The sequence below is a fragment of the Azospirillum agricola genome (assembly GCF_017876095.1).
In the GTDB taxonomy this organism is placed as follows: Bacteria; Pseudomonadota; Alphaproteobacteria; order Azospirillales; family Azospirillaceae; genus Azospirillum; species Azospirillum agricola.
Genome location: NZ_JAGINM010000035.1, coordinates 1 through 55,053, shown reverse-complemented (window position 1 = coordinate 55,053; position 55,053 = coordinate 1). Strand labels below are relative to the sequence as shown.

38 protein-coding genes are annotated in these 55,053 nt (G+C 68.2%); 26 read left to right on the top strand and 12 right to left on the bottom strand.

What is annotated here, in order from left to right; all coding sequences use genetic code 11:
* The 6 genes from J2847_RS31385 to J2847_RS31360 form a co-directional block, all read left to right on the top strand.
* The coding region (locus J2847_RS31385) for a beta strand repeat-containing protein (protein ID WP_209782657.1) at positions 1 to 5,825 on the top strand (5,825 nt) is incomplete at its 5' end.
* A gap of 205 nt (positions 5,826 to 6,030) precedes the next feature.
* The gene (locus J2847_RS31380; protein ID WP_209782656.1) at positions 6,031 to 8,535 is read left to right on the top strand and encodes a glycosyltransferase; all 2,505 of its coding nucleotides are present in this window, start codon (positions 6,031 to 6,033) and stop codon (positions 8,533 to 8,535) included.
* Positions 8,532 to 9,491 carry a lysylphosphatidylglycerol synthase transmembrane domain-containing protein gene (locus J2847_RS31375; protein WP_233474911.1) on the top strand — a complete coding sequence of 320 codons (960 nt, stop codon included), beginning with the start codon at positions 8,532 to 8,534 and terminating at the stop codon, positions 9,489 to 9,491. The genes J2847_RS31380 and J2847_RS31375 overlap by 4 nt, the downstream gene beginning before the upstream one ends.
* 1 nt (position 9,492) lies before the next feature.
* Positions 9,493 to 10,602, top strand: coding sequence for an acyltransferase family protein (locus J2847_RS31370; RefSeq protein WP_209782655.1), 1,110 nt, complete (start codon positions 9,493 to 9,495; stop codon positions 10,600 to 10,602).
* 67 nt (positions 10,603 to 10,669) lie between these two features.
* Positions 10,670 to 11,581 carry a methyltransferase domain-containing protein gene (locus tag J2847_RS31365; RefSeq protein ID WP_209782654.1) on the top strand — a complete coding sequence of 304 codons (912 nt, stop codon included), beginning with the start codon at positions 10,670 to 10,672 and terminating at the stop codon, positions 11,579 to 11,581.
* Positions 11,582 to 11,590: 9 nt separating this feature from the next.
* Positions 11,591 to 12,361 (top strand): class I SAM-dependent methyltransferase, encoded by a 771-nt coding sequence (locus J2847_RS31360; RefSeq protein WP_209782653.1) that lies wholly within the window; start codon positions 11,591 to 11,593, stop codon positions 12,359 to 12,361.
* A 21-nt stretch (positions 12,362 to 12,382) separates the two neighbouring features.
* On the opposite strand, the gene J2847_RS31355 is transcribed toward J2847_RS31360, so the two are convergent.
* The 3 genes from J2847_RS31355 to J2847_RS31345 all read right to left on the bottom strand — a co-directional run bounded on the left by J2847_RS31355 (position 12,383) and on the right by J2847_RS31345 (position 15,849).
* Positions 12,383 to 13,582: a glycosyltransferase family 4 protein gene (locus tag J2847_RS31355; RefSeq protein WP_209782652.1), complete on the bottom strand. Its 1,200-nt coding sequence runs from the start codon at positions 13,580 to 13,582 to the stop codon at positions 12,383 to 12,385.
* A gap of 36 nt (positions 13,583 to 13,618) precedes the next feature.
* Positions 13,619 to 14,644 carry a glycosyltransferase family 2 protein gene (locus tag J2847_RS31350; RefSeq protein WP_209782651.1) on the bottom strand — a complete coding sequence of 342 codons (1,026 nt, stop codon included), beginning with the start codon at positions 14,642 to 14,644 and terminating at the stop codon, positions 13,619 to 13,621.
* Between the two features lie 164 nt (positions 14,645 to 14,808).
* Positions 14,809 to 15,849, bottom strand: a complete 1,041-nt coding sequence (locus J2847_RS31345) for a glycosyltransferase 61 family protein (RefSeq protein ID WP_209782650.1) — start codon at positions 15,847 to 15,849, stop codon at positions 14,809 to 14,811.
* 363 nt (positions 15,850 to 16,212) lie between these two features.
* Here J2847_RS31345 and J2847_RS31340 point away from each other — a divergent pair, with 363 nt between their 5' ends.
* The 4 genes from J2847_RS31340 to J2847_RS34870 all read left to right on the top strand — a co-directional run bounded on the left by J2847_RS31340 (position 16,213) and on the right by J2847_RS34870 (position 21,675).
* Positions 16,213 to 17,718 carry a tetratricopeptide repeat-containing glycosyltransferase family protein gene (locus J2847_RS31340; RefSeq protein ID WP_209782649.1) on the top strand — a complete coding sequence of 502 codons (1,506 nt, stop codon included), beginning with the start codon at positions 16,213 to 16,215 and terminating at the stop codon, positions 17,716 to 17,718.
* A 174-nt stretch (positions 17,719 to 17,892) separates the two neighbouring features.
* On the top strand, positions 17,893 to 18,804 hold the full coding sequence (locus tag J2847_RS31335) for a lysylphosphatidylglycerol synthase transmembrane domain-containing protein (RefSeq protein ID WP_209782648.1): 912 nt from the start codon (positions 17,893 to 17,895) through the stop codon (positions 18,802 to 18,804).
* Between the two features lie 88 nt (positions 18,805 to 18,892).
* Entirely contained in the window at positions 18,893 to 20,077 is a 1,185-nt protein-coding gene (locus tag J2847_RS31330; RefSeq protein WP_209782647.1) for a glycosyltransferase family 9 protein, read from the top strand.
* Positions 20,074 to 21,675, top strand: coding sequence for a GMC oxidoreductase (locus J2847_RS34870; protein ID WP_209782646.1), 1,602 nt, complete (start codon positions 20,074 to 20,076; stop codon positions 21,673 to 21,675). The genes J2847_RS31330 and J2847_RS34870 overlap by 4 nt, the downstream gene beginning before the upstream one ends.
* Positions 21,676 to 21,685: 10 nt before the next feature.
* On the opposite strand, the gene J2847_RS31320 is transcribed toward J2847_RS34870, so the two are convergent.
* Both J2847_RS31320 and J2847_RS31315 read right to left on the bottom strand, forming a co-directional pair.
* Complete coding sequence (locus tag J2847_RS31320; RefSeq protein ID WP_209782645.1) at positions 21,686 to 22,666, bottom strand: NAD-dependent epimerase/dehydratase family protein; 981 nt, start codon at positions 22,664 to 22,666, stop codon at positions 21,686 to 21,688.
* 43 nt (positions 22,667 to 22,709) lie between these two features.
* A complete protein-coding gene (locus tag J2847_RS31315; protein ID WP_209782644.1) occupies positions 22,710 to 24,395 on the bottom strand; it encodes a hypothetical protein in 1,686 nt (561 codons plus the stop codon).
* 311 nt (positions 24,396 to 24,706) lie between these two features.
* On the opposite strand from J2847_RS31315, the gene J2847_RS31310 reads away from it, so the two are divergent.
* On the top strand, positions 24,707 to 25,396 hold the full coding sequence (locus J2847_RS31310; protein ID WP_209782643.1) for a class I SAM-dependent methyltransferase: 690 nt from the start codon (positions 24,707 to 24,709) through the stop codon (positions 25,394 to 25,396).
* A 62-nt stretch (positions 25,397 to 25,458) separates the two neighbouring features.
* Here J2847_RS31310 and J2847_RS31305 read toward each other — a convergent pair whose 3' ends face one another.
* Positions 25,459 to 25,869 carry a methyltransferase domain-containing protein gene (locus J2847_RS31305; protein ID WP_209782642.1) on the bottom strand — a complete coding sequence of 137 codons (411 nt, stop codon included), beginning with the start codon at positions 25,867 to 25,869 and terminating at the stop codon, positions 25,459 to 25,461.
* 243 nt (positions 25,870 to 26,112) lie between these two features.
* Here J2847_RS31305 and J2847_RS31300 point away from each other — a divergent pair, with 243 nt between their 5' ends.
* The 3 genes from J2847_RS31300 to J2847_RS31290 all read left to right on the top strand — a co-directional run bounded on the left by J2847_RS31300 (position 26,113) and on the right by J2847_RS31290 (position 29,141).
* A complete protein-coding gene (locus J2847_RS31300) occupies positions 26,113 to 26,838 on the top strand; it encodes a class I SAM-dependent methyltransferase (RefSeq protein ID WP_209782641.1) in 726 nt (241 codons plus the stop codon).
* Positions 26,839 to 27,072: 234 nt separating this feature from the next.
* On the top strand, positions 27,073 to 28,137 hold the full coding sequence (gmd, locus tag J2847_RS31295; RefSeq protein ID WP_233474909.1) for a GDP-mannose 4,6-dehydratase: 1,065 nt from the start codon (positions 27,073 to 27,075) through the stop codon (positions 28,135 to 28,137).
* 2 nt (positions 28,138 to 28,139) lie between these two features.
* Entirely contained in the window at positions 28,140 to 29,141 is a 1,002-nt protein-coding gene (locus J2847_RS31290; protein ID WP_209782639.1) for a GDP-mannose 4,6-dehydratase, read from the top strand.
* Positions 29,142 to 29,181: 40 nt separating this feature from the next.
* Here the strand turns inward: J2847_RS31290 and J2847_RS31285 are convergent, their stop codons facing one another.
* From J2847_RS31285 to J2847_RS31275, 3 genes are all read right to left on the bottom strand, one after another.
* Entirely contained in the window at positions 29,182 to 30,969 is a 1,788-nt protein-coding gene (locus J2847_RS31285) for a tetratricopeptide repeat protein (protein WP_233474908.1), read from the bottom strand.
* Positions 30,970 to 30,997: 28 nt separating this feature from the next.
* Positions 30,998 to 32,926, bottom strand: a complete 1,929-nt coding sequence (locus tag J2847_RS31280; RefSeq protein WP_209782637.1) for a tetratricopeptide repeat protein — start codon at positions 32,924 to 32,926, stop codon at positions 30,998 to 31,000.
* Between the two features lie 88 nt (positions 32,927 to 33,014).
* On the bottom strand, positions 33,015 to 34,589 hold the full coding sequence (locus J2847_RS31275) for a hypothetical protein (protein ID WP_209782636.1): 1,575 nt from the start codon (positions 34,587 to 34,589) through the stop codon (positions 33,015 to 33,017).
* Between the two features lie 374 nt (positions 34,590 to 34,963).
* On the opposite strand from J2847_RS31275, the gene J2847_RS31270 reads away from it, so the two are divergent.
* The 8 genes from J2847_RS31270 to J2847_RS31235 all read left to right on the top strand — a co-directional run bounded on the left by J2847_RS31270 (position 34,964) and on the right by J2847_RS31235 (position 48,727).
* The gene (locus tag J2847_RS31270) at positions 34,964 to 36,691 is read left to right on the top strand and encodes a hypothetical protein (protein ID WP_209782635.1); all 1,728 of its coding nucleotides are present in this window, start codon (positions 34,964 to 34,966) and stop codon (positions 36,689 to 36,691) included.
* Positions 36,688 to 37,662 carry a glycosyltransferase family 2 protein gene (locus J2847_RS31265; protein WP_209782634.1) on the top strand — a complete coding sequence of 325 codons (975 nt, stop codon included), beginning with the start codon at positions 36,688 to 36,690 and terminating at the stop codon, positions 37,660 to 37,662. Before J2847_RS31270 ends, J2847_RS31265 begins: the two co-directional genes overlap by 4 nt.
* The gene (locus tag J2847_RS31260) at positions 37,659 to 38,729 is read left to right on the top strand and encodes a glycosyltransferase family 4 protein (protein WP_209782633.1); all 1,071 of its coding nucleotides are present in this window, start codon (positions 37,659 to 37,661) and stop codon (positions 38,727 to 38,729) included. The genes J2847_RS31265 and J2847_RS31260 overlap by 4 nt, the downstream gene beginning before the upstream one ends.
* A 160-nt stretch (positions 38,730 to 38,889) precedes the next feature.
* Positions 38,890 to 41,655 carry a M10 family metallopeptidase C-terminal domain-containing protein gene (locus J2847_RS31255; protein WP_233474907.1) on the top strand — a complete coding sequence of 922 codons (2,766 nt, stop codon included), beginning with the start codon at positions 38,890 to 38,892 and terminating at the stop codon, positions 41,653 to 41,655.
* A 94-nt stretch (positions 41,656 to 41,749) separates the two neighbouring features.
* On the top strand, positions 41,750 to 42,598 hold the full coding sequence (locus J2847_RS31250) for an ABC transporter permease (protein ID WP_325169526.1): 849 nt from the start codon (positions 41,750 to 41,752) through the stop codon (positions 42,596 to 42,598).
* Positions 42,588 to 43,970: an ABC transporter ATP-binding protein gene (locus J2847_RS31245; protein ID WP_209782631.1), complete on the top strand. Its 1,383-nt coding sequence runs from the start codon at positions 42,588 to 42,590 to the stop codon at positions 43,968 to 43,970. Before J2847_RS31250 ends, J2847_RS31245 begins: the two co-directional genes overlap by 11 nt.
* A 492-nt stretch (positions 43,971 to 44,462) precedes the next feature.
* A complete protein-coding gene (locus J2847_RS31240) occupies positions 44,463 to 47,759 on the top strand; it encodes a rhamnan synthesis F family protein (protein WP_209782630.1) in 3,297 nt (1,098 codons plus the stop codon).
* 8 nt (positions 47,760 to 47,767) lie between these two features.
* Entirely contained in the window at positions 47,768 to 48,727 is a 960-nt protein-coding gene (locus tag J2847_RS31235; protein WP_209782629.1) for a glycosyltransferase family 2 protein, read from the top strand.
* Positions 48,728 to 48,775: 48 nt separating this feature from the next.
* Here J2847_RS31235 and galE read toward each other — a convergent pair whose 3' ends face one another.
* Positions 48,776 to 49,798 carry a UDP-glucose 4-epimerase GalE gene (gene galE, locus J2847_RS31230; protein ID WP_209782628.1) on the bottom strand — a complete coding sequence of 341 codons (1,023 nt, stop codon included), beginning with the start codon at positions 49,796 to 49,798 and terminating at the stop codon, positions 48,776 to 48,778.
* A gap of 229 nt (positions 49,799 to 50,027) precedes the next feature.
* On the opposite strand from galE, the gene rfbC reads away from it, so the two are divergent.
* The 4 genes from rfbC (at position 50,028) to rfbA (ending at position 53,613) form a co-directional block, all read left to right on the top strand.
* Complete coding sequence (rfbC, locus tag J2847_RS31225) at positions 50,028 to 50,579, top strand: dTDP-4-dehydrorhamnose 3,5-epimerase (protein ID WP_209782627.1); 552 nt, start codon at positions 50,028 to 50,030, stop codon at positions 50,577 to 50,579.
* A 96-nt stretch (positions 50,580 to 50,675) separates the two neighbouring features.
* Entirely contained in the window at positions 50,676 to 51,752 is a 1,077-nt protein-coding gene (gene rfbB / locus J2847_RS31220) for a dTDP-glucose 4,6-dehydratase (protein ID WP_209782626.1), read from the top strand.
* Positions 51,749 to 52,657: a dTDP-4-dehydrorhamnose reductase gene (gene rfbD / locus J2847_RS31215; protein WP_209782625.1), complete on the top strand. Its 909-nt coding sequence runs from the start codon at positions 51,749 to 51,751 to the stop codon at positions 52,655 to 52,657. The genes rfbB and rfbD overlap by 4 nt, the downstream gene beginning before the upstream one ends.
* Before the next feature lie 92 nt (positions 52,658 to 52,749).
* A complete protein-coding gene (gene rfbA / locus J2847_RS31210; RefSeq protein WP_209782624.1) occupies positions 52,750 to 53,613 on the top strand; it encodes a glucose-1-phosphate thymidylyltransferase RfbA in 864 nt (287 codons plus the stop codon).
* A gap of 48 nt (positions 53,614 to 53,661) precedes the next feature.
* Here rfbA and J2847_RS31205 read toward each other — a convergent pair whose 3' ends face one another.
* On the bottom strand, positions 53,662 to 54,615 hold the full coding sequence (locus J2847_RS31205; RefSeq protein ID WP_209782623.1) for a UDP-glucuronic acid decarboxylase family protein: 954 nt from the start codon (positions 54,613 to 54,615) through the stop codon (positions 53,662 to 53,664).
* Between the two features lie 27 nt (positions 54,616 to 54,642).
* The coding region (locus tag J2847_RS31200) for a UDP binding domain-containing protein (protein ID WP_209782622.1) at positions 54,643 to 55,053 on the bottom strand (411 nt) is incomplete at its 5' end.

Genomic DNA, 55,053 nt, shown 5'->3' with positions numbered 1-55,053 from the left:
GTGGCGCGGGCACCGACGTCGTCACGCTGACCGGCGGCAACACCACCGTGGTGTTCGGCGTTGAGACCCTGATTGGCGTGGGCACGGGCACCGACACCATCACGCTGGGCGGCAGCGCCGGCAACACCCTGCTCGTCAGCGCCCTGGAAACCCTGACCGGTGGCGCGGGCACCGACGTCGTCACGCTGACCGGCGGCAACACCACCGTGGTGTTCGGCGTTGAGACCCTGATTGGCGTGGGCACGGGCACCGACGCCATCACGCTGGGCGGCAGCGTCGGCAGCACGATCCTCGTCTCCAACCTGGAGAGCCTGGTCGGCGGCACCGGCAAGGATGTCGTCACGTTCGCGGCCGGCGGCAACAGCACGGTCGTCGTCGGGATCGAAACCCTGGTCGGCGGCACCGGCAACGACGCCGTCACCCTGACCAGCGGCGGCACGGTCCTCGTCTCCGCCCTGGAGACCCTGACCGGCGGTATCGCCGCCGTCGACATTGTCACGCTGACCGGCACCGGCAACACGCTCCTCGTCTCCGCCCTGGAGACCCTGGTTGGCGGCACCGGCACCGACGTCGTCTCGCTGACCGGCGGCAGCACCCTGAACGTGTCCGCGGTCGAGACCCTGATCGGTGTTGGCACCGGCGTTGACATCGTCACGCTGACCGGCACCGGCAGCACCACCTTCGTCTCGGCTCTCGAGACCCTGACCGGCACGGCCGGCAGCGACGTCGTCACGCTGGGCACGATCGGCAACACGCTGGCGCTGAACGCCATCGAGACCCTGACCGGCGGCCTCGGCCTCGACGCCGTCTGGTTCGGCTCCGCCGGCAACACCGTGCTGGTTTCCGGTGTCGAGACCCTGGGCGGCAACTCCGGCACGGACATCGTGTATGTCGGCGCCAGCGGCAGCACCATGGTCGTCGGCCTCGTCGACGTCCTGGTCGGCAGCGATACGGCCATCGACTCCATCAGCCTGACCAACGTTGCGGGCCCCAACACGCTCGTCATCCGCGGCGTGGAGACCCTGATCGGCGGCAGCACCGCCGTTGACACCATCACGCTGGCCAACACCGGCAACACCCTGCTGGTCGCCTCCATCGAGACGCTGATCGGCGGCACCGCCACCGACATCGTCACGCTCGGCGGCACGTCCGGCAACACCCTGCTGATCTCGTCGATCGAGACGCTGACCGGCAGCAGCGCCACCGATGTCGCGGTTCTCGGCTCCGCTGGCAACACCCTGCTGGCTTCGGGGATCGAAACGATCACGGGCGGTGTGGGCAACGACCTGGTGTTCCTCGGCACCGCCGGCGGCGCCCTGCTGGTCACCGGCACGGAAATCCTCATCGGCGGCACGGGCACCGACACCGTCTCGCTGGGCACCGCCGGCAACTCGATCATCGTCCGTGACCTCGAGACGCTGACCGGCGGCGCTGGCACCGATCTGGTCACGCTGGGCAACACCGGCAACACGCTCCTCGTCTCCGTCCTGGAGACCCTGGTCGGCGGCACCGGAACCGACGCCATCACGCTCGGCACGCTCGGCAACACTTTGGCCGTCTCGGCGCTTGAGACCCTGACCGGCGGCACCGGCACCGACGTCGTCAGCCTCGGCTCGGCCGGCAGCACGCTCGTCGTGTCGGCCCTGGACACCCTGACCGGCGGCGCCGGCACCGACGTCATCCGCATCGGCGTCACCACCGGCAGCAACATGCTGGTCTCGTCGGTCGAGACCCTGATCGGCAACACCGGCACCGACGTCGTCACCCTCGGCTCCGCCGGCAACACCCTGCTGGCCCTGGTGGTCGAGACCATCACCGGCGGTGCGGGCACCGACCTGGTGTTCCTCGGCTCCGCCGGCAGCAGCCTGTTGGTCAGCGCCGTCGAACTGCTGATCGGCGGTACGGGCACCGACACCATCACCCTGGGCGGCGCCAACAACACGATCATCGTCCGTGATCTCGAGACCGTCACCGGTTCGGGTGGCATCGACACCGTCACCCTGGGCAACACCGGCAACACGCTCGTCGTGTCGGCCCTGGAGACCCTGGTCGGCGGCACCGGCACCGACGTCGTCACCATCGGCGTCACCTCCGGCAGCGCGATGCTGGTCTCGTCGGTCGAGACCCTGATCGGCAACACCGGCACCGACACCGTCACCCTCGGCTCCGCCGGCAACACCCTGCTGGCCTCGGCGCTCGAGACCATCACGGGCGGTGCGGGCAACGATCTGGTCTTCCTCGGCACCGCTGGCGGCGCCCTGCAGGTCAGCGCCGTCGAACTGCTCATCGGCAACACCGGTGTCGACAACGTCACGCTGGCCGGCAACGGCAACTCGATCATCGTCCGTGACCTCGAGACCCTGACCGGCTCCGCCGGCAACGATCTGGTCACCCTGGGCAACACCGGCAACACGCTCGCCGTGTCGGCTCTGGAGACCCTGGTCGGCGGTACGGGCACCGATGTCATCAGCATCAACGTCACCACCGGCAGCAACATGCTGGTGTCGGCGATCGAAACGCTGACCGGCAACACCGGTGCCGACATCGTCACCCTCGGCTCGGCCGGCAACACGCTCGTCGTGTCGGCCCTGGACACCCTGACCGGCGGCGCCGGCACCGACGTCATCCGCATCGGCGTCACCACCGGCAGCAACATGCTGGTCTCGTCGGTCGAGACCCTGGTCGGCAACACCGGCACCGACGTCGTCACCCTCGGCTCCGCCGGCAACACCCTGCTGGCCCTGGTGGTCGAGACCATCACCGGCGGTGCGGGCACCGACCTGGTGTTCCTCGGCTCCGCCGGCAGCAGCCTGCTGGTCAGCGCCGTCGAACTGCTGATCGGCGGTACGGGCACCGACAGCGTCACCCTGGGCGGCGCCAACAACACGATCATCGTCCGTGATCTCGAGACCGTCACCGGTTCGGGCGGCATCGACACCGTCACCCTGGGCAACACCGGCAACACGCTGGTCGTGTCGGCCCTGGAGACCCTGGTCGGCGGCACCGGCACCGACGTCGTCACCATCGGCGTCACCTCCGGCAGCGCGATGCTGGTCTCGTCGGTCGAGACCCTGATCGGCAACACCGGCACTGACACCGTCACCCTCGGCTCCGCCGGCAACACCCTGCTGGCCTCGGCGCTCGAGACCATCACGGGCGGTGCGGGCAACGATCTGGTCTTCCTCGGCTCCACCGGCAACAACCTGCTGGTCAGCGGCGTCGAGCTGCTCATCGGCGGTGCGGGCACCGACACCATCACGCTGGCCGGCAACGGCAACACGCTCATCGCCCGTGACCTCGAGACCCTGACCGGCTCCGCCGGCAACGATCTGGTCACCCTGGGCAACACCGGCAACACCCTGCTGGTCGTCGCTCTGGAGACCCTGGTCGGCGGCACGGGCACCGATGTTATCAACATCGGCACCACCGTCGGCACTACGCTGGTGGTTTCGGCGATCGAGACCCTGACCGGCAACACCGGCACCGACGTCATCACCCTGGGCGCCGGTGGCAACACCCTGGCGGTCACCCTGGTCGAACAGGTCTGGGGCGGCACGGGCACCGACGTCGTCACGCTCGGCTCCGCCGGCAACGCGGTGGTCGTCCAGTCCCTCGAAACCCTCACGGGTGGCGTGGGCGTCGACAGCGTCTCCCTCGGCTCCAGCGGCAACACCCTGCTGGTCTCGGCGATCGAGACCCTGGGCGGCGGCTTCGGCACCGACGTCGTCTACCTCGGCGGCACCGGTGGCACGTTGCTCGTCAGCCAGGTGGAAGTCCTGGTCGGCAGCGCGAACACCGATGTCGTCACTCTGATTGGTGCGGCCGGCAACACGCTGGTCATGCGTGACATCGAGACCCTGACCGGCGGCAGCGCCTCCGATCTGATCATCCTCGGCAACACCCGGAACGTCGTTCAGGTTTCCAGCATCGGAACGCTGACCGGCGGCACGGGCGTGGACGTCATCACCCTCGCCGGCACCGCGGGCAACACCCTGCTGACCTCCGGCCTGGAAAGCATCACGGGCGGCGCCTTCACCGATCTCGTCGTGCTCGGCTCCGCCGGCAACACCCTGACGGCCTCTTTGCTGGAAACCCTGACGGGTGGCACGGGTACGGACGTGGTGTTCCTCGGCTCCGCCGGCAACACCCTGGTCGCGAGCGCCCTTGAAGTTCTGGTCGGCGGTGCGGGTACCGACATCGTCACGTTCGCTGCCGCCGGCACGACGATCGCCGTGCGCGACGTCGAGACCCTCATCGGCAACACCGGCACCGAGATCGTCTTCCTGGGCAACACCGCCAACACGCTGATGGCTACCCAGATCGACATCCTGATCGGCGGCACGGCCAATGACGTCGTCACCCTGGGCGGTACGGCGGGCAATACGCTGATCACCCGCGGTGTCGAGACCCTGATCGGCAGCGCGGCGGTGGACATCGTCCGGTTGGGCGACACGGTCAACACCATCACGGTGTCGGGCGTCGAGACCCTCACCGGCGGCACCAGCACCGACATCGTCTTCCTGGGTTCGGCCGGCAACAACCTGATCGTCAACGCGGTCGAGGTTCTGGTCGGCGGTGCGGGCACCGACGTCGTCACGCTGGGTTCCTCGGGCGTGACGATCGCCGTGCGCGACGTCGAAACCCTGATCGGCAACACCGGCACCGAGATCGTCTTCCTGGGTGACACCACCAACACGGTGGCCATCTCCCAAGTCGACATTCTGATCGGCGGCACGGCCATCGACATCGTCAGCCTGACGGGCACGTCAGGCAACACGCTGATCACCCGCAGTGTCGAGACCCTGATCGGCAGCGCCGGCATCGACATCGTCCGGTTGGGCGACACGGTCAACACCATCACGGTGTCGGGCGTCGAGACCCTCACCGGCGGCACCAGCACCGACATCGTCTTCCTGGGTTCGGCCGGCAACGACCTGACCGTCAGCGGCGTCGAAGTTCTGGTCGGCGGTGCGGGCACCGACATCGTCCGGTTGGGCGCGTCGGGCAACACGATCGCCCTGCGCGACGTCGAGACGCTGATCGGCGCCTCCAACAGCGACATCGTGTTCCTGGGTGACACCGGCAACACGCTGACGGTGTCGGGTGTGTCGATCCTGATCGGCGGCACGGCCACCGATGTCGTCACCCTGGGTGCGGCGGGCTCGCTGATCACCCGTGGTGTCGAAACGCTGGTGGGCAGCGCCGGCACGGACATCGTCCGTCTGGGCGACACGGCCAACACCATCACGGTGTCGGGCGTCGAGACCCTGTTCGGCGGCACCAGCTCGGATGTCGTGACGGTGACGAGCGGCGCCATCCGCTTCGTCGGCGGCGCGGGTGCCGACACGGTGACGCTGCAGTCTGGCACGAACGCCGACCAGATTGTCTTCACGACGGGTGGTGACGGCGGTGCCGCTGGTGCCAACACCGGCTTCGACGTGATCAACAACTTCCAGACCACGGATCAAGTCGTGATCTCTGGTCCGTTGGGGACTCTCGTCGACCGCAACGGCACCGGCGCTCTCGAAGGGGCGACCCGTGCGCAGGGAGCGGTGAACATGATCACCGACGAGGTCGTCGCCTTGTCCACGACGGTGGCGGACTTGGCCGATGCCGGCCTGTCCAGCTTCCGCGCTGCTCTGGGTTCGCTGACCGGTTCTTCGGTGAACGCAAGCAACTTGGTGCTGGCGAACGACGGGACGAACACCGGGCTCTACCTGGTGATCGACGCGAACGGAGACGGTCAGGTTGCCGCTACCGAAGCCCGCCTGCTGGCGCGCTTCAACGGCGTCCTGCTCGGCACCGGGAACGTCAACCTCGGTTGAACTCTGGCGATAGCCTGAAGACAAGGGGAGGGGCGCTTTCGGGCGCCCCTTTCTTTTTTATCCCCCCTCCGTACCAAGATCCCGACCAACCCGACACAGCTTGACAAGCGCCGACCCGGCGCGGAATGGTCCCCCCGCGGGTTGCCGGACAGTCGAGCCTTGGCGGTCGCAGCATCGCTATCGTAGGAAAACCGGGATCATCGTCATGCTTCCTCAACTGGCGTTCACTTGGCAGCTCTCGGAGATCCACGGCTGGGGCTTGGTCGGGGTCCACACCGCCCTGTATCTGGTCGAGCAAAACCGCCCGCCGCTGCTTCTGGAAAAGCCGCTGATGAGCAGCCTGCGGCCGGAAAACCGGGCGCGGCTCCAGCCTCTGGTGGCGTCGTACGAGCAGACACTCGCCCTGACTGAACAGAATCCCGGCAGGACGCTCAGGTTGCGGGAATGCGACGTGATGCACGCGCTGGGCAACGGCTTCATGCCTGGCCCGCCGAGCCAACGCTTCCAAGGCCACCGCAACATCGGCGTCATCGCCTACGAGGACACCCGCTTCGACGCCGCCGTTCTGGAGCGGGCGCGCCGCTACGACCGGATCATCGTCCACTCCACCTACAACCGGAAGCTCCTGGAGGACCAGGGCTTCACCAACATCGGCTGCGCCTTCCAGGGTATCGACGCGAGCGAACTGGTCGTGCCGCCACCTTCGGGGCGTTTCGGCGATCGCTTTGTCATCTTCTCGGGCGGCAAGCTGGAATTCCGCAAGGGGCAGGACATCGTGCTGGCCGCCTTCCTGCGCTTCCACGCCCGTCACCCCGAAGCCCTGCTCGTCACCGCGTGGCAGAACGCCTGGACCGAGGTCGGCATGGGCATGGCGGAATCCACCCTGGTTCCCCATCCTCCGCGCGTGCGTGACAACCGGATCGATGTCCGCAGCTGGGCGTTCGAGAACGGCGCCGACGAGAGCAATTTCCTCGACCTAGGATTCCTCGGTCGCCACCAGATCGCCGGCGTGCTGGCCGAATGCCACGCCGCCGTCTTCCCGAACCGCTGCGAAGGCGCCACCAACCTCGTCGCCATGGAAGCGATGGCCTGCGGCGTTCCCGTCATCCTGTCGGCCAACACCGGCCACATGGATCTGGTGGTCGGCGACGTCTGCCTGACGCTCGACGACCAGCGCCCAGTGCCCGACCGCAACGGCAGCCGCGTCGGCTGGGGCGAATCCTCGGTCGAGGAACTGGTCGAGCGGCTGGAGATCCTCTACGCCGACCGCAGCGCCGCCAAGGCGCGCGGCGCCCGGGCCGAACGTTTCATCCGCGGCGAGCGGACATGGCGCGCCTTCGCCGAGGCCTTCGTCGCCGTCTCCGGCGATCCAGTCGCCGCGGCCGTTCCCGATTCCATCTCCGGCGACCGCCGGGAGAGCCCTGCGGCACCGTCGCCGGCCACGGGCGGGGCGCCCCAGACCATGACCATCCAGGACGCCCTGGCGCTCGCCCAGGGTCACCGCGACGCCGGGCGGCTGGCGGAAGCGGAGACCGTCTATCGCCAGATTTTGGCGGTGCGCGCGGATCTGGTCCCTGTCCGGCTCGGTCTCGCCCAGACGCTGCTCCTCCAGAATCGGGCGGCGGCGGCGCTTCCCGCCTACCGCTCGGCCATCGCCCTGCAACCCGACGCCGCCGAACTCCACGCCGGCGTCGGGAACGCGCACCAGCGCACCGCTGGCTACCGCGACGCCGCCATGGCCTTCCGGCGGGCGGTGACCCTGCGTCCGGACTGGCTGGAAGGCTGGAAGGCGCTGGGCAACCTCAGCGCGCTGGGCGGCGACGCGGAAACCGCCATCGAGGGGCTGCGGCGCAGCACCGGCCAGGGTCCGCACCAGCCGGTCCGGCTCTCCGACCTCCACTGCGCCCTGTCCAGCCACGACGCGATGGCCGGGCGGCGCGGCCCCTGCGCCGGGCCGCTCAACGTCATCTACCGGATCAGCGACGGCGGCTATCCCAAGCCCAAGATCGCCGACAAGCGGACCTGCCTGCGCAATTTCCTGCAAACGGTGGGGCCGCTGCCCGGCCGGATGACGGTGGTGGCCGACAACTGCCACGACGAAACGGTGGTCATGATCGAGCGGGAAGCCGCTGAACATTTTGGACGCAGCGACGCCATCCGCATCCAGCGCACCAGCCTGGGCAACGGCCCGTCCTGGATCCACGCCCGCGACCTGGCGCTGGAACACGACGACGCCGAGCCCTTCTATTTCATCGAGGACGACTATCTGCACCTGCCGGGTGCCGGCGCTACCCTGCTGGAGGGGCTGGAACGGGCCGACTACGTCAGCCTCTACGACCACGCCGACAAGTACAAGGCGCCGGCCCTTGCCGGAAACCCGGTGGTCAGCCATGGCGGCGAGGTGACCCGCCTGATCCTGACCGCCTCGTCCCATTGGAAGTTCACCACCAGCACCACGATGACCTTCGCGGTGCGGATCGGCACGCTGCGGCAGGACAAGCCGCTGTTCGACCGCTTCACCAGCAGCCGGCACCCCGACGACTTCGCCGTCTTCATCAACCTGATCACACGCGGCCGCACCGTGCTGACCACCGTCCCCGGCCGCTCCACCCACGGGGAACCGGCGCTGCTCTCGCCACTGGTGGATTGGGCCTCTGTTGCCGCGGCCGCGGCCGCCACCGTCGCCCATGGCGGAGAGACGGTGCCTTGACCCTCCCTCCGTTGCGATCGCTGGGCTATCCCCTCAAGCTTCTGGTCAGCGCCGGCATCCTGCTGTTTCTGCTGAGCCGGATCGACCTTGTGGAGGTGCTGCACGAGTTCGGCGGCATGCAGCCCTCCCTCGCGGTGGCCGCCATGGCGCTGCTTGCCGCAACGCACGCCGTCAACGCGCTGAAGCTCGGGGTCCTGCTGCCGGAGCGGCGGGTCGGCTCCCTGTTCGCCTACACCCTGATCGCCCAGGCCTACGCCCTGCTGCTGCCCGGCCAGATCGCCGGCGAGGCCGTCAAGGCCTACCGCCTCAGCCGGGGGAACGGTGCCGAGGCAGGCGGTGTGGTGTCGGCCGTGGTCTTCGACAAGCTGGTTGGCGGCTTCGCCATCCTGCTGCTGTCCCTGATCGGCCTGTTGACCGAGCCGACGCGCTTCGGCGGCGGCGGCGCCGTCTGGGCGACCGCCGCCGCCCTCGGCATCCTGCTGCTGTCCGTCGCCGCTCTGGCCGTCCGTCCGGTCCAGACGGTCCTCCTGCGCCTGTTCCGAGGCGACGCCGACGGGTGGCGCGGCTGGATCGGCCGGCATCTGTCCCGTTTCCTGGAATCCTGGCGTGCCCAGGCGATGCAACCGCGCACCGTGGCACTCTGCCTTGCCTACGGGGTGCTGTCCCAGACGCTGACGGTCGGCGGCTGCGTTCTGTTCGGCATGGGGTTGGGGATCGATCTCGGCTACGCGATCTGGTGCGTGATCATCGGTATGCTGACCGTCGTCCTGCTGGCTCCTCTGACGATCGGCGGCCTCGGGCTGCGCGAAATCTCACTGGTCGGCATGCTGGGGCATTTCGGCGTCGCGCCCGACCGCGCCCTCGCCCTGTCCCTGGCCATTTTCGCGTTCCAGATCATGGTGGCGATGCTCGGGATCGCCGTCGACCTGCTGGTTCTGCGCGAACGGCGGGCGTGACATGACCGGCCCGGCATCGCACCGCCGGCCCGAGCTGGACATCGCACGCGCCATCGGGATCCTGTGCGTCCTCTACGGCCATGCCCTGGAGATGACCTTTCTCGGACGGGCGCAGGAACCGGGTTTCGCCTTCGCCCAGTGGCGTTTCCTCTACAGCTTTCACATGCCGCTGTTCTTCCTCGTCTCCGGCATGCTGTTCCGGGAACGGCGCACGCGCGACGCGATCGCGAACGCGCTCCTCCTCCTGCTCATCGCGGCTGCGGTCCACGCGCTGGGCTGGCTCGGCACGTGGGGCCTCGGGGATCCCGGCGCAACGCTCGACAGCCTCCTCTTCCCCCTGCTGAACGGCTACGGCTTCTACACCTCGGTCGTCTGGTTCCTGGTCGCGCTGTCTTTCGTCCAGCTCGCCCATCACGCGATGGCGCGGAGCGGCCCGGCCGGCCGGGCCGCCGTCGCGGCGCTCCTCGCCGCTTCCTTCGTCGTCGCCCAAATGACAGGAACCTATCGTTTCCAGATGGGGGCGCTGCTGCCCGGGGCAGTGTTCTACGCCATCGGGCATTGGCTGGCGCGCTCCGGCCACGCCGGCCCGCCGGCCGGGCTGCGCTCGTTTCTGATCCCCGCCGCCATCGCGGCGACGCTGCTGCTCGCCCCGCTCAACAACGGCTGCCTGCTCGATCCGGTCGCGCGTTGCGGGATTCCGGCGCTGAACGGGGGGGTTGCCGTCTGGATGGCCTTCGGGACGATCGGCTTCGCTCCGGCCTTCCTGGTCACGGCCCTGCTCGGCAGCCTGGGCGTGCTGTGGAGCGCGCAGACCCTTGCGCAACGGGGCGGGGGCGTAGCGACGGCGCTCTCCGCCCTCGGGGCGCGGACTCTCGACCTGCTGATCGTCAACGGCTTCGTACTCCAGTTCGTCCAACCCCATCTGAAGCGCCTCATCGCCGACGGCGCTCCCGCCTGGGTCGGGGTTGCCTGGGCGCTCGGCCTGACCATGGCGCAAGTGCTGCTGCTGCCCCTGCTGGGACGGGCGACCGGGCCGCTCATCGCCCTGGCGCGGGGAATCGCGGAGACGACGGTGGGCGGGCGCAGCACCCCGTCCGCGTCCCGCAGTTGATTTCGACCGTTCGCGCGGTATGATCGCCACCCCGGCGGTTCCGCTGGAAACCGGAGAGCCTTTGTCCGTGTCTGCCCCCGCCCCCCAGCGCCCCTGGACGGTCTGCCCCGCCTGCGGCGGCACGGACCACCGGGACGACTACGACTTCTCCGTCACCTCCACCCCCGGCGCCGTGCCTGGACGGGTCGTCACCTGCCGGGGCTGCCGCCTGCAGTTCAAGATCGCCGCGCGTCCCGACGTGCCGCTCGCCGATTATTACGCCGACACGGGGCTCTACCAACACCGCGACGACGAGGCCGAGGCCGACAAGGAGTTCACACGCATCCTGGAGATCCTGCGCGGTCGCGTCCAACCCGGCGCCCGCCTGCTCGACATCGGCTCGGGCCCCGGGAATTTCCTGCGCGCCGCGGTGCGCGCCGGCTACGACGTCACCGGGGTCGAGTTGAACGCCGGCCTGGCCGAGCTGGCCCGCACCGCCAGCGGGGCCGAGGTGATCGCCGGCGACGCCCTCGCCCTGCCCAGGCTCCTGGCCGGGCGCGAGGGCGGCTACGACGTCGTCACCATGCTCGACCTGATCGAGCATGTGCTCGATCCCGTCCGCCTGCTGCGCGAAGCCGCCAGCTTCCTGAAGCCGGACGGCGTCCTGCTGGTCTACACCCCGAACCACGCCGGGCTGATCACCCGCGTCGCGGCGCTCGCCCACGGGCTGACCCTCGGGCGGGTCCAGGGGCCGCTGCGCGGCATCTACGACTGCGACCACATCGTCTTCTTCACGCCGGAGACGCTGCACGACGCCGTCCGCCGGGCCGGGCTGGAGCCGGGCGCCCTCACGATGGTCAAGTTCAACCCCGACCGCCGCAACATCGCGCGGGGCGTCACCGCCTCGGCGCTGCGCCTCATCGAGAGCGTCAGCCCTGTCCTGTTCGGCGAATTCCGCATGGTGCTGCTGGCCCGCCCGGCCGGCCCGCCATCCCCTTAGGAGAGGCCGATGGCCCTGCCGCAAGATCGTCCGCCCACCCCCGCCACGGCCCCCGCCGCAGCCCCCACATTGGCCGCCCTGGAGCTTGCCGGCTACGACGAGGGCTGGGACAGCAAATGGACCGACATGCGCCGTCACGGGCCGACCGGCCGGCATCTGCGCCGGATCATCGCCCGCGTCATCGCCGACCTGCCGGCGGAGACCGTGCTGGACGTCGGCTGCGGCGAGGGCTCGCTGATCCAGGCGCTGCGCGCCGGGAAACCGGCGGTCTACAGCGGCGCCGACTTCTCGGAGAGCGCGCTTCGCATCGCCCGCCAGCGGACGCCCGACGCCGAGTTCTTCCGCCTCGACCTGACGGAGGGGGCGCTCGACCGCCGCTTCGACCTCGTGCTGTGCACCGACGTGGTCGAGCATATCGAGGACGACGTCACCGCCATCGCCAACCTTGCCCGGATGACCGGAAAATACCTGCTGGTCGCCACCATGCAGGGCCGCATGCGCGCCTACGAGAAAGGCGTCGGCCATGTCCGCAACTACCGCTACGGCGAGCTGAGGGCGAAGGTCGAGGCCACCGGGCTGGTGGTCGACCGGGTGGTGCAGTGGGGCTTTCCCTTCTTCTCGCCGCTCTACCGCGACCTGCTGACGCTGACCGGCGCGCGCGGCACCGAGGGGGAATACGGGCCGGTCCGCCGCCTCATCGCCGAAGCGCTCTACACCCTGTTCCTGACCAACCGCTGGGACCGGGGCGACTACGTCTTCGTTCTGGCACGGCGCCCCTGAGCCGGCGCTTCCGCAACCGGCTCAAATGGTTTTCCGGACCATGGTTCCGCCGCCCTCCCGCCGTTCCTCGACCAGCGTGAGGAAGGACGAGGCGGCGGACCGCCAGGAGAAGCTTTCCTCGACCCGCTCCCGGCCCCGCCCGCCGAACCCGGCGCGCAGCGCCGCATCCCCGGCCAGACGCCGAAGCGCGGCAGCCAGAGCATCGGGATCCTCCGGCGGAACGAGGAAGCCGGTCTCGCCCTCCACCACCAGATCGCACGCGCCGGCCACGGCCGAGGCGACGACCGGCAGACCGCTCGCCATCGCCTCCAGAACCACGTTGGGCATCCCCTCGTCGCGCGAGGGCAGGACGAAGACGTCGGCCTTGCGGTAGACTTCGGCAAGCGCCGCGCGGCTGAGCCAGCCGTGGATGCGCACCCGACCGGCCAGCCCGTGCCCGGCGGCCTGTCTTTCCAACGCGTCGCGCCATTCGCCGTCTCCGACCACGTCCAGCGCGACGTTGCCCAGGCCCGGTCGGGCGAGGGCATCGATCAGCACGTCGATCCCCTTCTGCGCCACCAGCCGGCCGACCGCCAGCAGGCGCACCGGCCCATCGGAAGACCGTGTGGCTGCGGCCCCTCCGGCAACGGCCCGGACCGGGACGGCGGGGTGGAAGAGGGTGGAATCCACGCCGTTGGGGATGACCGGGATGTCCAGGCCGGGCATGAAGCCCTTGGCGAGGTCAGCCAGGCCGGCGCTGTTGGCGGTGACCGCCGCCGCTTGGCGCCACACCGTCCGCGTCATGGGGGCGAGCAGCCGGTGGAAGCGGTCCACCCCCTCGCAGCGGAAGCCCGGCACGTCGCCGCCGCGCAGGCAGACCACGTAGGGCACCCCGGTCAGTTGGCGCAGCAGCCAAGTGACCGGACCGCTGGGGATGCCGATGAAGGCGAGAGCCGCGTCGGGCCGCCAGCGGGCGGCCAGCACCGGCGCCACCAGCGAGGCCCCCGCCATGTAGATCGCCATCTCGCCGATGCGGCCACGGTCGGGCCGGCGGCGGAAGGCCGGAAGGCGGTGGATGATCGCGCCGTCCGTCTCCTCGCGCCAGGGCAGGCCAGGATAATGGGTGGTCAGCACCCGCACCTCGCAGCCCATGGCCGTCCATTCGCGGATCAGGTGCCGGCTCGCCGTGGCGGCGCCGCCGCCGATCGGCGGGTACTCGTAATTGAGGAAAAGCAGCTTCACGGCGCAGCCCCCGTCGTGGCGCCCGTCAACGCCCCCTCACCGGCCATGGTCGACCACGGCCATCGAATGCACGTCCCCGGCCGCGTGGCCGGCGCCTCGGCGCGCGTGCGGACGGTTGGCGGCCGCGCTGCCCTTGCCCAACCGCTCGCCGATCAGGTAGAGCGGCCGGCTCTTCACCTCGCCGTAGATGCGGCCGATGTACTCGCCCATGATGCCGAAGCAGAAGATTTGCAGACCGGTGAACAGCAGGCCGATCAGGAAGACCGACAGCGGCTCGGGCACCCAGGTCCCGGTCCACGCCCACCACGTCAGGGCCGAGACCGCCCCGACGATCGAAGACACGAAGGTGACCAGCCCGACGATCGACATGATGCGCAGGGGCATCGCCGAGGACGACACCAAGCCGTCCAGCGCCAGCCGGATCATCTTGCGCAGCGGGTATTTGGTGACACCGGCGTAACGGCGCTCCCGGTGATAGGGAACGCCCTCCTGCCGGTAGCCCAGCCAGCTGATCATGGCGCGCAGCAGGCGGTGCTGCTCCGGCATAGCGCGCAACGCGTCGATGACGGTGCGGTCCATCAGCCGGAAATCCCCGACGTTGGAGGGGATGTGGACGTCGGAGATGGCGTTGATCAGCCAGTAGAAGGCCTTGGCCGTGACCAGCTTGAACCGGCTCTCGCCGTCGCGCGACAGGCGCTGCCCGTAAACGACCTGGGCGCCGTTGCGCCACCTCTCCAGCATGGGAAGGATCGTTTCTGGGGGATCCTGGAGATCGGAATCGATGATGACGACAGCGTCGCCCTCGACATGGTCGAGCCCGGCGGTCAGCGCCATTTGATGGCCGAAGCAGCGCGACAGGCGCAGCACGACGACGCGGGGGTCGCGCTTGCAGATCTCGTTGAGGATGAAGGGGGTCCGGTCGGTGCTGCCGTCGTCTATGTAGACGACCTCCAACTCCTCCTCGATGCCGTCCAGCGCCGCGCAGAGACGCCGGTGGAACTCGGCGATGACCCCTTCCTCGTTGTGGCAGGGGGCGATGATGGAAACCATCCGCGTGTTCATGAACTCACCAGCTTCCCGCCGGAGCAGCGCAGGTCCCATCCGGCCGTTGTGCGGCAATGAGAGACCCGCCGCCGCCCTTTCCTAGCGGCTCCCCCCCTTAAGTCAACCGCAATCTCTGGGACCGGACAAGGCCCGGCCAGCCGGAGGAACGGCCGCCCGGCGCCTCATTGCCCATGGGCGGCGTCGATGAACCGGGCGACGGCGGACCAGGAGATTTCGGCGATCTCCTTGTTGTTGTCCGCCCCATGCCCGAAGGCGTCGCCATGCCGGCTGTGCTCACGGAACACGAAGCCGTCGGGACGGCCCTCGACGCCGAAATAGGCGTGCCCCTTCAGCTCCGCCAGGATCTGGTAATCATAATGATGCGCGCCCGCCGGGAAGATCTCCAGCACGGCGCCGTGCGGCGGCAGCCACAGCAGGTTCGTCATGCCGTTGCCGTGCACGCCGACGAGAAGATCGTAACCCGCGGTTCTCCGCACCTGCTCGTGCCAGGGCAGCTCGGCGTAATCCACCACATCCACCTGGATGCCGCCCTCCTTCAGCGCCCGCAGAAGCTCCGCCTCGAGCGGGTCGGACAGGCAGCGCGGCGGCTTCCGCTTCACATAGAGGGCGCGGCGGTTCTCCCCCGGCGCGGGCGGCGGCTTCGGCAGGGCCGCGACGTGGCGGAAAAGCACGTCGGCCAGCCCGCCCGTCCAGGCGCCGGCGATCGGCAGCACCGGCTCCAGGAACTTGTTGATCCGGGTCATGGCCAGGGTGCGGTCGATTAGGACCACGTTCGTCAGATCGACATCGGTCATGTCGGCCGGGGTCATCACCTCGGCGTTCGGGTAGATGGCGGACAGAAGCTCCTGCTGGATGTTGTTCTGCGCCGGATTTGTCCAGTTCCGGCTGGTGAAGACGATCCGGCCCACCGCCGCGTCCGGCAGATAGGTCCGGTGAAAGGCATGGAGGGCCAGGAATATCTCGATGAAGTGGAAATAATGGCCGATGTAGTTCGGGTCATGCACCAGGAAGGTGACGTCGCGCCACGCTTCGGCATCCGGGATGGAGGGAAAGAACGGGACGGGTGCGTCAAAACCGATGTTGTGCCCCTGCTCCGCCCGGCGCCGAATGGAGGCGCGCCGAAACAGCCGAAAGGGCATGTTTTCCGCCAGGGAGGCGTGGGTCAATGCTGATATACGGTCGATCACGTCTTTATCCTGCACAGGAACGACAGTCCGAATTCATGCGTTTATTCAAATCCTACCCAGCGCCGCCGATCCTAGACCACGACGGATCGGCCTGTCACCTGCCGTCCATGCCGTCGGGCGTCGGCATCGAAGCGGCGGACGCTTTCTCTTCGCCCTTGACGTTCGGCGATGATATGAGCGTCCTCTTGCGAAAACACGCTTTTGCCTTTCCGAACGCGGCTGCTGCCACGGTGCATGATGTCGAACGAAACACCTTCCTTGCCAATCACGGTGGAGGCCCTCCCGTCCAGAGAGGCAATGGAGGCCGCCCTCCGCACGGACGCCCCGCCCCGGGGCCTGGAAGCGTTGGGCCGCGGCGCTTTGGATGCGGCGACCGCGATGCTGGACGCGCGGCACCATCACAGCGAGGGGCGTCTGTTCGTCGCGCGCCTCCTGTACGACGCGATCCTTGCCGTCGAGCCGACGCATCACGACGCCCTGCATGGCCTTGCCGTTCTCCTGGTCCAGTGGGGCGACGTGAAGGGTGGCCTCGACCTGATCGGCCGAGCGGTGGACCGCCACGGCATGACCAACGATCTCGACCGCACGCTGGCCCGCCTGACCAAGTTCTACCTGGAGCGTTTCGTCCAGCCGACGGACAGCCTCTCCCGGCGGATCGACGTGATCGCCCCCCTGATGCCGAAACTCCGGCAATCGCCCGCCGCCTATGAACAGCTGTTCTTCCACTTCGGCGGCGCCACTCCGAAGCTGCGCAGGGAAGGCCATTACCGGACCGCCGCCCGCTTCGCCAAGGTCGCCACGCTCATCGAGCCGGGCCGCTTCGACATCCTCTTCAACCTCGGTTTTTTCCTGGAAGCAAACGGGGACTTCGAAGGCGCGGCGGCGGCGTACCGGCATGCGGCTGCGGCCGGTGACCGCAGCCAGCACGCGCACGCCTGCATGATGTCGATGCATCTCGCCTTCCGGCTTGGCCGTTGGTCGGAATTCAAGGGATTGCTGGCCTACAAATACGACTACGACGTGGTGGGCTGGTGGAAGACCCACCTGCCCGTTCCGATCTGGGACGGCACCATTCGGGAAGGCGCACGCATCCTCATCAACGGGGAATCGGGCTTCGGCGACGTCATCCAATGCCTGCGCTACGCCGATTACTTCAGCCAGCGTGGCATGATCGTGCACATCGTCTGCGTTCCCGCCCTGAAGGCCCTGTGCGCGCTGGGCAAAGGGGTTACGAGCGTCCTCACCGCGGGGGACCGGCTTCCTCCCGTCGATTTCCGCGCGCAGTCCTTCGACCTCTTCTACACGCTCGAAACCGACGCCGCCCGCTGCTTCGGCAGCGGTCCCTACATCGAGATCGCGAAGAGTTCCCGCCGGGCGCCGACGCTGGAACGCAGGGACGGCGACGTCCTGATCGGCATCAAATGGACGACGACCGACCCCACCAAGGATCTGCCGCTGGCCCTGTTCGCCAAGCTGCTGCTGCGGGACGGCATCCGTCTGGTCAGCCTCCAGCCGGAACCGCCGGACGCGGAGAGCGGGCTGACGGTCGAACGGCCGCTCGATCCATATTTCGCCGATCCGGCCCATGCTTTCGTCAGCACGGCCTGGGTCATCGACCAGATGGATCTGGTGGTCACGGCGGACAGCGTGATCGCGCATCTGGCCGGCGCGGTCGGGGCCACAACCTGGGTGGCGCTGAAGCCGGTGCCCGACTGCCGCTGGCTCGTCGACCGGACCGACACGCCCTTCTACGACAGCGCCACCCTGTTCCGGCAGGCCCCGGACGAGCCCTGGTCGGCGGTCTTCGACCGCATGGCCGAAGCGCTCCGGCCGCGTCTGGAAGCCGACCGCCCGGCGACTCGCTCCATGACCCGGCCGATCTGACCGCCACCGCCCGCAACCGGGCCGGGTGCGCAAGCGGGGCGGGGAATCTTGCAAAACCACAGGGTATGGGATATTGCCGACCCCGTCCCCACCCAGGCCGGAAGACCCAGGATGCCGTTTTCCTTCGAGAATAGCGCGCCTCCGCTCGGGCAGTTCACCGGGCGGGCGAAATGGATGCTCGCGGCCAAAGGGGCGGTCACCGTCCTGCTGGTGGCGTGGCTGCTGCGCCGCGTCGATTGGCTGCTTGCCGCGGACCGGCTCCGGCACGCCGACGCCGGCTGGCTGTTCGGCGGCTTCGCCCTGGTCTGCGGCGCGCTGCTGGTGACCACGATCCGCTGGCAATGGGCGGGTGCCGCCGTCGGTCTGTCGCTCCCGCTGGGCCAAGCCGTCCGCCACAGCCTGGTCGGCCAGTTCTTCGGGCAGGTCCTGCCGGCCGGGGTCGGGGTGGACGCCGTGCGCGGCTGGCTGGCCTACCGGTCCGGCCACCCCGCCGAAGGGGTGGTGGCCAGCCTGCTGGTCGACCGGTTGGCCGGGCTGCTCGGCCTTCTCCTCCTCGACATCGTCGCCGCCGTCGCCCTGCTCTATCATGTCGCACCCGATTTCGCCCTGGCCGGGCTGCTGGCCGGCGCGGTGATGGTCGGCGGCTTCGGCACGGTCCTCTTCCTCAACCGGATTCCTCTGCCGGCGCGCCTGAGGCTGCGGCTGTTCGAGACGATGCGGACGATCCTGCGCAGCGCCGAGAAGGGCCTGACCACCCCGGCCTCGCTCAACGCCCTGGCTCTGTCCCTGCTGGTCCAGATTTTGTTCGTCGGGGCGGTGCTGCTGCTGGCCCGCGCCTTGGGGGCCCCGATCGGCGTGCAGGCCGGCTTCGCCGTGGTGCCGATCGCGCTGACGCTCGCCTCGATGCCGATCTCGCTGAACGGCTGGGGCATCCGGGAGGGCGCCATGGTTGCCGGCCTGCAGGTCCATGGCGTCAGCGTCGACGACGCCTTCCTGGTGTCCGTGCTGCTGGGCACGGCGCTGCTCCTGGCCTCGCTGCCCGGCGGACTCCTGTGGTTCTTCAAGCCGCCGGAACGCCCGTCATAGGCCCTGCCCCCGGCTGTTTCCGGCGCCCTCTGTCCCTCCGGCCGCCTCCGTTGTGGCGACCCTTTCCACCGTGCTATGAGCGTGGGCCATGAATCTCAAGGCTCTCAAGCAGGCCGACTATTGGATCGGGTCGGTTCTCGCCATCCTCTTCACCCCCCTGGCCTGGGTCGCGCGCAAGGTGGCGCGGCGGGACCACGCCCCCGAGATCCGCGGCCAGCTGGTGGTCGTGAAGATTCTCGGCGGCGGCAGCCTGCTGATCGCCCTGCCGGCCCTGCTGGCCCTGCGCGACCGCTACCCGGACACGCGCATCACCCTGCTCTGCTCCCCGGCGGTGAAGAAGTTCGCCGAGCTGGCGGGGGTCTTCGACGACTACGCGGTGATCTCCACCGACCGGGCCGGCGGATTCCTGCTGAGCTGCCTGCACATCCTGCGCATGGTCTTCCGTGCCGACACGATCATCAACTTCGAGATGCACTCGAAGCTGACCAGCGTCTTCTGCCTGCTGACCCTGGCGCGCAACCGCATCGGGCTGACACTGAGTTGGAACCAGTGGCAGAACAATCTGAGCACCCACTCCTTCTTCTATAACGACAGCTCCCCCATCTACCTCGCCTATTTCCAGATCGCCCGCGCGCTCGGCGGGACCATCCCGTCGATGGAGGAGACCGCCCGCCGCTTCCGGGCCCGCAACGGGCTGGAGGAGGCGCCGCCGGCCCCGCCGGACTGCCCGCGCCCCATCGTCGCCCTGGCGCCCTACTGCTCGGACCTGGTGCCGGAGCGCGAGTTCAGCGATGCCGAATGGGCCGTCGTGCTGAAGACCCGCCATCCCGGAGCGGCCGGCACGATCCTGGTCCTGGGCGGTCCCGCCGACAAGCCCCGCGCCGCCCGCACCCAAGCCCATCTCGGCGCCGCGCTGCCCGGCTGGCGGGTGATCGACCTCGCCGGCAAGGAGAGCCTCACGGGGTCCGCCCGCTGGCTGACGATGGCGGACGAGCTGCTGACCATCGATTCCGGCGTCAACCACATCGCGCGGCTGCTGCCGGTCCCCATCACCTCCTACTGGGGGCCGACCGATCCGTATCGCCGGCTGGCCGCCTTCACGGACACGACGCGCGAAACCGTGCTCTACCGCAAGTGCTTCTGCTCGCCCTGCGTCCACACGATGGACACCGCGCCCTGCCGGGGAAACAACATCTGCATGAAGCAGCACATCGCGCCGCCCGACACCCGCGCGGCCGAAACCGGCTGGCTCATTCGGGGAGACGCGTCGTGAACGGCCGGAAAATCGGCATCGTCGGCTCGGGCCCCTCGGGCGCCGCCGCCGCCCACCGCTTCGTCGAGGCCGGCTTCGACGTGACCGTCATCGACGTCGGCTTCGAGATCGAGCCGCATCTGGCGCCCTTCACCCGGGCCGACCACGCGGTCGACCGCGACCGCTTCATGGAGGCGGTCACCGCCCAGCGCAGGAGCGTGGTCGGCGAGACCGCCGTCCTGCCTCCCAAGCTGCCCTTCGGCTCCGATTTCGTCTACCGGTCGATCCCACCCAACCGCCTGTCCAGCGGCGCCGGCCTGCACGTCGAGACCTCCCTGGCGCTCGGCGGCCTCAGCAACGCCTGGGGCGCCAACGTCTGCGCCGTGGCGCAGCGGGACATGGCCGACTGGCCCTTCCCGGCCGGCGACCTGACGCCGCATTTCGCCGAGCTGGACGCCATCCTCGACGTCAGCGGCGACGCCGGCGACGGCATCGACGAGCTGTACGACGCCCGCCTCGACGCCCGGCCCAACTACCCGCTGGGCCTGCACGGACAGCGCATCCTTGCCGGGGTGGCGCGCGGGCGGGAGCGGCTGGCGGCCGCCGGCCTGCGTTGCGGGCGCGCCAAGATCGCCGTCGGGCCGAAGCACTCGGTCGGCGGCATGGGCTGCACCTCCTGCGGGCTGTGCATGCACGGCTGCCCGCACCGGGCCATCTTCAACGCGGCCGACGTCATCCGCTCGCTGTCGGGCCGGCCCAATTTCCGCTACCTGGACGGACGCCACGTCCTGCGCTACGCTGAGGGGCCGGACGGCGTTACCGCGGTCTGCCGGCCGACGGAGGGCGGCCCCCGCGAGGAGCACCGCTTCGACCGCCTGTTCGTCGCCTGCGGCGTCATGGGGTCCACGGCCATCGTGGCGCGGTCGCAGGGGCTGTGCGACCGCGACTTCATCATCCACGACAGCCAGAAATACTACTTCCCCTATCTGCGCTACCGGCGGGTCAAGGGGGCGGTGGACGAACGGGCCAACACGCTGGCACAGGTCTACATCCAGGACGTCGGCCTGCGCTCCACCCCGCACACGCTCCACTGCCAACTCTACGGGGTGAACGACCTGTTCTTCGAATCCCTCAAGGCGAAGCTGGGCCCCCTGGCCCACCCGATGATGCGGCTGGGCACGCCCATGTTCGAGCGCATGATGATCGGGATGGTCTATTTCCACTCCAACGATTCCGGTACCTTGCGCTACCGCGTCTCGGCGAACGAGGAGGACGGGATCGGCCATGTCGAGGCCGGGCCGCGTCCGGACACCCGCCCGATCTTCAAGGAGTTCATGGGGCGGCTCGGCCGCTTCGGCGGAGTCTTCGGCGGACGACCGCTGCCTTTCCTGGCCGAAAGCAGCCCGCCCGGCCACAGCCTGCATTTCGGCGGGTCACTGCCGATGGCACGGACGCCGGAACCGGGGCAGACCGACGTGCTCGGCCGTCCCTTCGGCTCGGGCCGGGTGCATGTGGTCGACGCCTCGGTCCTGCCGTCGATCCCCGGCACGCCGACCACCTACACGGTGATGGCCAACGCCCTGCGCATCTGCGCCGGCGTCCTGAAGGGCGCAGCCTGACGGGACGGGATCACAGCCGCAGGAAGGCCTCGTAAGCGGCGATCATCACGTCGACGTCGTCGTCCTCGGCCCGCCAGTCCAGGACCGTCCGGGTCGTCCGCGTGTCGAAGACGAAGTCCGCGTCCGCGCTCAGATACTGCTCGGGGTACATGAGCGGGCGGCCGAATCGGTCGAGCAGGGCCAGCGTCGCCGTCACCAGCCGGGCCGGGGTGGGCACGAGGACGGAAGAGGAGCCGGCGTGTCGGATCACCGCGCCCAGCAGGTCGCGGGCGGTCTTGGGATTTTCCGAGCCTAGGTTGAAGGGGCCGGGCGGACAGCCCGCCGCGACCGCGCGCAGATCGGCGCGCACGCAGTCGTCGACCGAGATCATCTGGTAACGGTTCCTCCCGCTGCCGATCATCGGCACCGGCAGGCCCTTGCGGATCAGCGTGAACAGGGTCGCCAGGGTGCCGAGCCGGCCGGGGCCGCTGATCAGCCGGGGGCGGAAGATGGTCGCCCGCAGCCCGTCCTCCGCCGACGCCCGCCGGATCAGGGCTTCGGCCTCCAGCTTGGTACGGCCGTAGGGGCCGAGCGGCTTCTGCGGATGATCGGGGGTGACCGGGAGCCGTTCCGGCAGGCCATAGGTCATGTCGGTCGAGAAGAAGACCATCCGCCCGGTGCCGGCCCGGCGCATCGCCGCCAGCAGTTGGCGGGTCCCGCCGACGTTGACCTCCTCGAACCAGGCGTCTCGCCCTTGCAACGGAACGCCGTTGCCGAAATGGCGGGCCGCCAGATGATGCACCACGTCGTTCGGCCGCAGATCGAGCCGGGCCAGATCCTCCGCGCTGCGGATGTCGCCCGGCACAAAGACGCCGCCCCCCTCTTCTTCCGGCGTGGGACCACCCGCCACCGGGGTGCGGCTGAACGCCACGACCGGTTCCCCCGCCTCAAGCAGGGCCTGCACCAGCCGCTGGCCGACGAAGCCGCTGGACCCGATGACGATGTGCCTCATGGCTTTCCCCTTCCCCTCTTTCCGACCCGTTTCCCGGCGGGGATCAGGGCGTGCCGACGCTGTAGAAACCGGTGCAACCCGCCACCGGCCGAAGGACCATGCCCTCATCCACCAAGCCCGCGCGCGACTCCGCCTCGTCGAGCCAGACATGGCTGACACGGGCCTCGCTCAGGAAGGCGAGCTTGCGCGCCGCCGGGACCTCGGGCCAGTTGTTGGGCATGATCAGGACGACGCGGCGCGCCAGCACGCCGAAGCGGATGCCGTCCTGCAAGGTCTGGCTGGTGTAGCGGAACAACAGCAGCGTCCGCCCGTCCGCCGGGACGCAGCGCATCAGGTCGGGATGAGCCTCGGCGTGGCGGTTGGCCTCGTTGAAGCGCAACGGCGGCCAGCCCTCCTGGAACGCCTCGCGGAGCATCGTCGGGAAGCCCGCGAGGCACAGGACAACCAACCCGGCCTCCAGCAGAAGGCGCGGTCCACGGCTTCCCAACCGCCGCTCCGCCGCCGCCATCCCGACCAGGGTCCAGCCCAGCAGCGCAAGCGCCACCAGCAGGAAGGTCATCGAATAGTAACGGGTGTTCATCTGGTAGCCGGTGGCCACCGGACCGACGAACAGCAGCAGCCCGGCGAGCGCGGTGAGCGTCAGGGCAGCCGGGTAGCGCAGGGTTGCAACCGCGCCGTCCCCCACCGGCGCCGTCCCGCCACGCCGGCCACCGGCCAGCCCCCACGCCGTCAGCAGCAGCACCAGGGCGGGGACGCCGGCCAGGAACACCCAGGCGAAAGGGCTGCGCGCCAGCATGACGTGGAGGATGTTCAGGAAATCGGCGGCGGTCAGCGAGACGCGGGCCAGCCAGCCATCGAAGTCGCTGAACAGCGTCGGCTCGCCGGGCAGGATCAGGTCCAGGGAATGCAGTTGCTTGACGGCGACCGCGACGATGGCGTTGTCGGACGCGTAGGGCTTTCCGAACACGGCGAGCGAGAAGACGATCCATGGTGAAATGGTCAGCAGCACGCCGGCCACATAGAGCACGGTCGCCCGGATCCGGCGGCGGCCGGCGGTGGCCAGCACGACGCCCGCGAAGGCCAGCACCAGCAGGTTGACGTCGAAGCGGGTCATCGCCGCCAGTCCCATCGTCATCCCGACGGCGAAGGCCCGGCCGGCCGTCAGATCGCCGCGCCGGGGCAGCAGGGCGAGCGCCGCCAGGATGAAGAACAGGGCGATCGGGATCGTCGAGGCCCGGTAGATGTCCCGGTACAGCTCCCAGATGTTGAAGGCGACGACAGCCAGCAGCAGCGCCGACAGCGCCACGGCGGGGGTCCGCCCTTCGCCCGCCATCCCCCCTGCCGCCTTGCCCAGGATCACCCAGCCGAGCAGCAGAGAGCCCAGCCCGGCCAGGACGGTCACGATGTAGTGGCCGTAGATGCCGAGTCCGGTCAGCGCATCCGCAGCGTAAACCAGGACCGGACCCAGGAACGCGTAGCTGGAGCCGTAGTCGAGATCGAACTGGAACTGCCGGATCAGCATGCCATGGTAGAAACGCTCGTCGAAACTGCGCGCCATGTCGTAGACGGCCCAGGCGTCGGCGTTGATGAAGGCGTGCTGGGCATAGTAGGAAAACGACCCGGCGGCAAAGAACAGGAAAAGCACCGCAACAAGAATTGGCGCCATCCAGCGCGGAACACCGGCGGGATCGCGCACCCCGTCCTGCTGTCCGACCAATGAAGACAACATTCGTGCGGCACTCCCGAAGAATAATTAGGGCATCGGCAAAACATGCGGATGAAATCCTGCCATGCTTTAGCTCATGCGGGAACCGGGAGCAAGCCCGCGCGGCGTCGGCGCCTCACTCTCCTTCACCACTCCGGCGGCTTTCCCGTGGTGTCTCATTCGCAACGGCTTCATTGTCCGGCCCCTGCTTCCGACCCCGACGACGGCTGGAACGGCTGCCCCGGCGCGCTCCGCACTCCTGTCACAACTCATTGCAATCGGGGGCCGCGGTCCGTATCAACGGATCTCCAGGGCAAACGGACGGGCGGCGGGATATGACAGCGACCGATGTGGTTTCCCTTGAGGGCGAGCGGGGCGACACGGCCTCGTGCCTGAGCTACTTCCAATCGCTCGGCATCGATGCGGCCGCGCGCATCCTCGACGTCGGCTGCCGCCACGGCAGTTTCCTGGAGAATCTGCGCCGGCAGGGCTACGCGAACGTCCAGGGGCTGGAGATCGACGCCGCCGCCATCGCCAAGGGCGAAGCCGCCTACCCCGACCTGAAGGACCGGATGCAGGTCTACGACGGCACGATCTTCCCTTTCGCAAAGGGCAGCTTCGACGTCATCACCATGTTCGACGTCATCGAGCACATCCCCCCCGTCGAGGCCTACCTGACCGAGCTGTGCACCCTGCTGCGTCCGGGCGGACGGCTGGTCTTCCAGACGCCGAACCTGCTGGTCGATGCGCCCTACTGGATCCTGGCCCTGCGCGCGTTCAACCGCGAGAAGCTGGCCATGATCTTCCGCGAGCATTGCTCGTTGCAGACCTACGGCAGCCTGCGCCGCCTGCTTGGCCGGGCCGGTTTCCGCGACGTGCGGATCGAGCGCAACCGCAGCGACACCGAGTTCAAGAAGACCCTGGTCCGCCAGTCGCTGGGCTGGCCCGGCCTGCTTATCCTCCAGGCCTCCAACCATTTCCCGATGGTGCTCTACCCCAATTTCTGGGGTCACGCCCGGGTCTGAAGCGGGCAGGCTTCACGCCCGGTTCCCGCCCCAACGCACGCCGCTTGCGATGAAGCGGATGATCACGCCACCGGAGTCTTTCTTAGAACCGAGACAAGATGCGGCCCGCGCCACGCTTGCTCCACGATCTGGAACGAACCCTTGAAGCCGTACATTTCCGCCCATCTGTTCTTATCATCGAAATAGGAAGGGAATGTCCCTTCCGTAATGATGTTGACATGCGTGGGATCTTGGAAAGCCGCCGCATGGGGAAATGCCGGCGTGAATGAGTAAAAGAGCCCGCCGACTTTCAGAACGCGATAAATCTCATTCATCAACTCTACAAACGGATTTCTTCTGTGGGGTATGTAAATAACCCTTGGAATATGCTCAATAAAATCATGTGCCGTAACGAATTCAAAGAATTCGTCTTCATACGGTATGCTTTCAACGGCAAGATCGGCTTTCTTTATGAGAAGGCCATCGCCCTCCATGACATCGATTCCGTGAACCTCGTCAGCCGAAAAAGGGTTTTTGGGTTTCTTGCCACACCCAAGATCCAACGTCCTTGTCATAACATCCCCGATCGGCAGGCATTGATTTTTGGTTTAACAGGCTTGCATCCCACCGTAAAGAGGGCTGCCGGCCGTTCCTTGACCCGCACCCTTGACCCGCCCGCCCGGCTGTTGTTTGTTCCGGTGCGGACAGCGTGGATAAAACGAGCGGCAGGCCTGGTGATGGACTCGATCGACAATAAGGCCAATTACCGTTCACGCACGCTGGTGACGGATTACGACGCCAAGCGGCGGATCGGCGAGGACGACTACGTCAACAGTCTCGAAGTCGCTTACTTCACCGCCCAGGTCCAACGCCTGACCGGACCAACCGGCTCGGTCATCGACATGGGGGCCGGCACCGGAAAGCTGTCGCTGGCCTTCGCCCGCCTCGGCTACGCCGTCACCGCCTTCGACCAGTCGGAAGCCATGCTGGAGCGGCTGGACGCGAAGGCGCGGGCCGAAGGGTTGACCATCGCCTGCCGCCTGGGGGACATCGTCGCCGACGCGCCCCAGGATCCGGTCGAACCGGCGCACGACGTCGCCGTGTCGTCGCGCGTGCTGATGCACGTCGCCGACCCCGACGCCATGATCGGCCACATGGCGGCGCTGTCCCGCAAGGGGATCGTGCTGGACGCTCCCCGCCGGGCCAGCCCGAACCTGCTTCTGGTCAAGGCGCGCGCGCTGACCGGGGGCGAGGTGTACCGCTGTTTCGACGACCGCGCCCTGGCCGCTTCCGTCACCCGCCAAGGGTTTCGGACGATCGACGCGACGCCAATGTTCACCCTGCCCATCGGGTTGCATCTCGCGCTCGGCAACAAGGCCTTGTCGACCACGCTGGAGCGTGGTTTGTCGGTCGCGCGTGGGGTCGCCTCCACCCTCTTCCTCGCTGCGGAACGGACCGGCTGACGCAGCCCGCCGGCGGGAGGATGCCGGCCCCCGACCAGGGCGCAGGCTTTTCAGGGTGGAATTCTCCGGAATATGGTCCACCGCCTTTACCGCAAGGAAGTCTTGCCTTGCCTTTGTCCTTTGATGATAGTGCGGCGCACGGTGTAAGGCTGCTTTTCACCCGCCGTCCTTGGACATTGATGGCGCGCCGTTGCGCGGCCGGCCGGCCGTAGGATGCGAAAAAGGGGTTCTGCTTTGTCGAAGGTCGCTTTGATCACGGGTGCCACAGGTCAGGATGGCGCCTATCTCGCCGAACTGCTGCTTGAAAAGGGCTACATCGTCCACGGCATCAAGCGCCGGTCGTCCTCCTTCAACACCGGACGGATCGAGCACCTCTACAGCGACCGCCACGAAAAGGACGTGCGGCTCTTCCTGCATTACGGCGACCTGACCGACGCCACGAACCTGATCCGGCTGGTCCAACATGTCCAGCCCGACGAGATCTACAATCTCGCGGCCCAGAGCCACGTGCAGGTCAGCTTCGAGACCCCGGAATACACCGCCAACTCGGACGGCCTGGGCACGCTGCGCCTGCTGGAGGCGATCCGCATCCTGGGCATGGAGAAGACCGCGCGTTTCTACCAGGCCTCGACCTCGGAGTTGTACGGCAAGGTCCAGGAGACCCCGCAGCGCGAGACGACGCCCTTCTACCCGCGCAGTCCCTACGCGGCGGCCAAGCTCTACGCTTACTGGATTACGGTGAACTACCGCGAGGCCTACGGGATGCACGCCTCGAACGGCATCCTGTTCAACCACGAGGGCCCGACCCGCGGCGAGACCTTCGTCACCCGCAAGATCACCCGCGCCGTCTCGGCCATCCACACCGGCACCCAGGACTGCCTGTATCTGGGCAACCTGGACGCCAAGCGCGACTGGGGCCACGCCCGCGACTACGTCGAAGGGATGTGGCTGATGCTCCAGCAGGAGCAGGCCGACGACTATGTGCTGGCCACCGGCGAGACCCATTCGGTGCGCGAGTTCGTCGAGTTGTCCTTCGCCCATGTCGGCCGCCCGATCGAATGGCGTGGCGAGGGCGTCGAGGAGGAGGGCGTCTGCGGCAAGACCGGCAAGACGGTGGTCCGCATCGATCCGCGCTACTTCCGCCCGACCGAGGTCGACCTGCTGCTGGGCGACCCGTCCAAGGCGCACGCCAAGCTGGGCTGGTCGCACAAGACCGCCTTCGCCGATCTGGTGCGCGAGATGATGGACGCCGACCTGAAGGCCGTCGCCTCCGACAACGGCCGCACTGCCGGCCGCTGACCATGGCCGGCCCACTCCGGGAGACTCCGAGGACCGCTCTGGTCTTCGGCATTTCGGGCCAGGACGGCGCCTATCTGGCCCGCCATCTGCTGGAGCGGGGCTACAGCGTCCACGGCACCTCGCGCGACCGCGAGATGTCCGGCTTCGGCAATCTGGCGCGGCTGGGCATCCGGGGGCGGGCAAGCCTCCATTCCGCCGTGCTGACCGACTTCCGCAGCGTGGTCGAGGTGATCGCCCGCGTCCGGCCGGACGAGATCTACAACCTCGCCGGCCAGTCGTCGGTCGGGCTGTCCTTCGACCAGCCGGTCGAAACCCTGAACGGCAGCATCGGCGGCACCATCAACATCCTGGAAGCGATCCGCTTCCTGAAGCTCGACACCCGCTTCTACAATGCCTCGTCCAGCGAGTGCTTCGGCAACACCGATGACCGGCCGGGCGACGAGGCGACGCCCTTCCATCCCCGCAGTCCCTATGGAGTCGGCAAGGCGGCGGCCTTCTGGGCGGTGGCGAACTACCGCGAGGCTTATGGGCTGTTCGCCTGCTCCGGCCTTCTGTTCAACCATGAATCGCCGCTGCGCCCGGCCCGCTACGTCACCCAGAAGGTGGTGCGCGGCGCCGCCGACATTGCCGAACGCAAGGCCGAAACCCTGACGCTGGGCGCCCTGGCCATCGCGCGCGACTGGGGCTGGGCGCCGGAATACGTCGACGCCATGCACCGCATGCTGGCCTTCGACCGGCCGGAGGATTTCGTCATCGCCACCGGCGAACTCCACACGCTGGAATCCTTCGTCGAACAGGTCTTCGCCCAGTTCGGGCTGGACTGGCGCCAGCATGTCGAGACCGACGCGGCGCTGCTGCGCCCCTCCGACATCAGCCGCAGCGTCGGCGACCCCGGCAAGGCCCGCCGCCTGCTGGTCTGGGAGGCCCAGACCTGCATGCCGGGGGTCGTCGCCCGGCTGGTCGAGGCCGAGATGCGGCGGCGCCATGGGGAAGACGCGGCCTGATCCCGACCGCGCCGCTCCAAGCCCCACCCGCCAAGCCCGCTCAGACCTCGTCCAGGACGCCGAGCAGATCGCGCGTCCGACGTTCCCACGCAAAGCGTTCGAGAAGGCGGGGGCGCGGGTCGCGCGGCTCCAGCCCGCCGCGCACAACCTTGGTCAGCAGGTCGGCGGCGACGTCCTCGTCGGGATGCCACCAGTCGATTCCCTGGAACGGCGGGTAGATGGCATCGCTGTAGGGCATGCGGGCCGGACCGGTCGTGCAGGGGATCAGATGCGCGATCTCGTCGTCGAGATAGGCGGTGTAGGCGCTGTTCCTCGGTGCGATCAGCCCCAAGCCCTTGGCCCCGGCCCGCGTGATCGGCAGGTCCCAGCCCTCGCCGTGCGACAGGCTCCAGTAATGGGTGGCGAGCGCGTAGAGGCTGGAAATGCCGTTCTCGTCGTAACGCCCCATCATCGCGGCGATGGGGGCCGCCTCATCGAAACGGCGGCCGACGTGGCGCATCGTCCGCTCCAGCAGGTGGCCGACATCCTGGTTCAGGGTCGGGCCGCCCTTGCCAAGCTTCAGGATCAGGATCGCGTCGTCGTCGGCGCGCGTCGCCCGCAGCCAGACCCGCAGGAGCCCATCGATGTTCTTGCGGGCGATGAAATCCGAGATGTTCAGGATCCGCACACGGAAATCGGCGATGGGCCGCCCGCCGGGTCCGATGACCCCGCGCGGAGCCTCGGCCTCGTCGCCCGGATGGGGCTGGATGCCGGGCGGGCAGACCCGCAGCCGGTCTTCGGGATGCCCGGCCTCGATCCAGGCCAGCCGCGAGGACTCGGTCGGCACCACCACCAGATCGTGGGCGGCGTTGGCGCGCGCCCAGCTGGGCGGGATGCTGGTGCCCTCGAACATGGTGTAGTTGACGGTCGGCACGCCGGGGATCGGCTCGACCAGCAGCGGGGTGAGGAAGCTCAGCGCGGCGCGCGGACGGATGGGCGCATCGGCCCCGCCTTCCGGCGGACGCCAGTCCTCGGTCCCGGTCAGGCCCAACAGCCGCAGGGGCATGCCCTGCCCGGCCATGCTGCGCACGAAACGCTGGGCAAGGTCGCCGTAGCCCGACAGGACCGAAAAGGGGCCACGCACGACCACCCCGCCGGGCAGCTCGGTCCGTTCCTCGTCGCCGGATATGGCGCAAGCGAGACGGGCGCGGTCCAGGGTGCGGTCGACCTCGGCGTTGCCGGAGACCCGCCGCGCCAGCGGTTCCAGAAGGTCACGCGCCTCACCGCTGCGGCCCTGGGACAGCAGGACCTGCCCAAGCCGCATGGCGAGGTCGACCCCGTCGGGATCGAGCGTCAGCCCACGGCGCAGGAACCGCTCCGCCTCGGCGTAGAAGCTGTTCGACATCAGCGAGACGGCGACGTTCAGACAATCCGGAGCCTGATCGGGCCGGAGCAGGACGAGACGCCCCAGATGCCGGACGGCATCGTCGAGGACGCCCTGCCCGTGCTGGAAAACCCCCAGCTCGGAACTGAAGGCCGGCTGCGACGGCTGGAGCAGCACGGCCCTGCGCAGGCCGCGCACCGCGCCCTCGACCGCGCCCAGGGCACGGCGGGCGAGCCCCAGGTTGAACCAACCCTCGGCGAAGCCGGGATCGACCGTCAGGATGCGCTTGAAGATGGGCTCCGCCTCGGCGGACCGGCCCAGCCGGCACAGGATCACGCCACGCATGTTGTGCGCCATCCAGTCCTGCGGGACCGCCCGCAGGACCGTGTCCAGCACCGTCAGCGCCTGTTCGATCTGTCCCGCCCGGTAGAGCCCGGCGGCATGCTGCGTGGTGTGTTCCATCATCCATACCGTCTTCTTCGGATCCGCCCGGTCAGGCAACGCCACCCGGAACATCGTCGGGCGTCCAGGGGGAATAGGGTTGTACGCGCCCCGCCTCGGCCTCCGGTTCAACGAACAGGTGGGCGCGAGTGTTCAGCAGGGCCGCCAGCCGGCTGAACCCGCTCTGCGCGCTGACGCCCAGGATGTCGGCGTTGGCCAGCACATGGAAGTCCTGGAGATACTCCAGCCCCGCCCAAGGCTCGGCGACATCGGCCAGGGTCAGCGGGTTGAAGGCGGCGAAGTCCGCGACGATGGCGGGATCGTCCGACGCGATGTAGAGCACCGGCTTGTCCAGCCCGTCCCAGATCGTCCGCAGCCAGTCCACATACCAATCCGTCTCGGTGATGGTGTAGCGGAAGAGGACGAAGTCGCCGCGCCGGATGTGCAGGGCGACGACCGTGTTTCCCAGCGCCCGCAGCCGTTCCACCGCCGGGGCGATCCAGGGCGTCCACACCGACCGGGGCCGGAACCAGGACTGGATGCGCGCGCGGTGGCGCTCCAGATACTGGTAAGGGCCGAGCGGCGACAGGATGTCGCAGTCGATCAGCGGTGTGTCGGAAGGCCGCTCGACCAGCTCGTTGACGATCCGGCGCGGAAAGAAGCGCGGGCGTAGCGGGCCGCTCGGGGCCGGGTCGTTGATCTCGAAGTAATAGCCGCCGACCCAGTCCGGCGTCTCGACCGTCAGGCCGTAGGTCTCGGCGTAGAGCCGCACCAGCATGTATTCGAAGACGTTGTGGGCGAAGCGCCCATGCGTCGCCAGCGAGGAGGAGCCGACGCGCGGCCGATCGGGATCCGGGTTGACGGGACGCTTCAGTTCCAGGCTCATCCCGGCCAGCGTGCGGCGCAGGCTGGCGACCGACTTCACCGTGAAATAGCGGCTGCCGTGGCTGTTGACCCGGTTCAGCAGCGCCAGGGCATCGGCGTCGCGCCCTTCCGCCAGATAGGTTTCCGCAAGGGCGGTCAGGCATTCCGCCGCGAAGATGGTCGGCGGGTTGGAATGGGGATGGCGGAAGGTGCTGAAGAAATGCCGAGCCTCGTCCAGCCGTTCCTGCCGGATGAACAGGGCGGCCAGCATGTCGATGGCGGTCGGGACGTCGCCGCCGGGGACCGACAGGGCGGCGCGCAGGCTGGCCTCCGCCTCGGCGTCCCGCCCCAGGTCGATGAGGACCGCCGCCTCCCGCACCAGGGCCGCGGCCAAGCCACCGTCGATGGCGTGCCGGTAATGGACCGCGGCGGCCTCCAGCCGGCCGGCCGCGTACAGGACGTTGCCGTAATTGTAATGGACGTCGCCGGAGGACCATTGCACCCGCAAGGACCGGGCGTAGGCGGCCAACGCCCGGTCGATGTCGCCGAACTCGGTCAGGGCGTTGCCCAGGGTCATCCAGGCCGCCGCAAAGTCCGGCCGCAAGGCCAGGGCACGCCGCTGGCCCGCGATCGCCTCGTCCAACCGCACCGCCTGCTTGTGCGCGATGGCGAGGTCGTGATGGACGTCCGGATTGTCGGGGACCAGGATGCGCGTCCGCTGCAGCGCGACGATCGCCTCCGCCTGAGCCCGGGGACCGCCTTGGCCGCACAGCAGGACGCCCTGGTTGTAATAACCACCCGACAGGTCGGGTTGGACCACGATCGAGCGGCGGTAGGCGGCGGCGGCCTCGTCGATGCGCCCGGCGGCGCGGTAGGCGTTGCCGAGGTTGGCCGGTATCTCCGCGACGTCGGGCAGGATGCCGGCCGCTTGGGCGATCAATTCGATCGCCCGTTCGCCGTTGCCCAGCCGGCGCTCGACCAGCCCCAGCAGATGCAGGGCTTGGCCGTTGCGGGCGTCCACGGCCAGGATGCGGCGGTAGATCTCCCCCGCTTGGTCGAGACGGTCCGCCCTATGGTGATCGACTGCGACCTGCAAGGCTTCGGCGACGGTTGCCATGACGACCCGATCGGACTGGAGGAATGCGCCGCGCGACGCGGGCGGCACCCTATCCCGATGTTCCAAAGGCTTCAACAGCCTCCACGGCTCAGGACAGGGCGGTCGCCGGCACGCGGCCGGCCGCAACCTCCGTGCGAAGGGCCGCGAGCCGCTCGTCGAGTCTGCGGATCTTCCCCTCCATGCTGTCCTCACCGGACGCGACAAGATGCTGGAACAGTTCCCAGGACGGGATGCTGGCGGTCGTCGGTTCGGTCCCGTGCCGTTGCATGTATTTGTAGACGCAATACAGGGCCGCCTGATCGAGGCCCCAAAGCGGAATATCGAACACAATGAAATGCGCAACGTAGCGGGCCACGAGTTCCGCATATTCCAGGGACTTGGCATGGTTGTTCAGGAAGAAGAACGTCGCGTTGAACTGCCTTGCCGGCCCCGTCCTGATACCGTCGAACAAGAAGCCCACATCCGCCCCATGGTTGCAGATGGGCAGTTCCAGCAGGTCGGAGGTCAGCAGGCAGTCCGTATCGATCTGAACAATCGGCCGGCCGTAAAAGCGGGAGAATTCCGGAATTCGGATGAAGCGGGCGCACGCATAGTAGGTTTTGATGAAAGCGGCCTGCTTATGAAGGGCGGAGCCTTTCCATATGTTCGACGTCTCCTCGGTGGAAAGACCGAGACTGGCTCCGGACGATGATTCGATCTCCGCGACGATGTCGCGCGAACGCTCCGTCGCATTGATGACATGGAGATGGACATTTCCATGCGCTCCGACCAGACGAATGGATTCAAGAAGCTTCACGCCAAGTATTTCGAGATACCGCGCATCGCAACTGACCAAAATCACCGGCTTGTCGCTCTCAGGAAGGCGCTTCTCATGCCTGATCGGCCCGATTAACGCGGCCATCACATCATAGGATTTAACATTCCGAAAGAAAGCATCGTCATATCGGCATATATGCCACGTATTCATTAAGTTACTTCCGAAAAATTCTTTATCTCCAAGTTTCTTCCTGGCTTTTTTTGCCAAGCCTTGTGACAATAGATCCTTTCCATCATGATATTTTTTATAGAGAACGCAAAAATATGCCACATCGCTATTCTCTCCTCCCCTCAAAAGGACTTGAGATTTTTTATAAAGAGAATCAATAACCTCATCATCAGCCTCCGCCATGGAAATCAGATAAAGTCCTGAGCGCATCAAGGTAAGCAAGTTACCTCTATCGATTGGCAATTCAATTGAGAGGCTTTCCATAACATACTTTCGAGCAACATCATATTTCCCAATTTTCCCCGCCAAATATATGGCAGCAGCATACAGTATTGGTACGATCTTTATCACACTGATCAGTATTTCAATTTTATTGAGATTATTTATTCTTTGTATTTCGCTATTTTTTTCCGTGCAATTCCCTATAGAAGCAACATAAATATCGTTAACAGACAGCATTATTTCTTTTATTGAAACCGGATCGACACCTCTGAACAAAATCGCCCGCCGGATTAGACAAGCACCGGCACTATCAGATACGTCCTTCAACTGAAGAAGACCAAGACGATAGAGCGCTTCCCCATCTTGAGGGTCGAAGCACAGTGAAATCTTGTACAGAACAGCCGCCTCCCTCTCCTTGCCGCTCTGCAAAAGAGAATTCGCGATATTCGCCAACATGGTTCAATGCTTCCTGTCAATTTTTCAGAGTCTGCCACCCCGACGCGACGCTCTGGGATGGATGGCCGCAGCCCCTCGGCCGAATCCCGTCGGAAAGGGCGAGGAATGTTGCATCGTTGGGTGGTTTCGATGACGGATCAAGCGTTACTTCGCGCAAGGGCCGACCGTCGGGGCCCCGCAATTGACCCGCCATGAAGCGGTATCGTATAGGATGCGGGCCCTTCGAAAGCGTCCCGCCGAACCTTCCCGCAGCGTTCCCCCGGCTTCACGGTCCGGGCTCGTAAGGATCGGCGCCGGATGTCCGGGGATGTTATCAAGCGCATGTTGCGAGGCGACGCCTTCCCCAAGACAGTGCCCGGAGCCGACCGCACGCCATGACCCACGCCCTTTCCATCCGGCGCGCCGCCCGTCCGGCAGGCCTCGCCACGGCCGCCGGGCTGCTGGCGGTGCTGGCCGCGTCGCTGGGCTACTACCAGCTCTTCATCGACAGCGGACTGAACACCGCCGACGACGGCCATTACGCCCAGGTCGCCTACGAGCTGCTGCTCGGCACCGACCCGCACGCGATGAGCTATTCCTACGGGCTGATGTGGTTCAAGCTCGGCCAACTGCTGTTCACGGTGAGCGGGCCGGACTGGCATGCCGTGCAATTGATCTTCTACACGCTGATCACCGCCACCTCGCTGCTGGTCTACGCCACGGTCGCGCGGGTCACCCGCAGCCAGGGCCTCGCCATGGCGGCGGCGGCGGTCGCGGTGACGGCGCCGGCCTTCCCGCCCACCGCCTTCTACGCCTTCTGCACGCTTCTCAACGTCTTCCTCCAGGTGCGGCTGGCCGAACGCTGGCGCGGCATGCGGGCGGCCGATCTGCTGCTTCCGGCGGCGGCGCTGTCGGTCACCTTCCAGATCCGGCCCGATTTCGGCTTCCTCTTCGCCATGCCACTGTTCGGGCTGGTGCTGCTGGGGGCGTTGTTCGGACGAGGCCTGGGCAGGCGGGATCGCGGGCATGCACAGACCGGACGGCTGCGGCATTTCGCGCTCCTGACCGGAGCGGCGCTGGTCACGATCCTGGCCGTCCAGGCTCCGGTGTTGATCCGGGCGGCGGCGCGCGGCTATCTCGACCTCGTGGCGATGGAGACCTTGCGCTACCCGGTCATCATCCTGGATTACCTGCTGGCCGTGTTCCACCCCGCCGTGACCGTGTCGGAAACGGTAGCGGCCCATGCCCGCGGCGCCGGCACTCTCCTGCCCCGACCGCCGCTGTCGGCGCTGTGGTCCGGTCCTTGGTCGGGGCCGTCCGACGCCCCGATGGCGGTCCTGGTCTATGGCCCGGTGCTGATCATCGGCCTCTTCGTCCTGATCGCCACGCTGCGTCTGTTTCGGCCGGGCGGGGTCGAGCGACTGCCGGTCCTGCTGGTGGTGCTGGCCGGCGCCCTGGCGACCTGGCCACATTACTTCGTCTTCCGGCCCGATCTGGCCCATGTGGCGAACTTCATGCCGGGGTTTCTGGTGCTGGGCTGCACGCTGGTGGCGGAGCTTCGCGCCTTGGCCCCAAGCGGCGGGGGCCGGCTCGCCGCCGGCATCCTGGCCGTCCTGCCATTGGCCATCGCGGCGGTCTATCTGCGGGTCGGGCTGACGACGCCCGGCACCGGCTCCATCGCCGCCTCCCTCGCCCGGACCGAGCCCTTCACCGCCCGCAATGTCGCGGGTGTGCGCCTCAATCCGGGCGAGCGTCAGCAGTTGGAAGGCGTGCGTGAGTTGATCGAGGCCGGGTCCGCCCCCGGCGACCGCATCGTCTGCGTGCCTTATTGTCCGGGCATGGCCTTCATGACCGGGCGGCGGATGCTGCTGCGGGAGTATTTCGTCGACGATTCCTTCCTGCTGCGCGACCCCGGCTGGATCGACCGGACCATCGCGACGACGCGCGACGCACGGCCCCCGATCGTCATCGTGGTCGACTGGGCGATCCACGGCACCGAGATCTCGCGGTTCCAGAACTGGGCGAAGCCCTATATCGACGCGCTGATCGCCGACGGCTACGAACGGCGGGACGTTCCCGGCGTCATGGTCTACCAACGCCCGCACAATGGTGCCCAGCCATGACCGGTCCCAGCCTGCGCATCGTCACCGTCAACTGGAACGCCGGCCCCCTGCTGCACGACTGCGTCGGCTCCCTGCCACGGGCGCTACCCCAAACGCCGACCGGCGGCTTCACGCTGGAGCGCATGGTGGTGGTCGACAACGCATCGGCCGACGGCTCCGCCGACGCCCTGGAGGACGCGGCGCCCGGATTGCCGGTGACGGTGCTGCGCAACGCCGAGAACCGGGGCTTCGCCGCCGCCTGCAACCAGGGCGCGGCCAAGTCGGAAGCGGACTGGCTGCTGTTCCTCAACCCCGACACCCGGCTGTCGGCGGACTCGCTGGCCCCGGCCTTCGCCTTCCTGGCCGACCCGGCCAACGGGCGCGTCGGCGCGCTTGGCGTGCGGCTGGTCGACGAGGCGGGGCACACCCAGCGTTGCTGCGCCCGCACCCCCACCCCCGGCCGGCTGGTCGCCCAGAGCCTCGGCCTCGACCGCGCCCTGCCCGGCCTGTTCCCACCGCATTTCATGACCGGATGGGACCACGCCGACACCCGCGACGTCGATCAGGTGATGGGCGCCTTCCTGCTGGTCCGCCGCTCCCTGTTCGAGGCGGTGGGCGGCTTCGACGAGCGGTTCTTCGTCTATTACGACGACGTCGAACTCTGCCTTCAGGTGCGCCGCGCCGGCTGGCGGGTGGTGCATTTCGCCGGAGCCGAGGCCTACCACCGTGGCGGCGGTACCACCGACCAAGTGCGCGCCACCCGCCTGTTCTATGGGCTGCGCAGCCGCCTGCAATTCGTCGCCAAGCATCACGGGCCCCTGGCGCTGCTGGCCGTCGGCGCCGCCACGCTGCTGCTGGAGCCGGTGGCCCGGCTGGCGCAGGCGGCGCTGCGCCGCAGGCCCGGCGACATGGCCGAGGTGCTGCGCGGCACCGCCCGGCTGTGGGCCGACCTGCCGCGCTGGATCCCCGGCCTGCTGCGGGGGCGCGCGTGACCGCCGTCCTGCTGCTCAACCGCTACGACCGGCTGGGGGCGTCGAGCCGGCTGCGCTTCCTCGATTTCCTGCCCGCTCTGGAACGCGCCGGCCTGACGGTCACGGCGGCGCCGCTGTTCGACGATTCCTACCTGCGCGACCTCTACGCCGGGCGGCGGCAAAGCCCCGCCCGCCTCGCCGCCGCCTACGCGCGGCGGGTCGGGCAAATACTGGGCGCCCGGCGCTTCGACCTGGTCTGGCTGGAGAAGGAGGCGCTGCCCTGGCTGCCGGCGGGGATCGAGCGCGCCCTGCTCGGCCGCGTGCCCTACGTCATGGATCTGGACGACGCGTGGTTCCACCGCTACGACCGGCACCGCGCGGCGCCGGTGCGCGCGGTGCTGGGACGCAAGCTGGAAAGCCTCGCCCGCCACGCCCGGCTGGTGATCGCCGGCAACGCGCATCTGGCCGACTGGGCGCAGGCCAGCGGCGCCCGGTCGGTGGTCGAGATCCCCACGGTGATCGACCTCGACCGCTACCCGCCGCCCGTCCCGGCGGCGGAGGGGCGCCCCTTCACCGTCGGCTGGATGGGCTCTCCCTCCTCCGCCCCTTATCTGAACCAGGCGGCCGAGGCGCTTGCGGCGCTGGGCGGGGACGCCCGCCTGCTGCTGGTCGGCGCGCACGGGACCGAACCGCCCGGACTCGCCGACCGCATCGCGATCCAGCACGAGCCGTGGAGCGAGGAGCGCGAGACCGCCCTGCTCGCCCGCTTCGACGCCGGCATCATGCCGCTGGCCGACGGCCCGTGGGAGCGCGGGAAATGCGGCTACAAGCTGATCCAGTACATGGCCGCCGGGCTGCCGGTGGTGGCTTCGCCGGTCGGGGTCAACACCGTGCTGGTGCAAGACGGCGGGAACGGCTTCCTGGCGGCGGATCCGGGGCAATGGACGGCGGCGCTGACCCGGCTGGCGGCGGATCCGGCCCTGCGCGCCCGCCTGGGCGCCGCCGGCCGCCGTCTGGTCGAGGAGCGTTACAGCCTCCAGGCCGTCGCCCCCCGGCTGGCTGAAACATTGATGGGCGCGGCCCGCTGATCCCCGTTGGGCGGCTTGTCCGAAAGAGTGGGCAACCTATACTGATGCCCGCCGCATCCCGCGGCATGACCGGGGTGCGATGACCGCCGAAGCCTCCCAGAGCCGCCTCTCCGCCGGCCGCCTTTCTGCCGCGAACCCGTTCCCGAGCTGCGGATGCCCCTTGTGCCAGGCGGCGTCGTCCATCCCGGTGGACCTGCTCGCCTCCTCCTTCACGGATGGAAGCGCCCTGTCCGCTTTCGCGGACGGCAATGTCTTATCCGCTTTCGCGGACGGCACCGCCTTCCCCCAGTTCGCGGCGGCGACGGTTCCGTCGAGCGCGGTCGCGGCCCTGCTGCCGTCCGGAACGCCGCGCTGGGGCGGCGGCGGGATCGGCAGCGCCACCACCGTCACCTACAGCTTCATGACGGCGTCGCCGTCCTACGCCCAGGCCTCCGACCGGCTGGGCTTCGCCGCGATGTCCGCCGCCCAGCGCACGGCGGTGCGTCAGGCGCTCACCGCCTGGAGCGAGGTAGCCAACATCACCTTCACCGAGGTCGCCGACACCGGCAACGGCGGCTCGATCCGCTTCGGCACCAACCGGCAGGGCGGCTCCAGCGCCGCCTACGCCTATTACCCCGGCGGGACGCTCTACGGCACCGGCGGCGACGTCTATCTGGCCAACGACGCCACCACCAACAGCAGCGCCACGCCGGGCAGCTACGGCTTCAAGACGATTCTGCACGAGATCGGCCACGCCATTGGGCTGAAGCACCCCGGCAACTACAACGCGGCCGGCGGCGGCAGCGAAGGGCCCTATCTGTCCAACGCCGAGGACAACTACCGCTACACGCTGATGTCCTACAACAGCCACCCCAGCCTGGGCTTCAACGGGCTGGGGACCGCCCCGGCGCTGTACGACATTGCGGCGGTCCAGTACCTGTACGGCGCCAACACCCAGACCCGCGGCGGCGACACCGTCTACGCCAGCACCGCCACCGCCTTCAGCCTGTCCATCTGGGACGGCGGCGGCACCGATACCATCGACGCCAGCCAGCAGACCGCCGCCGTCACCATCAACCTGAACGGCGGTGCCTTCAGCTCGATCGGGCCGAACGGAAGCGGCGGACGGGCGGTCGACAACCTGTCGATCGCCTACGGCGTCGTCATCGAGAACGCCATCGGCGGGGCCGGCAACGACGTTCTGCTGGGCAACGACGCCGGCAACGTCCTGATCGGCGGGGTCGGCGACGACACCCTGACCGGTGGCGCCGGCAACGACACGCTGGACGGTGGGACGGGAACCGACACGGCCGTCTTTTCCGGCAACCGGGCCGACTACGCCATCGCTGCCGACGGCGCCACCAACGGCGTCGCCGTGGTCGTCACCCACGGCAACGGCGGCGGCGACGGGGCCGACCGGTTGACCGGCGTCGAATACGCCCAGTTCGCCGACCGACGCGTCAGCCTGCTGGCCCCGGTGGTGACAGGCACCGGGCGGATGGTCTTCCTCGGCTCCACCGTGGCGGCGGGCGCGCTGCTGACCGTCAGCGATCCGGCCGCCGTCACCGTCTACGAGTTGGTCGACCGGACCGCCGGCGGCGGGTACCTGACCCTGGCCGGGGTCGCGCAGCCGGCCGACACGGTCGTCGCGGTTTCGGGAACGGGGCTGGGCGGCGTCGCCTTCGCCGGCTCAGGCCTCGGCACCGACCGGATCGAGGTCCGCGTCAACAACGGGACACTATGGAGCGGCTGGACCAGCCTGACGGTCGCGACGGTCCCGAACAACCGCCCGCCGGCGCTCCAGGCCGACAAGATCCTGCACGTCCAGGAGGGCGCCGGGGCCACGGCGCTGGGCATCGCCACCCCAGCCGATCCGGACGGCGACGCGATGGCCGTCACCCTGACCGCTCTGCCCGGCAGTGGCACCGTCCGGCTGGCCGGCGGTAGCGTCGTCACCGCCGGGTCGGCGCTGACGACAGCCGATCTGGCCGGGCTGACCTATACCCCGGCCGCCGGCTTCGCGGGATCGGCCGGCCGCTTCGCCTATACGGTGACCGACACGCAAGGGGCGGCCAGCCGCCAGACAGTGACGCTGGCGGTGGATTCCCTGAACAGCGAGCTGGCCGGCTTCAACCCCTTCGCCTATCTGGCCTCCAACCTGGATCTGGCCGCCACCTTCGGGCTGGACGGCGAGGCGGCGCGTCTCCACTACATCCGCTACGGCCGCTTCGAGGGGCGGGCGACCGCCAGCTTCGACCCGATGGCCTATCTGGTACGCTACCCCGACCTCGTCGGCGCCCTGGGGATCGACGCGACGGCGGCGGCCCGCCATTACCTCAGCACCGGCCGTTTCGAGGGGCGCAGCCCGTCCAGCTTCGATCCCCTGGCCTATCTGGCCGCCAACCCCGACCTCGTCGCCGCCTTCGGAACCGACACCACGGCGGCGACCCGCCATTATCTGAGCCTCGGCCTTGCCGAAGGGCGCGGGATCGCCTTCGACGCCGACGCCTATCTGGCGGCAAACCCGGATCTCGCCGCTGTCTTCGGCACGGACCGGACGAGCACCCTGCGGCATTACATCACGCTGGGCCATGCCGAGGGGCGGACGACCGACTTCGACGCGCTGTCCTATCTGGCGGCAAACCCGGATCTCGCCGCCGCCTTCGGTACCGACACCGCCGCGGCCACCCATCATTACGCGACGCTGGGCCGGACCGAGGGACGAAGCCTGGGCTTTGACGCCCCCGCCTACCTCGCCGCCAACCCCGACCTCGCCGCCGCCTTCGGCAGCAACGCGACCCTGGCGGCGGAGCATTTCATCCTGTACGGCCGGATGGAGCAGCGGCCCCTGTCGCCGCTCTCCGTGGCGGCGTCCGGAAACGCCGCCGCCAGCCCGCTCCTGGGCGCCTCCCTGCTGGCCACCGGGGGGGCGGCAGGCCTCGCCTGAGCGCCGCCCCAGATGCCAACCTTTGAACGCCGCCCTTGAACGCCATGGGGGCGCCGACTATGGTCCCCCGTCCGCAGACGGGGAACAGCCTCACGTGTTTGGATCCACTCTGGCACAGCCCGGAAACGCCGGGCATGGCGCCGGGCCTCTCGCCCTCTTCAAGACCGCTTGGCAACACCGCCGGCTGATCCTGCGGCTCTCCAAGCGCGAGGTCGACGCCCGCTACCGCGGCTCGATGCTGGGGGTGGTGTGGGCGGTCCTGACTCCCCTGCTGATGCTGGCGGTCTACACCTTCGTCTTCACCACCATCTTCCAAGCCCGCTGGGGCAAGGCCGGCGACAGCAGCGGAGAGTTCGCGCTGCTGCTGTTCTCGGGCCTCATCCTGTTCACCGTCTTTTCCGAATGCGTGAACCGGGCGCCCGGCCTGCTGCTGGAAAATGTCAGCTACATCAAGAAAGTGGTCTTCCCGCTGGAGATCCTGCCGGTCGTCGGGCTGGTGGTGGCGCTGTTTAACGCGGGACTCAGCTTCACGATCCTGCTGGTGTTCTATCTGATGGTGCTGGGGCTGCCGCCGGTGACGATCCTGCTGCTGCCGCTGGTCCTGGCGCCGCTCTGCCTGATGACGCTGGGCGTCAGCTGGTTCCTGGCCGCGTCCGGCATCTTCCTACGCGACATCCGGCAGGTGGTGGGGGTGGCGGTGTCGGTGCTGATGTTCCTCAGCCCGATCTTCTACCCGATCTCCGCCGTTCCCGACCGTTTCCGCTGGGTGATCCACCTGAACCCGCTGACCGGGATCCTGGAGCAGGCGCGCGAGCTTCTGTTCTGGGGCAACGTCCCGGCGCCGCTGGAATGGGCGCTCGCGACTTTGGCCGGCTGGCTGTGCGCGTGGCTGGGCTACGTTTGGTTCATGAAGACCCGCCGGGGGTTCGCCGATGTCGTCTGATCCGGTTTCCGGCGCCGCCCAAGCCGCCCCCTCCTTGGGCGAGATAGCCATCGAGGCGGAGGGGCTGGGCAAGGCCTACGCCATTTTCAAGCGTCCGCAGGACCGGCTGAAACAGATGCTGGTGCGCGGCCGGCGCAAGTATTACGACGAGTACTGGGCGCTCCAGGACGTCAACCTGACGGTCCGCCGGGGCGAGACGGTCGGGCTGATCGGCCGCAACGGCTCGGGCAAATCGACCTTCCTGCAACTGCTGTGCGGCACGCTGACGCCGACCGCCGGGCGGATCGGGGTGAACGGGCGGGTCGCGGCGCTGCTGGAACTGGGCGCCGGCTTCAACCCGGAGTTCACGGGCCGCGAAAACGTCTACCTCGCCGCCTCGGTGCTGGGGCTGGCCAACGAGCAGATCAACGAGCGCTACGCCTCCATCGCGGAGTTCGCCGGCATCGGCGACTTCATCGAGCAGCCGGTGAAGCTCTACTCCAGCGGCATGTACGCCCGCCTCGCCTTCGCGGTGGTGGCCCATGTCGACGCCGACATCATGATCGTGGACGAGATCCTGGCGGTCGGCGACGCCGCGTTCACGCAGAAGTGCATGCGCTTCATCCACCGCTTCAAGGAACGCGGGACCCTGTTCCTCGTGTCGCACGACACGGGGCAGGTGGTGAACCTGTGCGACCGGGTGGTCTGGCTGGACAGCGGCACGGTGCGCGCCATCGGTCCGGCCAAGGACGTCTGCCACGACTACCTCGCCGACCTCTACAACGGGCCGGAGAGCGCCGGCAGCTTCCGCATCGGCGGCAGCCGCAAGCGCGCCGCCGACCGGACGGCCGACGCCCCGGTGCAGGACAGCCGGGCGGAGGTCCTGAAGAACTCCCAGCACCGCAACGAGATCGAGATCTTCGACTTCGACCTCAACGCCCCCTGGTTCGGCGAGCGCGGCGCCAGCATTACCGACGTCCGGCTGCTCGACGCCGAACGCAACCCGTTGAACACGCTGGAAGGCGGCGAGGAGGTCACCCTCCAGGTCGTCTGCCGCGCCGAAAAGGCGCTGTTCCAGCCCATCGTCGGCTTCTACGTCCGCGACCGGCTGGGCCAGAACCTGTTCGGCGACAACACCTACCTCACCTACCAGCTCGACCCGGTCCGCGTGCCGGCCGGGACCGACTTCGTCACCGGCTTCCGCTTCCAGCTGCCCTATCTGCCGAGCGGCGACTTCTCCGTCACCGTCGCCATCGCCGAGGGCACCCAGGCCGACCATGTGCAGCACCACTGGATCGAGGACGCGCTGTTCTTCAAGGTCCATTCCAGCCACGTCGTGCAGGGGCTGGTCGGCATCCCGATGCTGGGCATCGCCATCGAAACCGCCGGCTGATGCAGCCTGACGTAAAATCATAGGATCGGCTCTTCCCGCTTACAGTGAAACGTCAAGGCTACAAAGGCGAAAAACCGCGATCCGGAGAATATCGGAGCTTGACCGTGACATCGCCACACCCGTTCCGATGCAGTGCGGCAAGCGTGTTGACAGCTGTGGGCTCAAGGCTATAAACCACGGACGGCTGCGTTTCTGCGCCATTTCTGTCGATGATTTGCCATTTGGCGCATTGCCGGAAGTTTCAATTCCGAACGGGTGGGCATCCGAACCGCTATGGCGTCACGGGACGACACCACGCTTCCCATCGCGATGGAAACGCAACAGGAAAGCCCGACCACGCCGCCCGCAAGCAGGATGGAAGACCACGCCCGCCGTCCAGGACGAAAGGGCGCGGGGAAGAAGGCCATCAAGCACGGCGCCCCCCCGCAGGACCGCGGCGGTCGGTCGGACGCGCCGCTCCCGACACCGCCACCCGATTTCAGCCAGACCAACATGACCCAGCCAGACCGGAGCCAGACCGACGTGACCCATGACGATCTGGCGCGGCTGCACCGGCCGATCGCCCTGACCGCACCAAACCGGCTGGTCTTCCCGCCGCCCTGGGCCGGTCACCTGCCCTTCGCCTTCTGGATCATCGATGCCCTCCGCCCCCGGTCGTTGGTGGAGCTGGGCACGCACAGCGGCAACTCCTACTGCGCCTTCCTCCAGGCCATCGTGCAGTGCGGGTTGTCGACCGCCTGCTACGCAGTCGACACCTGGGAAGGCGACCCCCACGCCGGCGTCTATGGCGACGACATCATCAACGACCTGAAGGCCCACCACGACCCGCTCTATGCCGGCTTCTCCCGCCTGCTGCGGATGACCTTTGACGAGGCGCTGGGCTATTTCCCCGATATCGACCGGACCGTCGCAAAGGAAACCGGTGACGGGGGCGGCATCGACCTGCTGCACATCGACGGCCTGCACACCTACGACGCGGTGTCGCACGACTTCCACAGCTGGCTGCCCAAGATGAGCGCCCGCGGCGTTGTGCTGTTCCACGACACCAACGTGCGCGAGCGCGACTTCGGCGTCTGGCGGCTATGGGACGAGATCCGCGCCCAATACCCCACCTTCACCTTCCTGCACTCCAATGGGCTGGGTGTTGCCTATGTCGGCACCGAGGAGATGCCCGAAAGCCTCCGCTGGCTGATGGGCGTCGGGCAGGACCCCGAGCGGCTGGCCCGCATCCGCGCCTATTTCGACCGGCTCGGCCAGGGGATCATCGACCATGTCTGGGCACAGCACCGCGCCGCGGTGGTTGCCGACCTCACCACCCACGCCGAAGCCCTGACCGTCCAGGTCGCCGACCGCGAGCAGACGGTTGGAACACTGCGCGGCTGGATTGCCGACCGCGACGAGCACATCGGCGGACTGACGCTCCAGGTCGCCGACCGCGAACAGACGGTCGAGACGCTGCGCGGCTGGATCGCCGACCGCGACCGCGACCTCGCCAACCTCCAGACCCACGCCGAGGCCCTGACGGAGCACAGCGAGGCGCTGGAGGAGGGGATGCAGCGGCTGAACGGTGCCCTCGCCGACGCCCACGCAACCATCGCCCAGCTGGACCAGAAGGTCGCGCAGCAAGAGGAGCATATCCAGACGCTGAGCCACGCGCTGGATCTCCACAGGACCGAACTGGCGCGCGTCAACGCGGAGCTGGCCGGCGTCTACGCCTCGCGCTCCTGGCGGATCACCGCCGGCCTGCGAACGGGACAGACCCGTGCACGAAGCGCCGCCGCGAAGGGCCGCTTCATAGCCCGCATCGCCCGCCATGCCCTGCCGATGTTGGTCCGGGATCCCGTCAACACGCGCCGCACCCTGAACTTCCTGCTGCGCCAGGGGCCGCGCCAGACTTGGCGCCGCATCATCCAGAAGGTGGCCGAACGCAACGGGCCCACCGCCCCGGACAACGCGCCGCTGCTGTCGGTTCCCTCCGACACGCCCCCGCGCGAGATCGCCCGACCGATCGAGATTGACCACAGCGCCGCCGTACCCTTCGCGCATCAGCCGGCCGTGTCCGCCCCGGCACCAACGCTGGCGGTGATCTGCCACATCTTCTACGAGGCCCTGGCAGTCGAGTTCCGCCGCTATTTCGCCAACATCCCAGTTCCCTTCGATATCTTCATCTCGACCGACAGCGCAGCCAAGCAGACGGTCATCGAGAAGGCCTTCCACGGCTGGGACCGCGGCCGGGTCGAGGTGCGCGTCACCGAGAACCGCGGCCGCGACATCGCACCGAAGCTGCTGGGCTTCCGCGACGTCTACGACAGCCACGAGCTGGTGCTGCACCTCCACTCCAAGCAGTCGCACCACGCCTCGGTGCTGGCCAACTGGCGCGGTTTCCTGCTGGAGAACATGCTGGGCTCGCCGGAGATCGTGGCAAGCATCATCGCCGCCTTCCAGCAGCGCCGCGACCTCGGGATGGTCGCCTCCCAGCATTTCGAGCCGGTCCGCCACTGGATCAACTGGGGCGGCAACTTCCCGCCGGCCGCAGCCCTCGCCACGCGGATGGACATCGAGCTGTCCGAGGACAAGGTTCTGGACTTCCCCTCCGGGTCGATGTTCTGGGCACGCTCGGCCGCCCTGAAGCCGCTGCTCGACCTCGACCTGTCCTACGCGGACTTCGCCGAGGAGACCGGGCAGATCGACGGCACCGTCGCCCACGCGGTCGAGCGGCTCTACTACCATGTCTGCGAGCGGGCCGGTTTCCGTTGGATCAAGGTGGCGCACCCGCCGCTTTTCGCCCACACGCCCGCAATCGACGCAATCGACGGCCCGGTCGGGCTCGACCGCTTCATCGCCGAGCATGGCCTGCTGCTGTCCGGCCGCGACCTGCCGGCCCCCCGCGCCGTGCACCCGCCCCCGGTCGCCCAACCGGCCCAGGGACTGCTCGCGCGCCGCAACGTCACCGCCCTGGGGCTGGACCGTCCCATCGAAGCGGCGGCGGTCGCCGTCGGCGTGGTCACCTACAACCACGACGAGGACACCATCCGCCGCATCGTCGAAAGCGCGCGGATCGCCCTGACGCGGGCCGGCTGCCCGACCGACTCCGCGATCCTGCTGATCGACAATGGCGCTCCCACCGACGCGATGACGGCCGGCGATCCCGCCATCCTGCGCGTCGCCGGTGCCGGCAACATCGGCTTCGGCGCCGGGCACAACCGCCTGATGGCCAAGGCCTTCGAGCACGGGGCCGATCACTACCTCGCGGCCAACCCGGACGGCGCCCTGCACCCCGACGCCATCGCGGCGCTCGTACGGATGATGCGGGCCAGCCAGGGCCGCGCGCTGATCGAGAGCCTGCAATTCCCGTCCGAGCATCCCAAGCCCTACGACCCCTACACCTTCGAGACGCCGTGGCTGTCGGGCGCCTGCTTGATGATCCCGCGCGCGGCCTACGAGGAGGTCGGCGGCTTCGACGAGACCTTCTTCATGTATTGCGAGGACGTGGACCTGTCCTGGCGCGCGCGCGCCAACGGCTTCGCCCTGCTGAGCTGCCCGGCCTCGCTGTTCCTCCACGAGGTCACCAACCGCCCACGCAACCCGGCGGTCCTGCGCATGATCTTCGAATCCGGCGTTCTGCTCGCCCGCAAATGGGGATCGTCCTCCTTCGAGGACTGGCTGGCGACGGAGCTGAAGGCGCTGGGCCATCCGCTTCCCGCCGTCCGGCCCAAGCCGGTGGCCGAGGCGTGGCGGCGCTACGCCGATTTCTCGCATCACTTCAGCTTCGCGAAGCCCCGTTGGTAGCCCCCGCCATGACCGACCATTCCCTTTCCGGCACCGCCCGGTCCGGCGATCCCCAGTCCGCCGACAGGCTGGATTGCGTCGTCCGCTTCCACGACCCCCGCCGTCTGCCCGAGCTGGAGCGCTGCGTGTTCTCGCTGGTCGGCCAGCGTTACCGGCCCGTGAACATCGTTCTGGTCCTGCAACGTTTCTCGCCGGAGGAGGTCGCGGCAACTGAAGCGGCGTTGACGCCGGTCCTCCAGCTTCCCGGCGCGCCCACGCTGTCGATCCACAACTGGGACGAGACCGGGGTCGTGGACGCCCGGACCTATCTGCTCAATCGCGGACTCGACGTGGCGCAGGGCCGTTATCTGGCCTTCCTCGACTACGACGACGTGCTGTTCCCGGAAGCCTACGAGATGCTGGTCGGCCAGCTCCGCAAGACCGGGGCCGCCATTGCCTTCGCCTCGGTCCAGGTGATGCAGGTCGAGGTCCACGACCATTTCTTCTACATGGTCGGCTCCAAAGTTCCACCCTACAAGGGGCAGGATCTGGCCGACCTCTTCAAGAGCAACTTCTGTCCGATCCACAGCTACGTCATCGACCGGTCGCAGCTTCCGGCCGATCTACTGCATTTCGACACCGGGTTGACCATCGAGGAGGACTACGATCTTCTTCTGCGGATCTGCGCCGGTTTTCCGTCGGACTTCTCCCTGGTGGGAACGCCGGTCGGCTATTACTTCTACAAGACCGACGGCAGCAACACCGTGGCGACCCAGTCCGGCCTGGACGGGGAAAAGCTGGCCCTCTATCAGGAGGTTCAGGCCCGGATCCGCGCCCGCAAGAAGAGCACCCCCGTCGCGCCGAAGGTCCAGGCCGCACTGGGCGTGCCCAACCCGCGCGAAGGGCTGTCGATCCACGACACGCTGAAGCAGTCGCGCACCGGAAGCCCCGGTCTGCGCAAACTGGCGGAGCTGGTCGGGGCACGTTGATCCCCATGGTATCGGAACCGGAATGTTCCGGTTCCGATACTAATATCGTTACGAAGCCATAACGACGAGCTTTTCCTCCCAGGCGAGCGCGGTCCGCACGATGGTTTCCAGATCGGCGTGACGCGGCGACCAATCCAGGGTGCGGCCGATCCGATCGGTTCCGGCGACCAGGGCCGGCGGATCGCCGGCCCGCCGCCCGGCGATCCGGATCGGCAGCGGACGGCCCAGCACCGTCTCCACCATGTCCAGCACCTCGCGGACAGAATAGCCCCGGCCATAGCCGCAGTTCAGGATCTGGCTGTCCCCCCCGGCCTCCAAATGGACAAGCGCTGCCACATGGGCGGCGGCCAGATCGCTGACGTGGATGTAGTCGCGCACGCAGGTGCCGTCCGGGGTCGGGTAATCGTCGCCGTAGACATGGATCTCCGCCCGTTGGCCGGTCGCCGCCTGGGCGGCGATCTTCAGCAGATGGGTCGCCAACCGGGAGCTCTGCCCAGAACGCCCCGCCGGATCCGCCCCCGCCACGTTGAAATAGCGCAGCGCCACGTAGCGCAAGCCATGGGCGGCGGCGGTGTCGCGCAGCATCCATTCCGTCATCAGCTTGGACCGGCCGTAGGGATTGATCGGCCGGGTCAGGGCCTCTTCGTCGATGGGCATGGTGTCGGGCATGCCGTAGACGGCGGCGGTGGACGAGAAGATGAAGCGCTCCACTCCCGACGCCACGCAGGCGCCGACCAGGGCCAAGCTGTTGACCGTGTTGTTGCGGTAGTAATCGAGCGGCTTCTCGACCGATTCCGGCACGACAATGCTGCCGGCGAAATGCATCACGGTGCCGACGCCGTGCGCGGCGATCGTCGCGGCCACCAGATCGGCGTCGCCGGCGCTGCCCACCACCAGGGGGACGCCGTCGGGCACGGCGGCGCGGCGGCCGGTGGACAGGTCGTCGACCACCACCACCGGACGCCCGGCATCGCGCAGCGCCAGCACGACGTGGGAGCCGATGTAGCCGGCGCCGCCCGTCACGAGCACGGTCTCGCGCGAGGCGGTTTCACGGGAGGTCGGGTCGGCCATGACGATCCAGTCTTGCTGCGTTGCGGGGGCGATCCAGAATATCGTTCGTCCCCGCGCGGTCCCCCCATCTTTTCCGCGTTCGCGCCCGGCGCTTCCGCGCAACCCCGAAAAGCACGGCCTCCTCGCCGATGGAGAGGGTGGGCACACCGTTCGGCCATGGACTTCGGCCGCGCCCGGCGATACCAAGTCACCCAAACGCCGCACCGACCGGCAGGAGGAGCCTTAGAGCATGGATATCGCCGCACTCGCCATTCCCGACGTGAAGATCATCCACCCGAAGAAGTTCGGCGACCACCGCGGCTTCTTCTCGGAGACCTACAGCAAGCGTGCCTTCGCGGCGGCCGGTCTGGATCTCGACTTCGTGCAGGACAACCAGTCCCTGTCGGCCGAGGTCGGCACGGTGCGCGGCCTGCATTTCCAGTTGCCCCCCTTCGCCCAGGACAAGCTGCTGCGCGTGGTGCGCGGCGCGGTCTTCGACGTCGCGGTGGATATCCGCCGGGGATCGCCGACCTTCGGTCAGCACGTCTGCGCCATCATCAGCGCGGCGGAATGGAACCAGATCCTGGTCCCGGCCGGCTTCGCCCACGGTTTCTGCACGCTGGAACCCGACACCGAAGTCATCTACAAGGTGACGAATTTCTACTCGCCGGAGCATGACCGCGGGATCCTGTGGAACGACCCGGATCTGGGCATCGACTGGCCGGTCGAAGCCGGCAAGGCCCGCCTGTCCGACAAGGATCTCGTCCATCCCCGTCTGGCCGGCGCGGCCGAGTTGTTCTGACGGGGCTGGTCCAAGGACCGGCCCCGAAACGATCCTTGCTTCGCGACGTCTTTTCCGGTTTGGCTGTTCGTCTCACGATAGGGCGCAGGTGTTTTGATGAAGTGCATTCTCGTCACCGGCGGCGCCGGGTTCATCGGGTCCGCCGTGGTGCGGCAACTGCTGACCGAAACCGACCTCCGCGTCGTCAACCTGGACAAGCTGACCTACGCCGCCAATCTGGCCTCGCTGCCCGGCGCCGCGGAGAATCCCCGCTACGCCTTCGAGCAGGTCGACATCTGCGACGGCGAGGCGCTGCGCCAGGTCTTCGCCCGGCACCAGCCGGACGCCGTCATGCATCTGGCCGCCGAATCCCACGTCGACCGCTCGATCGACGGGCCCGGCGAATTCATCCAGACCAACATCGTCGGCACCTACCGCCTGCTCGAAGCCGCGCGCGGCTATTGGTCCGCCCTGCCCGACGACCGCAAGGCCGGCTTCCGCTTCCACCACATCTCCACCGACGAGGTGTTCGGCTCGCTGGGCGCCGAGGGCTTCTTCACCGAGACGACCGCCTACAGCCCCAATTCGCCCTATTCGGCCAGCAAGGCGTCGAGCGACCATCTGGTGCGGGCCTGGCACGAGACCTACGGGCTGCCGGTGGTGCTGACCAACTGCTCCAACAACTACGGCCCCTACCATTTCCCCGAGAAGCTGATCCCGCTGGTGATCCTCAAGGGGCTGGCCGGGCAGCCGCTGCCGGTCTACGGCGCCGGCGACAACGTGCGCGACTGGCTCTACGTCGAGGACCACGCCCGCGCCCTGCGTCTGGTGGTGGAGAAGGGCCGCGTCGGCGAGAGCTACAACATCGGCGGCCACAACGAGCGCACCAACCTGGAGGTCGTCCGCGGCATCTGCGCTCTGCTGGACGAGATGGCGCCCGCCGGCGCGCCCCACGACCGCCTGATCACCTTCGTCGCCGACCGCCCCGGCCACGACAAGCGCTACGCCATCGACGCCGACAAGATCGAGCGCGAGCTGGGCTGGCGCCCGCAGGAAACCTTCGAGACCGGACTGCGCAAGACGGTCGCGTGGTACCTCGCCAACCGGCCCTGGTGGGAGGCGGTGCAGAACGGCTCCTACTCCGGCGAACGGCTGGGGCTGGAGAGCGCGGCGAAGACCGGGAGCGTGGCGTGAAGGTTCTCGTCCTCGGCACCAGCGGACAGGTCGGCGACGCCCTGATGCGCGCCTCCTGGCCGGCCGACACCACGCTTACCGGGCTCGCCCGTCCGGCGCTGGACATGGCCGATCCGGCCAGCATCGACCGCGCCATGGCGGAGCACGCCCCGGATCTGGTCATCAACGCCACCGCCTACACCGCCGTGGACAAGGCCGAGAACGACCGCGAGGCTGCCTTCGCCATCAACCGCGACGGCCCGGCCCGGCTGGCGGCGCTCTGCGCCGCTCGCGGCGTGCCGCTGGTCCACATCTCCACCGACTACGTCTTCGACGGAAGCAAGCCGGCCCCCTACACCGAGGACGACCCGGTCGACCCGGTCAACGTCTACGGCGCCAGCAAGGAGGCCGGCGAGTCCGCAGTGCGCGCCGCCGTCGCCGCCCACGTCATCCTGCGCACCTCCTGGGTCTACGCGGCCCATGGCGCCAATTTCGTGAAGACCATGCTGCGGCTGGGCCGTGAGCGGCCGGAGCTGGGGGTCGTCGCCGACCAGACCGGCGCGCCGACCGCCGCCGCCGACATCGCCGATGCCATCATCGCCATCGCCGCGCGCATCCAAAGCCGGCCGGACGACGTTCCCTGGGGCACCTACCACCTGACCGGATCGGGCGAGACGACGTGGTTCGGCTTCGCCGAGCGCATCTTCCAGCGCCTGGAGCGCGAAGAGGGCCGCCGCCCGGCGTTGAAGCCGATCGCGACCGCCGCCTACCCGACCCCGGCGCGCCGCCCGGCCAACTCGCGGCTGGACTGCGGGCGCCTGCGCGCCGCCTTCGGCATCACGCCGCCGGCCTGGGAGGACAGCCTGGAGCGCGTCCTCGACGCGCTCTTCGCTGACGCTTCCGCGACTTCCGCGAAGACGCCGTGACGGCGGCATCCTGACGCGGGGGCCGGCCCACGGCCCTCCGCTACTCTCCCTTCCCGACAGACCCAGATTTCACGAACAGGCAGGCGGCGGACATGAAAGGCATCATCCTGGCGGGCGGATCCGGCACCCGGCTCTACCCGGTGACCCGCGCGGTCAGCAAACAGCTGCTGCCGATCTACGACAAGCCGATGATCTACTTCCCGCTCAGCACGCTGCTGCTGGCCGGTATCCGCGACATCCTGATCATCACCACCCCGCACGACCAGGCGCTGTTCCAGGCCGTGCTGGGCGACGGTTCGCAATGGGGCGTCTCGCTGTCCTACGCGGTCCAGCCCTCGCCCGACGGACTGGCCCAGGCCTTCATCATCGGCCGCGACTTCATCGGCAACGACGCCTGCGCCCTGGTGCTGGGCGACAACATCTTCTACGGCCACGGCCTGACCCAGCTGCTGCGCGCGGCCGGCGAGAAGACCAGCGGCGCCCGCGTCTTCGCCTACGGCGTGCGCGACCCGGAGCGCTACGGCGTGGTCGAGTTCGACGCCAACGGCCGGGCGCTCAGCATCGAGGAGAAGCCGGCGGCGCCGCGTTCCAAATGGGCGGTGACGGGGCTGTACTTCTACGACAACCAGGTGATCGACATCGCGGCCTCGGTGAAACCGTCGGAGCGCGGCGAGCTGGAGATCACCTCGGTCAACGCCGCCTATCTGGAGATGGGCCAGCTCGACGTCGAGCTGATGGGACGCGGCTACGGCTGGTTCGACACCGGCACCCATGACAGCCTGCTGGAAGCGGCGGAGTTCGTGCGCACCATCCAGAACCGGCAGGGGATCCAGATCGCCTGCCCAGAGGAGATCGCCTACGTCTCCGGCTGGATCGACGGCGAGCAGGTCGCCAAGCTGGCCGAACCGCTGAAGAAGAACGACTATGGCCGCTACCTTCTGAGCCTGCTCGGCTGAACGGCAATCCTCGGGTCCTGACCGGTCAGGACCCGAAGGGCGTCGGCATCAGGCGAAGAAACGGTCGCGGAAATAGCGGATCGTGCGCTCCAAACCGTCCTCCAGCGGAATCGTCGGCTCCCAGCCCAGCAGGTCCTTGGCCTTGGTGATGTCCGGGCGGCGCTGCTTGGGGTCGTCCTGGGGCAGCGGCTTGTGGACGATCCGGGAGTTCGAACCGGTCAGGCGGATCACATGCTCGGCCAGCTCCAGCATGGTGAACTCGCCGGGATTGCCGAGATTGACCGGCCCCGTCACCTCGGGCGGCGTGTCCATGAAGCGCAGGAAGCCTTCGATCAGGTCGTCGGCGAAGCAGAAGGAACGCGTCTGGCTGCCGCTGCCGTAGACCGTCAGGGATTCACCGCGCAGCGCCTGCATGATGAAGTTGGAGACGACCCGCCCGTCGTCGGGGTGCATGCGCGGGCCATAGGTGTTGAAGATGCGCACCACCTTGATCGGCAGCCCGTGCTGGCGGTTGTAGTCGAAGAACAGCGTTTCGGCGCAGCGCTTGCCCTCGTCGTAGCAGGAGCGCGGGCCGATCGTGTTGACGTTGCCCCAATACTCCTCGGGCTGCGGATGGACCATCGGATCGCCGTAGATCTCGCTGGTCGAGGCCTGGAGGATGGTGGCCTTCAGCCGCTTGGCGAGGCCCAGCATGTTGATGGCGCCCAGCACGCTGGTCTTGGTCGTCTGCACCGGATCGTGCTGGTAATGCACGGGCGAGGCCGGACAGGCGAGGTTGTAGATCTGGTCGACCTCGACGTAGAGCGGGAAGGTCACGTCGTGACGGATCACCTCGAACTGCGGGTTGCCCAGCAGGTGCACGATGTTGTCGCGACTGCCGGTGAAGAAATTGTCGATGCACAGCACGTTGTTCCCGGCGTCCAGCAGCCGCTCGCAAAGATGCGAACCGAGGAACCCGGCGCCGCCGGTGACGAGGACACGCTTACGGGTCAAACTGCGCATGGGAAACGGTGATCCTATCTGAAGGGTTCAGGACAGCGTGGGCGCCGTCCGCCCGATGGACGTGTAGACGAAACCAGCTTGCGCCATGTCGTCGGGATTGTAGATGTTGCGCAGGTCGACCATCACCGGCGCCTTCAGCAGGGCCTTGACCCGCGCCAGATCGAGCGACCGGAACTCGTTCCATTCCGTCAGGATCGTCACGCAGTCGGCGCCCTCCAAGGTGCCGTAGGCGTCCTTGGCCCATTCGACGCCGGGCAGCAGCTTTTCGGCCTCGTGCATGGCGGCGGGGTCATAGGCGCGCACCGTGGCGCCGGCTGCCTGAAGGGCCGGGACGATGTCGAGCGAGGGGCTGTCGCGCATGTCGTCGGTGTTGGGCTTGAAGGCGACGCCCAGCACCGCCACCGTCTTGCCGGCCACGCTGCCGCCGCAGGCCGCGAC

Coding starts and splice junctions, on each gene's coding strand:
- J2847_RS31320 (WP_209782645.1), bottom strand. CDS start 22,666: ATGAGGCACATCGTCATCGGGTCCAGCGGCTTCGTCGGCCAGCGGCTG.
- J2847_RS31235 (WP_209782629.1), top strand. CDS start 47,768: ATGACCGACCATTCCCTTTCCGGCACCGCCCGGTCCGGCGATCCCCAG.
- J2847_RS31330 (WP_209782647.1), top strand. CDS start 18,893: ATGAATCTCAAGGCTCTCAAGCAGGCCGACTATTGGATCGGGTCGGTT.
- rfbC (WP_209782627.1), top strand. CDS start 50,028: ATGGATATCGCCGCACTCGCCATTCCCGACGTGAAGATCATCCACCCG.
- J2847_RS31310 (WP_209782643.1), top strand. CDS start 24,707: ATGACAGCGACCGATGTGGTTTCCCTTGAGGGCGAGCGGGGCGACACG.
- J2847_RS31270 (WP_209782635.1), top strand. CDS start 34,964: ATGACCCACGCCCTTTCCATCCGGCGCGCCGCCCGTCCGGCAGGCCTC.
- J2847_RS31300 (WP_209782641.1), top strand. CDS start 26,113: ATGGACTCGATCGACAATAAGGCCAATTACCGTTCACGCACGCTGGTG.
- J2847_RS31370 (WP_209782655.1), top strand. CDS start 9,493: ATGACCGGCCCGGCATCGCACCGCCGGCCCGAGCTGGACATCGCACGC.
- J2847_RS31380 (WP_209782656.1), top strand. CDS start 6,031: ATGCTTCCTCAACTGGCGTTCACTTGGCAGCTCTCGGAGATCCACGGC.
- J2847_RS31275 (WP_209782636.1), bottom strand. CDS start 34,589: ATGTTGGCGAATATCGCGAATTCTCTTTTGCAGAGCGGCAAGGAGAGG.
- J2847_RS31280 (WP_209782637.1), bottom strand. CDS start 32,926: ATGGCAACCGTCGCCGAAGCCTTGCAGGTCGCAGTCGATCACCATAGG.
- J2847_RS31205 (WP_209782623.1), bottom strand. CDS start 54,615: ATGCGCAGTTTGACCCGTAAGCGTGTCCTCGTCACCGGCGGCGCCGGG.
- J2847_RS31360 (WP_209782653.1), top strand. CDS start 11,591: ATGGCCCTGCCGCAAGATCGTCCGCCCACCCCCGCCACGGCCCCCGCC.
- rfbA (WP_209782624.1), top strand. CDS start 52,750: ATGAAAGGCATCATCCTGGCGGGCGGATCCGGCACCCGGCTCTACCCG.
- J2847_RS31340 (WP_209782649.1), top strand. CDS start 16,213: ATGCTGGACGCGCGGCACCATCACAGCGAGGGGCGTCTGTTCGTCGCG.
- J2847_RS31265 (WP_209782634.1), top strand. CDS start 36,688: ATGACCGGTCCCAGCCTGCGCATCGTCACCGTCAACTGGAACGCCGGC.
- J2847_RS31315 (WP_209782644.1), bottom strand. CDS start 24,395: ATGTTGTCTTCATTGGTCGGACAGCAGGACGGGGTGCGCGATCCCGCC.
- J2847_RS31290 (WP_209782639.1), top strand. CDS start 28,140: ATGGCCGGCCCACTCCGGGAGACTCCGAGGACCGCTCTGGTCTTCGGC.
- rfbB (WP_209782626.1), top strand. CDS start 50,676: ATGAAGTGCATTCTCGTCACCGGCGGCGCCGGGTTCATCGGGTCCGCC.
- galE (WP_209782628.1), bottom strand. CDS start 49,798: ATGGCCGACCCGACCTCCCGTGAAACCGCCTCGCGCGAGACCGTGCTC.
- J2847_RS31305 (WP_209782642.1), bottom strand. CDS start 25,869: ATGGAGGGCGATGGCCTTCTCATAAAGAAAGCCGATCTTGCCGTTGAA.
- J2847_RS31240 (WP_209782630.1), top strand. CDS start 44,463: ATGACCCAGCCAGACCGGAGCCAGACCGACGTGACCCATGACGATCTG.
- J2847_RS31245 (WP_209782631.1), top strand. CDS start 42,588: ATGTCGTCTGATCCGGTTTCCGGCGCCGCCCAAGCCGCCCCCTCCTTG.
- J2847_RS31335 (WP_209782648.1), top strand. CDS start 17,893: ATGCTCGCGGCCAAAGGGGCGGTCACCGTCCTGCTGGTGGCGTGGCTG.
- J2847_RS31350 (WP_209782651.1), bottom strand. CDS start 14,644: ATGAACACGCGGATGGTTTCCATCATCGCCCCCTGCCACAACGAGGAA.
- J2847_RS31285 (WP_233474908.1), bottom strand. CDS start 30,969: ATGATGGAACACACCACGCAGCATGCCGCCGGGCTCTACCGGGCGGGA.